Origin of the sequence: Corallococcus sp. AB032C, from assembly GCF_003668935.1 — a bacterium.
Lineage (GTDB): Bacteria > Myxococcota > Myxococcia > Myxococcales > Myxococcaceae > Corallococcus > Corallococcus exiguus.
The window spans coordinates 54,654-112,324 of sequence record NZ_RAWP01000009.1 but is presented as its reverse complement, the minus strand read 5'-3'; the positions used below and the strand labels follow the sequence as shown (position 1 = coordinate 112,324).

General features: G+C 70.2%; 46 protein-coding genes and 1 pseudogene (2 of these 47 cut by a window edge). 23 read left to right on the top strand and 24 right to left on the bottom strand.

Annotated elements, in window-relative coordinates; genetic code table 11:
- On the top strand, positions 1 to 255 hold the end of the coding sequence (locus D7X99_RS05965) for a serine hydrolase (protein WP_121776880.1). It extends 966 nt beyond the left edge of the window; 255 of the gene's 1,221 nt are visible here — the last part of the coding sequence; the start codon falls outside the window, past its left edge; its stop codon occupies positions 253 to 255.
- 9 nt (positions 256 to 264) lie between these two features.
- Here the strand turns inward: D7X99_RS05965 and D7X99_RS05960 are convergent, their stop codons facing one another.
- The 3 genes from D7X99_RS05960 to D7X99_RS05950 form a co-directional block, all read right to left on the bottom strand.
- Positions 265 to 852, bottom strand: a complete 588-nt coding sequence (locus D7X99_RS05960) for an SRPBCC family protein (RefSeq protein ID WP_158626932.1) — start codon at positions 850 to 852, stop codon at positions 265 to 267.
- Positions 853 to 990: 138 nt separating this feature from the next.
- On the bottom strand, positions 991 to 2,217 hold the full coding sequence (locus D7X99_RS05955; protein ID WP_233613111.1) for an acetamidase/formamidase family protein: 1,227 nt from the start codon (positions 2,215 to 2,217) through the stop codon (positions 991 to 993).
- A 627-nt stretch (positions 2,218 to 2,844) separates the two neighbouring features.
- Positions 2,845 to 5,916, bottom strand: a complete 3,072-nt coding sequence (locus D7X99_RS05950; protein WP_121776877.1) for an aminotransferase class I/II-fold pyridoxal phosphate-dependent enzyme — start codon at positions 5,914 to 5,916, stop codon at positions 2,845 to 2,847.
- A gap of 179 nt (positions 5,917 to 6,095) precedes the next feature.
- Between D7X99_RS05950 and D7X99_RS05945 the strand changes: the two genes are divergently transcribed.
- Positions 6,096 to 10,451 (top strand): carbohydrate binding domain-containing protein, encoded by a 4,356-nt coding sequence (locus D7X99_RS05945; protein ID WP_121776876.1) that lies wholly within the window; start codon positions 6,096 to 6,098, stop codon positions 10,449 to 10,451.
- Positions 10,452 to 10,528: 77 nt separating this feature from the next.
- Entirely contained in the window at positions 10,529 to 11,575 is a 1,047-nt protein-coding gene (locus tag D7X99_RS05940; protein ID WP_121776875.1) for a ParB/Srx family N-terminal domain-containing protein, read from the top strand.
- Positions 11,576 to 11,581: 6 nt separating this feature from the next.
- Here the strand turns inward: D7X99_RS05940 and D7X99_RS05935 are convergent, their stop codons facing one another.
- The 4 genes from D7X99_RS05935 to D7X99_RS05920 all read right to left on the bottom strand — a co-directional run bounded on the left by D7X99_RS05935 (position 11,582) and on the right by D7X99_RS05920 (position 14,532).
- Positions 11,582 to 12,559: a hypothetical protein gene (locus tag D7X99_RS05935; protein ID WP_121776874.1), complete on the bottom strand. Its 978-nt coding sequence runs from the start codon at positions 12,557 to 12,559 to the stop codon at positions 11,582 to 11,584.
- A 135-nt stretch (positions 12,560 to 12,694) separates the two neighbouring features.
- Positions 12,695 to 13,147 (bottom strand): Rrf2 family transcriptional regulator, encoded by a 453-nt coding sequence (locus D7X99_RS05930; protein ID WP_121776873.1) that lies wholly within the window; start codon positions 13,145 to 13,147, stop codon positions 12,695 to 12,697.
- A gap of 1 nt (position 13,148) precedes the next feature.
- Positions 13,149 to 14,144: a 2Fe-2S iron-sulfur cluster-binding protein gene (locus D7X99_RS05925; RefSeq protein ID WP_121776872.1), complete on the bottom strand. Its 996-nt coding sequence runs from the start codon at positions 14,142 to 14,144 to the stop codon at positions 13,149 to 13,151.
- A 22-nt stretch (positions 14,145 to 14,166) separates the two neighbouring features.
- A complete protein-coding gene (locus D7X99_RS05920) occupies positions 14,167 to 14,532 on the bottom strand; it encodes a group 1 truncated hemoglobin (RefSeq protein WP_121776871.1) in 366 nt (121 codons plus the stop codon).
- Positions 14,533 to 14,717: 185 nt separating this feature from the next.
- Here D7X99_RS05920 and D7X99_RS05915 point away from each other — a divergent pair, with 185 nt between their 5' ends.
- The 4 genes from D7X99_RS05915 (at position 14,718) to D7X99_RS05900 (ending at position 18,613) form a co-directional block, all read left to right on the top strand.
- A complete protein-coding gene (locus tag D7X99_RS05915) occupies positions 14,718 to 15,554 on the top strand; it encodes a hypothetical protein (RefSeq protein ID WP_121776870.1) in 837 nt (278 codons plus the stop codon).
- A gap of 134 nt (positions 15,555 to 15,688) precedes the next feature.
- Positions 15,689 to 15,958, top strand: coding sequence for a GlsB/YeaQ/YmgE family stress response membrane protein (locus tag D7X99_RS05910; protein WP_120576996.1), 270 nt, complete (start codon positions 15,689 to 15,691; stop codon positions 15,956 to 15,958).
- 284 nt (positions 15,959 to 16,242) lie between these two features.
- On the top strand, positions 16,243 to 17,319 hold the full coding sequence (locus D7X99_RS05905) for a hypothetical protein (RefSeq protein WP_121776869.1): 1,077 nt from the start codon (positions 16,243 to 16,245) through the stop codon (positions 17,317 to 17,319).
- Between the two features lie 25 nt (positions 17,320 to 17,344).
- Positions 17,345 to 18,613, top strand: coding sequence for a hypothetical protein (locus D7X99_RS05900; RefSeq protein WP_121776868.1), 1,269 nt, complete (start codon positions 17,345 to 17,347; stop codon positions 18,611 to 18,613).
- Between the two features lie 50 nt (positions 18,614 to 18,663).
- Here the strand turns inward: D7X99_RS05900 and D7X99_RS05895 are convergent, their stop codons facing one another.
- From D7X99_RS05895 to D7X99_RS05880, 4 genes are all read right to left on the bottom strand, one after another.
- Complete coding sequence (locus D7X99_RS05895) at positions 18,664 to 19,596, bottom strand: hypothetical protein (protein ID WP_121776867.1); 933 nt, start codon at positions 19,594 to 19,596, stop codon at positions 18,664 to 18,666.
- Positions 19,597 to 19,651: 55 nt separating this feature from the next.
- A complete protein-coding gene (locus tag D7X99_RS05890) occupies positions 19,652 to 20,995 on the bottom strand; it encodes a sigma 54-interacting transcriptional regulator (RefSeq protein ID WP_233613131.1) in 1,344 nt (447 codons plus the stop codon).
- Positions 20,996 to 21,048: 53 nt separating this feature from the next.
- Positions 21,049 to 23,856 (bottom strand): protein kinase, encoded by a 2,808-nt coding sequence (locus tag D7X99_RS05885; protein WP_121776866.1) that lies wholly within the window; start codon positions 23,854 to 23,856, stop codon positions 21,049 to 21,051.
- Positions 23,857 to 24,207: 351 nt separating this feature from the next.
- Positions 24,208 to 24,984: an RNA ligase family protein gene (locus D7X99_RS05880; protein WP_121776865.1), complete on the bottom strand. Its 777-nt coding sequence runs from the start codon at positions 24,982 to 24,984 to the stop codon at positions 24,208 to 24,210.
- A gap of 102 nt (positions 24,985 to 25,086) precedes the next feature.
- Between D7X99_RS05880 and D7X99_RS05875 the strand changes: the two genes are divergently transcribed.
- A complete protein-coding gene (locus D7X99_RS05875) occupies positions 25,087 to 25,422 on the top strand; it encodes a hypothetical protein (RefSeq protein ID WP_121776864.1) in 336 nt (111 codons plus the stop codon).
- 252 nt (positions 25,423 to 25,674) lie between these two features.
- Here the strand turns inward: D7X99_RS05875 and D7X99_RS44220 are convergent, their stop codons facing one another.
- From D7X99_RS44220 to D7X99_RS05865, 3 genes are all read right to left on the bottom strand, one after another.
- Positions 25,675 to 25,809, bottom strand: coding sequence for a hypothetical protein (locus tag D7X99_RS44220; protein ID WP_255429225.1), 135 nt, complete (start codon positions 25,807 to 25,809; stop codon positions 25,675 to 25,677).
- Positions 25,803 to 26,207 carry a hypothetical protein gene (locus D7X99_RS05870; RefSeq protein WP_121776863.1) on the bottom strand — a complete coding sequence of 135 codons (405 nt, stop codon included), beginning with the start codon at positions 26,205 to 26,207 and terminating at the stop codon, positions 25,803 to 25,805. Before D7X99_RS05870 ends, D7X99_RS44220 begins: the two co-directional genes overlap by 7 nt.
- A gap of 531 nt (positions 26,208 to 26,738) precedes the next feature.
- Positions 26,739 to 27,566 carry a RimK family alpha-L-glutamate ligase gene (locus D7X99_RS05865; protein ID WP_121776862.1) on the bottom strand — a complete coding sequence of 276 codons (828 nt, stop codon included), beginning with the start codon at positions 27,564 to 27,566 and terminating at the stop codon, positions 26,739 to 26,741.
- Positions 27,567 to 27,721: 155 nt separating this feature from the next.
- On the opposite strand from D7X99_RS05865, the gene D7X99_RS05860 reads away from it, so the two are divergent.
- Together D7X99_RS05860 and D7X99_RS05855 are read left to right on the top strand one after the other, a co-directional pair.
- Entirely contained in the window at positions 27,722 to 30,025 is a 2,304-nt protein-coding gene (locus D7X99_RS05860; protein WP_121776861.1) for a thioredoxin domain-containing protein, read from the top strand.
- A gap of 2 nt (positions 30,026 to 30,027) precedes the next feature.
- The gene (locus tag D7X99_RS05855; RefSeq protein WP_121776860.1) at positions 30,028 to 31,527 is read left to right on the top strand and encodes an FHA domain-containing protein; all 1,500 of its coding nucleotides are present in this window, start codon (positions 30,028 to 30,030) and stop codon (positions 31,525 to 31,527) included.
- 5 nt (positions 31,528 to 31,532) lie between these two features.
- Here the strand turns inward: D7X99_RS05855 and D7X99_RS05850 are convergent, their stop codons facing one another.
- Positions 31,533 to 32,882, bottom strand: coding sequence for an MFS transporter (locus tag D7X99_RS05850; RefSeq protein WP_233613109.1), 1,350 nt, complete (start codon positions 32,880 to 32,882; stop codon positions 31,533 to 31,535).
- A 246-nt stretch (positions 32,883 to 33,128) separates the two neighbouring features.
- Between D7X99_RS05850 and D7X99_RS05845 the strand changes: the two genes are divergently transcribed.
- Positions 33,129 to 34,364, top strand: coding sequence for an acetyl-CoA C-acetyltransferase (locus D7X99_RS05845; protein WP_121776859.1), 1,236 nt, complete (start codon positions 33,129 to 33,131; stop codon positions 34,362 to 34,364).
- 174 nt (positions 34,365 to 34,538) lie between these two features.
- A complete protein-coding gene (locus D7X99_RS05840) occupies positions 34,539 to 35,840 on the top strand; it encodes an MgtC/SapB family protein (protein WP_121776858.1) in 1,302 nt (433 codons plus the stop codon).
- Positions 35,841 to 35,849: 9 nt separating this feature from the next.
- Here D7X99_RS05840 and D7X99_RS05835 read toward each other — a convergent pair whose 3' ends face one another.
- Complete coding sequence (locus D7X99_RS05835) at positions 35,850 to 36,449, bottom strand: TetR/AcrR family transcriptional regulator (protein ID WP_233613108.1); 600 nt, start codon at positions 36,447 to 36,449, stop codon at positions 35,850 to 35,852.
- Between the two features lie 85 nt (positions 36,450 to 36,534).
- Between D7X99_RS05835 and D7X99_RS05830 the strand changes: the two genes are divergently transcribed.
- The gene (locus tag D7X99_RS05830) at positions 36,535 to 36,969 is read left to right on the top strand and encodes a tautomerase family protein (RefSeq protein WP_121776856.1); all 435 of its coding nucleotides are present in this window, start codon (positions 36,535 to 36,537) and stop codon (positions 36,967 to 36,969) included.
- A 48-nt stretch (positions 36,970 to 37,017) separates the two neighbouring features.
- Here D7X99_RS05830 and D7X99_RS05825 read toward each other — a convergent pair whose 3' ends face one another.
- Entirely contained in the window at positions 37,018 to 37,935 is a 918-nt protein-coding gene (locus D7X99_RS05825; protein WP_121776855.1) for a hypothetical protein, read from the bottom strand.
- Positions 37,936 to 38,033: 98 nt separating this feature from the next.
- Positions 38,034 to 40,586 (bottom strand): LamG domain-containing protein, encoded by a 2,553-nt coding sequence (locus D7X99_RS05820; RefSeq protein ID WP_233613107.1) that lies wholly within the window; start codon positions 40,584 to 40,586, stop codon positions 38,034 to 38,036.
- A 124-nt stretch (positions 40,587 to 40,710) separates the two neighbouring features.
- Here D7X99_RS05820 and D7X99_RS05815 point away from each other — a divergent pair, with 124 nt between their 5' ends.
- The 8 genes from D7X99_RS05815 (at position 40,711) to D7X99_RS05780 (ending at position 50,011) form a co-directional block, all read left to right on the top strand.
- Entirely contained in the window at positions 40,711 to 42,030 is a 1,320-nt protein-coding gene (locus tag D7X99_RS05815) for a family 16 glycosylhydrolase (RefSeq protein WP_121776853.1), read from the top strand.
- Between the two features lie 10 nt (positions 42,031 to 42,040).
- Entirely contained in the window at positions 42,041 to 42,787 is a 747-nt protein-coding gene (locus D7X99_RS05810; protein ID WP_158626931.1) for a Type 1 glutamine amidotransferase-like domain-containing protein, read from the top strand.
- A 24-nt stretch (positions 42,788 to 42,811) separates the two neighbouring features.
- The gene (locus tag D7X99_RS05805) at positions 42,812 to 43,666 is read left to right on the top strand and encodes a family 16 glycosylhydrolase (RefSeq protein ID WP_121776851.1); all 855 of its coding nucleotides are present in this window, start codon (positions 42,812 to 42,814) and stop codon (positions 43,664 to 43,666) included.
- 74 nt (positions 43,667 to 43,740) lie between these two features.
- Complete coding sequence (locus tag D7X99_RS05800; RefSeq protein WP_121776850.1) at positions 43,741 to 44,778, top strand: AAA family ATPase; 1,038 nt, start codon at positions 43,741 to 43,743, stop codon at positions 44,776 to 44,778.
- A gap of 81 nt (positions 44,779 to 44,859) precedes the next feature.
- Positions 44,860 to 46,287 (top strand): hypothetical protein, encoded by a 1,428-nt coding sequence (locus D7X99_RS05795; RefSeq protein ID WP_121776849.1) that lies wholly within the window; start codon positions 44,860 to 44,862, stop codon positions 46,285 to 46,287.
- Positions 46,277 to 46,936, top strand: coding sequence for a hypothetical protein (locus D7X99_RS05790; protein ID WP_233613102.1), 660 nt, complete (start codon positions 46,277 to 46,279; stop codon positions 46,934 to 46,936). The genes D7X99_RS05795 and D7X99_RS05790 overlap by 11 nt, the downstream gene beginning before the upstream one ends.
- Before the next feature lie 12 nt (positions 46,937 to 46,948).
- Positions 46,949 to 48,487 carry a hypothetical protein gene (locus D7X99_RS05785; protein WP_121776848.1) on the top strand — a complete coding sequence of 513 codons (1,539 nt, stop codon included), beginning with the start codon at positions 46,949 to 46,951 and terminating at the stop codon, positions 48,485 to 48,487.
- A gap of 354 nt (positions 48,488 to 48,841) precedes the next feature.
- Complete coding sequence (locus D7X99_RS05780) at positions 48,842 to 50,011, top strand: FadR/GntR family transcriptional regulator (protein ID WP_306465333.1); 1,170 nt, start codon at positions 48,842 to 48,844, stop codon at positions 50,009 to 50,011.
- Here D7X99_RS05780 and D7X99_RS05775 read toward each other — a convergent pair.
- Positions 49,999 to 50,283 (bottom strand): hypothetical protein, encoded by a 285-nt coding sequence (locus D7X99_RS05775; protein WP_147454921.1) that lies wholly within the window; start codon positions 50,281 to 50,283, stop codon positions 49,999 to 50,001. The genes D7X99_RS05780 and D7X99_RS05775 overlap by 13 nt on opposite strands.
- Positions 50,284 to 50,327: 44 nt before the next feature.
- Entirely contained in the window at positions 50,328 to 51,170 is an 843-nt protein-coding gene (locus D7X99_RS05770) for a class I SAM-dependent methyltransferase (RefSeq protein ID WP_121776846.1), read from the bottom strand.
- Between the two features lie 208 nt (positions 51,171 to 51,378).
- Between D7X99_RS05770 and D7X99_RS05765 the strand changes: the two genes are divergently transcribed.
- Positions 51,379 to 52,884, top strand: coding sequence for an FG-GAP-like repeat-containing protein (locus D7X99_RS05765; RefSeq protein ID WP_158626930.1), 1,506 nt, complete (start codon positions 51,379 to 51,381; stop codon positions 52,882 to 52,884).
- A gap of 242 nt (positions 52,885 to 53,126) precedes the next feature.
- On the opposite strand, the gene D7X99_RS05760 is transcribed toward D7X99_RS05765, so the two are convergent.
- The gene (locus D7X99_RS05760; RefSeq protein WP_147476034.1) at positions 53,127 to 53,462 is read right to left on the bottom strand and encodes a hypothetical protein; all 336 of its coding nucleotides are present in this window, start codon (positions 53,460 to 53,462) and stop codon (positions 53,127 to 53,129) included.
- Between the two features lie 381 nt (positions 53,463 to 53,843).
- On the opposite strand from D7X99_RS05760, the pseudogene D7X99_RS05755 reads away from it, so the two are divergent.
- Positions 53,844 to 54,839: pseudogene (locus tag D7X99_RS05755) on the top strand (bifunctional methionine sulfoxide reductase B/A protein); the annotation flags it as partial.
- Between the two features lie 16 nt (positions 54,840 to 54,855).
- On the opposite strand, the gene D7X99_RS05750 reads toward D7X99_RS05755, so the two are convergent.
- From D7X99_RS05750 to D7X99_RS05740, 3 genes are all read right to left on the bottom strand, one after another.
- Positions 54,856 to 56,118, bottom strand: a complete 1,263-nt coding sequence (locus D7X99_RS05750; protein ID WP_121776842.1) for a trans-acting enoyl reductase family protein — start codon at positions 56,116 to 56,118, stop codon at positions 54,856 to 54,858.
- An 80-nt stretch (positions 56,119 to 56,198) separates the two neighbouring features.
- Positions 56,199 to 56,573, bottom strand: coding sequence for a DUF2256 and DUF3253 domain-containing protein (locus D7X99_RS05745; RefSeq protein WP_121776841.1), 375 nt, complete (start codon positions 56,571 to 56,573; stop codon positions 56,199 to 56,201).
- Positions 56,574 to 56,640: 67 nt separating this feature from the next.
- Positions 56,641 to 57,671, bottom strand: partial view of a glycosyltransferase gene (locus tag D7X99_RS05740; protein WP_121776840.1) — the 3' portion only. 40 nt of this gene lie beyond the right edge of the window; 1,031 of the gene's 1,071 nt are visible here — the last part of the coding sequence; its start codon lies beyond the right edge, outside the window — the gene reads right to left on this strand; the stop codon is at positions 56,641 to 56,643.

Here is a 57,671-nt window from a genome sequence, read left to right as displayed (position 1 = left end):
GCGTCGCCCTTCTTCCCAGGCTTCTGGGATGCGTCGGGTTGGGGCTTCGGCGGCGCCGTGTGCACGAAGCCGGATGGTGTCTCGCCCACCGCTGGACGGTTCGGCTGGGGCGGCGGTTACGGCCCGATGTTCTTCATCGACCCCCGGCAGGACCTGACGGCCATCCTCCTGACGCAGCGACGGGCGCAGGGCCCCGACGACGAGGCCCTGGCCATGGAGTTCTCCAGGGGCGCCTACCGGGCGCTGGAGGACTGAGGCGCATCCTCAGTGCGCCGGGGCGGGCGTCGCCGCGTCGGCCTGGGCGCTCGCGCTGGGAGCCGGGGTGACGCCTCGCGCGACGGTGTCCAGGTTCGCGAGGCCCCGCTCGAACTCCTTGCCGAGCATCGTGTCCATGTTCACGACGAGCGACATCGCCTTGCCCATCAGGGTGTTCTCGCCCTCCATCGCCCAGCTCACGCGGGTGCCGCCGTTCTCCGGCGTGAGCGTGAAGGTGGCCTGGTTCGTGGCTTCGAAGGGCTTGAAGAACTCCAGCTTGAGGACGACGCGCGCGCCGGGCTGGCTCTCCACGATGGTCATGCGCCCATCCCCGGACTCGCCGCCGGCATAAGCGAAGCTGGCGCCCGGTCCTTCGTTGGGCCCGTCGAAGTCCTTGGTCACGCCGGGCGCGGGCTCGGAGCGGAACGGGTTCCACGTGTCGAACCGGTGCAGGTCGTTGATCAGCGCGAAGACGGTGGCCGGGGGCGCGGCCACGTGCGCGTTGCGCTCGATGCGGAAGTGGTCCGGGCGGGTGGCGACGAGGACGCCCAGCACGACGACGAGGACGAGGACGGCGATTGCGATCTTGCTGGCCATGGGAGGCTCCCGGTTCGATGGAAGAAGGGCTCCCGGGCTACCGGGAGGGTTCATCTCCACGTCGAACGAGGGGCCCCGGAATCGACACGGCATTTCCGCCCCATTTTCCGGAGCCTTGGACGCACCCGGGAATTCAGCTCACTTCACCGGGGGACGGAGGGCCTGGAGCCGCGCCTTGTCCAGCTTCGCGGCGACGCCCACGCTGCGTCCGGCGAGGTTCGCGACGACGTACTGCACGGAGCTGCCCAGCACCTGCGCGCTCTCCGACAGGGTGAGCCCGTAGTCCTGCTCCAGCCACTGGGTCATGCCCTGCGTCGCGGAGCGCAGGGCGTCATCCAGTGAACCGCCCTGCCCCAGCGCCATCAGGTGCGTGGGGGACTCCACGCGAGGCGTGGAAGGCGGCGGCTTGCCGTGCAGGACGTCCACGGTGAACTCGACGTCCATGGAGGTCTCCAGCGCGTACTGCGACGTCTCACCATCGCCCTGTGCGGCGTGAGCATCGCCCAGGTACAGGAGCGCTCCGGGCTGCGCCACGGGCAGGTAGACGGTGTTGCCCTCCACGACTTCGTTGAAGTCCATGTTGCCGCCGTAGCGGCCCGTGTCGCCGGTGGACAGGGGCGCGGAGCCGAAGCCGGGCGCCACGGCCAGGCCGCCCAGCATGGGCCGCAGCGGCACGGTGAAGGCCTTCAGGCGCTCCGTCGGGTTCTCCGGCGTCGCGACGCCGCGCTCGGGGTCGAGCTTCCAGCGAACGGGCTTGCCCAGCTCCGTCGCCTTCGCGGCGAGGCCCGGAGTGAGGGCGCGGCCCACGATGCCATCCAGGCTGTCCGCGAAGGTGCGGTTCAACGTGAGTCGGCGGATGCGGATGGCCAGCGTGTCGCCCGGGTTCGCGGTGGCGATGAAGAAGGGGCCCGTTTGCGGATTGCCGAAGAGCGCGCGGGTGATGCCCTTCGAGTCCATGCCACCAGAGTCGAGCGTCGAGGTGCGCACCGTGTCGCCCGGCCAGACGGTCAGTACCGGCGCGCGGTGCGCGGTGAACTCGTTGGACCACGAGGTGGGCGTGAAGTCATGCACGCGCGGAGCACCCGCGGGGCGCGAGGGAAGCAACCGGGCCGTGAACGCATGGGCCGCCCGCGCCTTCGGGTTGTTGCTGTCCGGGTAGTCCGCGGTGCCGCGCAGCGATTCACCGCTCACCTTGCCATCGAAGACATAGGTCTGCTGGCGCGAGTCCGTGACGACGAAGTGGACGGCGTTGCCCGTGCGCTCCCCCTTCAGCGCATCCCCATCAAGCTCACCGGAGAGGCGCTTCCCGTCGCGCTCCAGCGTGAGGAGTTGGTAGGCGGGGTTGCCCCACAGGTCGGTCGTCACGAGCCAGGACTCAGAGGCCGCGAGCGCACCAACAGGCAGACAGCAGAGGAGGACGGCGAGGGAGCGGAGCATGGGCCGGCGCAGTGTAGAGGAACGCTCCCGGGTCCGCGTCACCTCAGCCAGTGGCCGCGGGCCCGCAGCCCCAGTCTGCGGCCAGGAGCCTCATCCAGAGGGTTGAGAACGTGAGAACCCTCCGGAGCCCCCCGCCGACGGTGCACAGCCAAAACCTGTCCGACTGTCGGACAAGTTTGAACAAACACGGCCAGGAGGCGCCCGCCACGCCCAGGCGGCGGAAACCTGTCCGACTGTCGGACAAGTCTGGGCCGGTGCGGCCGGGAGGCGCCCGCTTCGTCCGGGTCACGGAGCCTGTCGGACTGTCGGACACTTTTGGAACTGCGCGGCCCGAAGGGTCCCGCTTTGCCCGACCGGCGCGGACCTGTCGGACTATCGGACGGACCTGGAGCTGGGCCACGGGAGCCTGTCGGACTGTCGGACTGGTTTGGAACTACTCGGCCGGGAGCGCCCGCCTCGCCTGGGCGGCGGAAACGTGTCCGACTGTCGGACAGGTTTGGACCGCTCCGCCCCGGCCGACAGGGTCATCATTTGACGCCGCGCCGCGCCGCGCCGTCAGCGCAGCCGCTGGCCGAAGGTCCGCAGACGGTCGCGGGCCTTCAGCAGCTTCTCCCGGGGAATGGAGAACACCGCGCGCACGCGCTCCGGATCGCCGCACCACGCGCCGCCGTTGAGCACTACGTGCGTGTGCTCGTAGACGACACGCGGCAGGTTCTCCGGCGTGAGCTTCACGCCGTCCACCGAACGTCCCAGCCACGCCGTCATCGGCGGCGCGAGGAACAAGCCCCCTGCCTCCGTGGCCTCCGCGCGGCCGTCGTCGGGCAGCGCATCCGCCACCAGCGCGCGCTTCTCCGCGAGCTCACGCCGCATCCGCGCCAGGTAGTTTCTCAGCGCCTTGTGCCGCGCGGCGTAGAGCAACTGTCCATCCGGTCCGCGCGCATGGGCCGCGTACAGGTATGCCGCCGCGCGCGCGGTAGGCGTGTGCAGGACTCCCGGCGCGCTGTCGCGCAGCGCCGCCACCAGCGCCCGGTCCTTCGTGGCCACCCAGCCCACCCGCAGGCCTCCGGCCGCGAACTCCTTGGACAGCCCTCCCAGCAGCACCGTCCGCGCGCCGATGCCGGGCACCGCCCCCTCCAGCGTCACCGGGCTGTGCACCGTCTCCGCCGTGGGGTTGGTGAGGTTCACCAGGCCGAAGATTTCATCCGAGATCCAGAGGCAGCGCTGCTCCACCACGAACGTCGCCAGCGCCATCAACTCCTCGTGCGACAGGTAGTGCCCCGTGGGGTTCGCCGGCTGCGACAGCACCACCGCGTCCGGCATCGTCCCCCGCGCGCGGCGTGACAGCAGCGTGCCCAGCGGGCCGGACTCCACCTCGCACCCCGCCGCGAGGAACGTGGGCGCGAGCACTCCGTAACAAGGCGTCACCAGGAACACTCGCGGCATCCGCCCCAGCCGCTGGCGCAGCGCCACGCCCAGGTGGTGCATCAGCGGCCAGACGCCGGGCGCCACCACGACGTCCTCGGGGACATAGCGGGCCCCTCGCGTCTCCAGCAGGAAGGCCGCCACGGCCTCCGCCAGCCCCGTCTGCGCTCCGTCCGCGCGCGGCGCGACTCCCGCCGCGATGAGCCCCTCCACCAGCGGCAGCGGCATCGGACCCTCGTTCTCTCCGTAGTCCAGGCGCACGAGCTCCGGGTCGTCCTCGCGGAAGAACTTCGGTGCGAACGCGGGCAGCTCCGACAGCTTCGCGATGCGCTGTGAGCGCGGCAGCGGCACCTCCGGCACCCGGTGCGGCGAGGGCGGCTCCGGCTCCGCGAAGGCCATGCGGAAGGCGAGCAACTCCGAGAACGTGCGCTCGTAGAACCACTCCGCCAGCACGCTGATGCGCGAGTACGTCACCTCCGCCGCCACCTCCAGGTCCGCGCGCAGTTGCTCCGGCACGGGGAGCAGCAGCGTCAGCTCCAGATCCGGCCACACCGCGTTCTTGATGAGCCCGTACAGGATGACCAGGTTGGGCGCGTGCTGCGTCCGCGCGAGGAACTCGAAGAGGGTGCGCGGCTCCACGTCCCCGGTGATGTTGAAGAAGGCGCTCTCATCCAGCACCACCCAGATGCCCCGCCGCGCGGCCTCCGCCACGATGTCGCGCAGCACCGCCAGGTTGGTGCGCTCGCCCGGCTCCACAGTCAGCAGCACGGCCTTCACGTCGAAGGCGCTCAGCAGGCGGCGGATCTCCCCCAGCGTGTTGTGCGTCACGGTGGCGCGCACGCCCGCCTTGTCCAGGGCGCGCGCGTAGAGCGGGTGCAGGCTGCGCGACACCAGCACCGTGTCCCCGGGGTCGCACGTGGCAAGCAGGAAGGAATAGACGGCCTGCTCCCGCTCCGGCGCGACGAACACCGAGTCCTCCGACAGCCTCAAGCCGAAGTGGCGGTCCAGATAGCGGGCCACCAGCCTGCGGAAGGACGCGTCACCGGCCTCGTGCGCGTAGGGCAGGAAGGGCGCCTGTGACAGCCGCTCCGCGAGCGCCGTGACGAAGCCCAGCTGCTCCGCGGACGCCGCCCCCAGGTCCAGCTCCTCCTGGAGCGCCGCGATGCCCAACGAGCGCAGCGCGGCGCGCAGGGCCAGCGTCTCCCGGGGCTGCGACAGGTGGGCCTCCCACACCGCCACCTCGTGCCAGATGGGGTGGCCTGACTGCAGCCAGCCCAGCGCCGTCGCCGCGCGCAGGGGCTCCGGGCTGTGGGCCTCCATGAAGAACTCGAACTCCCGCCCGGTGCGCTGCTCCAGCGACACCAGCGGGCGGATGTCCGTGTCCGCCGCCTGCATCACCCGCCGGGCCACGCGCATGCGAGTGGTGAAGCCTCGCCGGGTGAACATCCGCGCGATGATGGCGCGGCCCGGACGCCCCGCGAGGTTCAGGAGCAGCCGCCCTCCAGGCAGCAGCCGCTCCGGCGCCTCGTTGAGCAGGCGCGCGATGAGCCCCAGGCCGAAGTGGTCCTCGTAGACGTTCTGCAACGAGGTGTAGTTGGACAGGTCCAACAGCGCCTGCTCATCCGCCTGCGCAAGCTCCGCGGGCAGCTCGTCGCTCCGCAGCACCTGCGGGATGCACCCGACGATGAAGTCCCACTCCGGCTTCTGGGGCAGGCCGAGCAGCAGGTCGCTCTCACCAAAGGACAGCCGCGACACCAGCGCCTCGTCGCCGTTGAGCCACGCGTTGCACAACCCCACCGCCGGGGCCTGCGGGTTCAGGTCCAGCCCGCGGATGCGCGCGAGCCCCGTGAACTTCGCCAGCGCGATGCAGATCCACCCGGAGCCGGAGCCCACCTCCACCAGCTGCTTGTCGGCGTACTCGTCCAGTGGGACCTTCAAGAGCCCCTCCAGGAACGTGAACGCCCACGCCTCGGGCGCGAAGATGGACGGCGGAATCAACAACTCCAGCCGCTCCTGGGACGCGCCCACCGCCACCACCACCGACGCCAGCCGCAGCGGCGCGCCCTCCGGCTGGTCGCGCGACAGCTCCGCCAGCTCGCGCAGCTCCGCCAGCGCCCGCGCACGCTCCTCCGGCCGGGCCAGCGCCTCCGAAAGCGTACGCAATTGGACAAAGGCTTCACGGGCTGACGCGGGATAGGTGGCCATGGCGCGCCCGACTGTCCGAGGCCGCTTCTCCTCTGTCAACGACAGCCTTTCCACGAAAGGCTGACGCGATGCAGTATCGATTTACAGATTGTCATTTCCAGTTTACATGGGAAATCTTGAGTCAAACGCCAGTAAGCAGCGCCCACCGGACGGCCCCTCTCGTCCGGTGAGGACGCCCCATGAAAAGACAGCCGCAACTGGCCTTGCTCGCGGTGTTCGCCGTCATCCTGTTACACGCGCCGCAGGCAAAGGCTCAAATCGCCGCCGCGCACGTGTATCACAATCACATGCCCAACTTCTGGGCGTACTACGACCTGACTCAATACAACGCGACGCCGGTGGGTGGCCCCATCCGCTACGCGTACGACGGGCAGGTCATCCAGATAAAGCAGTCACCTCCGGCCAACTACACCTATTTCCTGCCGTCGGGCGCGCCCATGCCGCACGACGACCTGGTGACGTATTACTCGCACCACGCGAAGGTGGGCGCGTATCAATACTGGCCGCCGGACGTGGCCGCGGACATGAAGGCCAATGCCTCCACGGGGCAGGTTCACGTCACCATGTCCGGCGCGGTGGTGAACAACGTCAACGACCTGGTCACCCGCCGCAACGTGTCCGGCTACGACAACGCCAGCTGGGGCGCCACCTGGAGGGACCGCTACGCCAACCTGCGCACGCCCGCGGGCAACCGCTCGTTGGACCTCATCCACTTCACGGGCCACCACTCCATGGGCCCGCTGGTGGGGCCGGACTACTTCCTCAAGGACCTCATCCACCAGAGCGCCACGTTGTCCCAGCCGTACTTCCTGGGCAGCGGCTTCACGGCCTCCAAGGGCTTCTTCCCCACGGAGCTGGGCTTCAGCGAGCGGCTCATCCCCACGCTGGCGAAGCTGGGCGTGAAGTGGTCCGTCATCGGTGACAACCACTTCTCCCGCACGCTGAAGGACTACCCGTTCCTCAACGACCCGGGCTCGGACACGCTGGTGTCGCCGCCCAACCGCGCGGACCTCCAGAACACCAGCACCGTGGGCGCCTGGGTGAGCGAGGGCATGGCGCACGAGCAGCAGGTCATCCGCAACAAGTACCCCTTCGCCTCCACGCCGCACTGGGTGCGCTACGTAGACCCGGCCACGGGCGCCGAGTCGCGCGTCGTGGGCATCCCCGTCAACCAGAACGGCTCCTGGCTGGAGGGCTGGGAGGGACAGGCCACCGTGGACGTCGTGGGCCTGCGCAACTTCGAGGGCCTGACGCCCCAGAAGCAGTTCTTCGTGCTCGCGCATGACGGCGACAATTCGGGCGGGCGCGCGGGTTCGCTCGACACGTGGCTCAACGGCCGCTCCGTCACCTGCAGCGGCGGCGTGCAGTGCCTGGGCATCGACGAGTACCTGGTCAACAACACGCCCATCTCCACGGACGTGGTGCACGTGCAGGACGGCTCGTGGGTGGACACGCGCGACTCTTCATCCGACCCGCAGTGGCACCACTGGCGGCTGCCCTTCGGCATCTGGAAGGGGCAGTTCCCGGCCTTCAACTCGGCCACCGGTCTCAACCTGGTGCCCAAGACGAACCTGAGCGGCGTGCAGGAGGGGATGACGGTGTCGCTGGAGCACGGCTGGCATTACCTGGAGCGCAACTTCGCGCTGCTCCAGGCCGCGATGAACTACGCGAAGACGGCCGAGCAACTCTGGCTGGACGCGCACCCCAACCACTGGAAGCCCACGACGGCGCTGGATTCGCAAATCACGCACGCGGGCAACCAGCTCAACCCGTGGATGCTGTCCTTCCCGGTGAAGGGCGACGCGGCGAATGACTGGGCGGGCGGCGCGAACCCCGCGGAGCTGGCCTGGTACTTCCTCCTGCCGGCCATGGACTCCGGCTTCGGCTACTACGACGAGAACGTGGACGACAACGTGAAGCCCACGCTGTCCTTCAACCAGTCGCTCTACTTCTCCAAGCCGTACGTGCAGGACCGGCTGGCGCAGGACCGCACGGGCCCGGACGTCTGGTGGGTCCAGCGCTGGCCGTACAACCCCGGCAGCGCCAACACGGACAAGTCCGAAGGGTGGACGCTGCACCACTTCGACAACAACTTCGCGCTGTACACCTACGCCTTCGACGTGAGCGGCATCGCCAGCATCAAGGCGCGCGTGCGCGTGCACACGGCGAAGAGCATCGACCCGCTGGACAACACGCCTCGCGTCTACGACCCGGCGGCGTTGAAGGCCGCGGGCGTGCCTGGCATCGACCCGTCGCGCGTGGGCGCCTGGGTGGACCATCCACTCCAGCGTCGTGAGTTGCGGCCGGTGATGAACGGCGTGGCGTGGCAGCCGGCGCACCTGCCGGTGATGCAGAAGGTGGCCGCGCAGGAGATTGGCGACCTCTACTACGTCTATCTGGGCGCCTACCGCGACCAGGTGCTCGACTACTACATCGAGGCCACTGACTCGCGCGGCAACGTCACGCGCAGCGAGATCCAGTCCGTCTACGTGGGCGCCGGGAAGTACCGGCAGGAGGGCGGCAAGTACATCGAGGACATCAATGGCCCGGTGACGGGCACCTACCCGTTCCTCCGCGTGGACGCGACGGCGCCGTCGGTCCCCACGGGGCTCGCGTCGACGCGCACGGACCGCTCCGTGACGCTGACGTGGACGGCCTCCACGGACAACGTCGGCGTGACGGGCTACCAGGTGTTCCGCAATGGCACGCAGGTGGGCTCGCCGTCCACGACGGGCTACACGGACAGCGGGCTCACGGCGGGCACGGCGTACAGCTACACCGTGCGAGCGCGGGACGCGGCGGGCAACACGTCCGCCGCGAGCAGCGCGCTCTCCGTCACCACCCTGCCCCCGGACACCACGGCGCCGTCGGCGCCCTCGGGGCTCTCCGCTTCAGGTGTCACCAGCTCGTCGGTGGTGCTGAGCTGGACGGCCGCCACGGATAACTACGGCGTGAGTGACTACCTCGTGTTTCGCAATGGCACACAGGTGGCCGCGCCCACGGCGACGACGTACACGGACACGGGGCTGTCCTCGAGCACGACGTACAGCTACACCGTGAAGGCTCGCGACGCGGCGGGGAATACCTCCGTGGCCAGCGCGGCGCTCTCCGTCACCACCGGCCTGGGGTACACGACGACGCTCTATTACAAGAAGGGCTTCGCCACGCCGTACATCCACTACCGCCCGGCGGGTGGCACGTGGACGACCGCGCCGGGCGTGCTGATGCCTGACGCGGAGGTGACGGGGTACGCGAAATACACGGTGAACCTGGGCTCCGTGCAGCAGTTGGAGGCCGTGTTCAACAACGGCAGCGGGACGTGGGACAACAACAACGGCGGCAACTACCTGTTCCCCACGGGCACCTCCACGTTCAACGCGGGCGTCATCACCGCGGGCGCTCCGGTGAGCGATACTTCAGCGCCGTCGGTGCCCACGGGCCTGACGGCTCCGTCGAAGTCCGCGACGACGGTGTCGCTGAGCTGGACCGCGTCCACTGACGACGTCGGCGTGACGGGCTATCTCGTGTTCCGCAATGGCACGCAGGTCGGCACGCCCACGTCCACGAGCTACACGGACAGCGGGCTGTCCTCCAACACGGCCTACAGCTACACGGTGAAGGCTCGCGACGCGGCGGGCAACACGTCCGCGGCGAGCAGCGCGCTCTCCGTCACCACCAGCGCGGGCAACACGGCGACCGTCTATTACAAGAAGGGCTATGCCACGCCGTACCTCCACTACCGTCCGGCGGGCGGCACGTGGACGACGTCACCGGGCGTGGCCATGGCCACGGCGGAGGTCTCGGGCTACGCGAAGTACACGGTGGACCTGGGCTCGGCCACGCAACTGGAGGCCGTCTTCAACAATGGCAGTGGCACGTGGGACAACAACGGGGGGCTCAACTACTTCTTCCCCGCGGGCACCTCCACGTTCAACGCGGGCGTCATCTCCGCGGGAGCGCCGTCACAGGACACCACCGCGCCCTCGGTGCCGTCGGGCCTGACGGCTGCGTCGAAGACGGCGACCACCGTGTCGCTGACGTGGACGGCGTCCACCGACGCGAGCGGCATCGCGGGCTATGACGTGTATCGCAATGGGTCGCTGGTGGGCTCGCCCACGACGGCCAGCTACACGGACACGGGGCTGACGGCGGGCACGGCGTACAGCTACACCGTGCGGGCTCGGGACACGGCGGGCAATGCGTCCGCGCAGTCCTCCGCGCTCTCCGTCACCACGTCCACCAGCGGGGCCACGGTGACGTTCAACGTCACGGCGAGCACCGTGATGGGACAGAACGTGTACGTGGTGGGCAACGTCGCCGCGCTGGGGAGCTGGAGCCCGGCCAGTGCCATCCTGTTGTCCGCGGACAACTACCCCACGTGGAGCGCGGCCGTCGGGCTGCCGGGCTCCACGGCGATTGAGTACAAGTTCATCAAGAAGGACGCCGCCAACAACGTCACCTGGGAGAGCGGCGCCAACCGCACCCTCACGACTCCGGCCACGGGCACCTCGACCGTGAACGATACGTGGCGCTGAGCCGTTGAAGACACCTCGCGGCGGGCCTGGAGGTCAGGCCCGCCGTCGAGTGTAGTGTCGGGCCGAGGAGGCGCCCGATGCAGCCACGAATCGCCGTGACGGCGGATGACACGGATTGGCGGATGCCGGTGGGTGGGCCCGGGCTGCTGCTGACCGTTCCCTCCTGGGGACACTGGCGGCGGCGCCCCCTGCTCCATGTCGAAGCCACCCGGCCCTACCTGCTGCGCGTGATGCTGGGCGGGCAGCCGCTGCTCTGGATGCGCGTGGACGACTGGTGGGACGGGTGTGCGTGGCTGCGCGGCCCGGCGAAGCTCACAGGCGCGGTTCCTCCCATCACCGCGGAGGAGGCCCGGCGCGACCCGGATCCGGGCTCACCTGGATGGTGGGCCGCGTGGAGCCGGTGGTGGGTCCACCAGTTCGAAACGTCCGAGCCTTCGCTGCTCCACGCGGGCCGATGGTGTCTGCGGCCGCTCCAGATGGTTCCCGTCACGCAGGCACGGGGCTACTCCACGGTGCCGAGCATCGGACCGGGATTCTTTCCGGAGCCTCCGTGCGGGCTCGACGCGGCCTTGCGCTTCACGTCCTTCCGCGCGGAGGACTGGTCCTGGGCGGGGCCCGGCGTCCTCCCGGAGCGCAGCGGTGGAGTAATGCCGCTGCGCGCACCGTCACCGGAGGACGACGGCAGGGTGAAGGCATGGCGCAAACACGCTCGGGACGGGACGCTCCCGCCCGTCCTGCTGACCTACTTCGCCCTGGCCGAGCGCTGGCTGGTGGTCGATGGCCACGACCGGCTGCACGCGGCGCGGATGGAAGGCCGCGAACCGCCACTGCTGGGCCTCTGGTCCGTCACCGAGACGCCGGTGGAGGAAAACCTGTCCACGCTGTTCCGTCAGGACGGATCCATGAAGGCGGCCGGGCTGCGCCTGCGCGCGAGGCCCGGTGAAGTCGACGCGGTCAATCGCGTCCTCCTGCGCGACCACGAGCCGGTTCAACGACTCGCGGTCACGCGTGCGTTCCCCTTGCGTGGAGGCGCCGCGACCTGGAAGGCGGAGGTCACCGCCTGGCGGAAGGAGTCGGGCGTCACGGTCCCATCCGGCGACTGGGCGGCCTTCGTCGGCGAGTGACCGCCGTCAGAGCATGTCGAACATCAGGCCCAGCAGCTTGAACTCGACCTTGTAGAGCGCCTTCAGGAAGGTCCCCAGGACCGACGGCTCCACGTTCACCACGTCGACGGCGAGCAGGATCTTCTCCGGCAGGATGGTGAGGGCCATCCCCAACTGGACCATGGAGGGCGGGAGGATCTGCCAGTTGACGATGGCCTCGGAGACGACGATGGGCGTCATCGTGCTCGACTGTCCGGAGGCGGGACCGGCGCCCGCGAGCAGATACATCGACTGGCCATAGACATACACGCCCGTGGCGAACGCTCCCTGCCCCGCGGTCCCGTCCGGGTTCTGGGTGGTGACCCGGAAAGCCATCATCCCGGGCGAGCTCCCCCCGACCAGCCAGCTCCACAGCTGGCTGACCTGGTTGGGATTGGTGGGATCCGGCATGCCCTGCGTCGAACCGGGGCTCAGCTGCCGGTTGAGTCCCATGGGCTGCAGGCAGGCGTCCCCCGGCTTGACGATGGGGTTCTCCACACCGAAGGGAAGGACCAGGCTCCGGTTCAGTCCCGCCGGCAGGCCAATCATCAGGAGCACGTCGCCCGGATGCTCGGCGGGAATCGGCAGCGAGGAGACGGTGCCGCTGCCACTGGGGAAGGTGCTCGCGAAGTAGGACTGGGCGAACGTCGGCGTCATCAGCAGCGCGCAGTAGACGGTGGCGCTCTGCTGCACGGACAGCGAGAAGCTCCCATCGCTACCCACCGACGTCAGCCAGGACGTGTTGCCCACGATCTGCGTCTTCGACTCCAACGCGAACAGCGCCACCTGGTACTGCTGGGGATTCGCGATACCGATGACCTTGCCCGTCACCGTGCGGGCGCTCGACATGGAGCCCCAGACGCTGAACGGCAGGTTGTTGAAGAGGATGGTGGGCTCTTGAGTGCTGTACGGGGAGCCGTTGGCGATGCCGTTGATGTTCAGGATGGTCTGGACCGACTGGGACATGTGCGCTCCGGGGGGCTTGATTCAGGCGGGCCTGACAGAGCAAGCCCCATGCCCCCGCCGCGTCAGCGGTGCGTGCCCCCGGCGTGTGCCCAGGTTGCGTCCTGTCCGGACGTCGCCGCGTCCTTCCGGATGCGCCTACTCCGGTGGCGCGGCCGGCGTCAGCAGCAGGTCCGACAGGCCCGGCTTGGAGCGGCGCAGCAGGTCCTCCAGCGAGTACTTGTCCAACGTGGTGAGGAACGCGTCACGCGCCTCCGCCAGCACGCCCTTGAGGCCGCACGCTGGCGCGATGGGGCAGGTGTTGCGCTCCCGGTCGAAGCACTCCACCAGGTGGAAGTCCGGCTCGGCCGCGCGCACCACCTTGCCCAGCCGGATGGCTCCCGGGGCCTTCGCCAGCAGCACGCCGCCCGCCCGTCCGGGCTTCACCTCCACGTGTCCCTCCTGCGCCAGCGTCTGCACCACGCGCACCAGGTGGTGCTTGGAGATGCCGTAGGCGTCCGCCATCTCCTGCGTGGACGACGGCCGCCCGGGACGTGCCGCCAGGTACATGAGGACGCGCAGCGAATAGTCGGCGTGAAGGGTCAGGTGCAAGTCAGGCGGCTCCGGCGACGGGCCCCGCTCGCGGCACGCTCGGCAGGAAGGCATCCGCGTGGATGTCCTTCAGCGCGAACCCCGCGAGAAAGAGCTTCTTGCGCAGGGATAGCACCGCTTCGGGGTTGCCGCAGAGGAACGCTCGCCAGCCCACCGGCCGCTTCGGGAGGCAGGTGAGGACCTTCGCCTCCAGGGCCCCCTCCTCCACCGCCCCACCTCCTCCCGCCAGCACGACGGGCCGGTATTGAACGTTTGGATGGCGCGCCGCCAGGGCCCTCAGCGCGTCCACCAGGTACAGCCCGGCCGGCTCCCTTGCCCCGTGGAACAGGTGGATGGGGCCGGTGTGGCCCGACTCCAGCGCGTCCCTCAGGATTCCATACAGCGGCGCGAGCCCCGTGCCCGTCCCCGCCAGCAGCAGCGGCGCCTCCGGCTGTCCGGGCACGTAGAAGCAATCCCCAGCCGGCCCCTGCACGTCCACCCGGTCGCCATGCCGGACCTCGCGCGCGAACCAACCGCTCATGGCGCCCCCAGGCACGAGCCGCACGTGAAGCTCCAGCCGGCCCTCGCGAGGCAGGCTCGCCAGCGAGTAGCTGCGCGCGAGCCCGTCCGCGCGCACCACCGTGACGTACTGCCCCGCGCGATAGTCGAGTGGCGTCTCCACCTCCAGCCGCACCGCGAACACGTCTTCGCTGAACGACTCCAGCTCCACCACGCGCGCGGGGACGCGCAGCTCCGACGCCCCCGCCACCTCCAGCGCCGTGCCCTCCTGGGGCCGGCACGTGCACGCGAGGAAGTAACCTCGCGCCCGCAGCGTGTCCTTGAGCCCCACCTGCGCGGCCTCGGGCACCGCGCCCGAGGTCGCTCGCATCAGGCAGGACTGGCAGGCCCCTGCCCGGCACGCATGCGGTACGCGCACGCCCTGGCGCAGCAGTCCGTCCAGCACCGTCTCTCCGGGCTCCAACGGGTACCACTCGGATTCATGCCGCACCTTCGCCATGACGTGCCTCCTGACGGCTGCTTCAGCGGTTCAAGACGTCCGCACGCGCCCCTTCGGCGACGGCCATCACCTGGCCCACCAGGTCCGCGGGCACGCCCAGCTCCTCCAGCGTCTCCTTCAGGTGCCCGGCCACCGCGTCGAAGTGCGTCCCGTTCAGCCCGCGGTCCACCAGGTGCTTGTGCCCCGCGCGCATGTCCTTGCCCGAGTAGTTCGACGGCCCGCCGGTCACCATCGTCAGGAACGCCTTCTGCTTCGCGGCCTGGCGCTCCATGTCCACGTCCTCGAAGAAGTGGCTGATGCGCTCGTCGGCCAGCACCTTCCGGTAGAAGACGTCCACCGCCGCCGCCATCGCCGGCTCTCCGCCAATCTTCTCGTACACGCTCGTCATGACTTCGCTCCCTTTCCGGGCCCACGCCCCGTAAAGATGCATTCAGAATGCATCTTTAACCGGAACGCCGTCAATCACCCCGGCATCGGGCTAACTTCTGGCGCCTGTGTCATCGCCTCATGCTCACCGTCGTGTCTGTGTTCGTCCTGGCAGGCTGCGGAACGCCTGGCTGGCGAGTCAGGGCCGTGCCTCGCGAGGAAATCCAGCTGCCTCGCATCGAGCCGTCCGTGGTGTTGGAGTTGCCGCCGCGGGGCTCCGTGGTGCCGGCCACACTGGGGGACGGCACGCCGCTGTGGGGGGTGCACCGGGAGGACGGCACCGTCTCCGTCTTCTCCGCCCTCATCCCCCGGACGAGCGATGCGGCCTCCGTGAGGCTCACCTATTGGATCACCACAATGCGGCGCTTCATTGGCGCCTATGTCTGGGATGACCGTGGAACCGTGCTGGGCAACCAGGGTTGGGACGCGTGCACGGGTGAGTGTCCCTCCACCGACGACATGCCCGACTCGGCGCGCGACCTGGACGCGTTCCAGGTGGAGCGGCTCGAAGGCGAGCCCGCGCGCATCGGCGTGGGTGCGCCCATCGCCGGCGCATGGCGGCGGATGTCCCGAAGCCCCCTTCCCTCCTGGTCCCAGGAACCGCGCGAAGGCATCACGCCTCTGCTGTCCCTGGGGCAGGCGCTGGCGCTCCCCGAAGGCACCATCGTCAACGTCAGGGGCACCGCGGTGCTCGCCAGCGCGTCGCCGCCGCGCGTCTGCGAGCGATTGGATCCGTGGTCCTGCTGCGCCGAGAGCAATCCCCGGCTCTACGACGTGGATGGCATTCCCCTGCGGAGCGTGGGCCTGGAGGTCTACAGCCACGGCTTCGCGCTGCTGCGGCGCTACCGGGATGGCTTCGTCCAGTACGACGTGGGGGCGAAGCTCGACGCCCCGCATGCCGGAGGACACCTGGGCATCACGCCCCCTCAGGACATGGCCAGCTGGGACCCCGCCCAGCCGCCCCGCGTGCCCATCTGCAAGTAGGCGGGAGGCTTCAAGTCTGGATTCCACCCGGGCGCCGCCTGCCTGCCTGCCCTGCCGTCGCCCTTGGGGGAGGGGCGAGCGCGGCCGGGAATCATGCCCATGTTTCGCCCATCACCTCGATGGGAGGAAGAGACATGGCGCTGGAAGCAATCCTGTTGTGGGCGGTAATCGGCCTCATCGCTGGATGGCTCGCGTCCGCGGTGGTGGGCGGTGGCTACGGCCTGATTGGCGATATCGTCGTGGGCGTGGTGGGCGCGTTCCTGGGAGGTTTCATCCTCCGGGCGCTCGGCACGGGAGCCCCATTTGGCGGCATCGCGGGCACCATCTTCGTGGCGTTCATCGGAGCAGTGGTGCTGCTGCTGATACTGCGGCTCATCCATTCGAGCACGGCCCGAAGGGTCTGATCCGCACGGCCTGAATCCGCGGCGACTTCTCGCGCGGGGCGCATTGCGTCCCGCGCGAGTCGTGCTTTCGGGCCTGATGACGCCGGACACCAGGGGCCTGACGGCAGTCATCAGGGCGGGGGCCTTCCGCTCCCGTGGCAGCGTCCGTCCCCTGAGGAGTTCCAAGGGTTTACCTCGTTGAGAAGCGTGTGGGGCGCATGGCACGCGCCGTGCTCTAGCCCCCCACATCGCTGAACCGGACGGCTTCTCCCGGCCGCCCCATCCAATCTCCGAGGAACACCGCCATGGCGCTCTCCCCCCTGTCGAAGTCGTCCGTTGCCAGCTCCTCCTTCTCGCCCCGCACGTCCGCCACGGAGCTCTCCAGCCCGGTGGCGCGCCCCACGGCGGTGACGGCGGACGCGGTGCAGGCCAAGAGCGGCCCGGGTTCGCTCCAGGGGATGTTCCAGGCGGATGGCTTCGACGCGCCGTCGGGCGTGGGCAAGAAGGGCGCGCTCCAGGGCGGCAATCCCATGGAGCAGCTGGCCGAGATGGTCCAGATGCTGAAGCAGCTGGTGGAGATGCTCGGTGGAATGAACGGCGCCGGTGCGCAGCAGGGCGCCGGTGCGCAGCAGGGCGCCGCCGCTCCGGGTATCGAGGGCGCAGCTGGTGCGCAGCAGGGCGGCGTGCCGGACCTGGGTGGCGAGGGCGCGGGCTCCAGCGCGGCCCCTGCTCCTGCCGCGGCGCAGGCGGCCTCCGCGGCGCAGGGCGCTCCGGCCCCGGCGGCTCCCCAGAAGGACGCGGCCGTCGCCGGTCCCCAGTCCGTGGGCGACTCGAGCGCGGCGAAGGGCAAGAACACCGTCACCCTCAACAACGACGGCAACAAGCCCATGACGGTGAACTTCACCCCCAACGCGGGCGAGAAGGCCATCGACTCCGTCACGCTGAAGCCCGGTGAGAGCCGCACGGTGCAGTTCCCGGACAACTGGTCCGGCAACTTCCGCAGTGACAAGGGCGACGGCAAGAACGCGACGCTCGGTGAAGTGAAGTTCGACGGCGGGTTCGGGAACACCTACTACGACGTCAGCTACATCGAGGGCCACAACACCTCGATGACCATCCAGCCGGACGGCGGCGGTCGCCTGTCGGGCACGATGGACAACCTGCTCGCCTCCGCGCCTGACTCCGTGAAGGCCAAGGGAGCGGACGGCTCCGCGTACGGCATCAAGAAGAGCACCACGTCCAACGTGCAGGATCCGGAGGTGGTAGACTTCTTCCGCAAGCACGTTGGCGCGGATCAGGGCTACGTCATCCCCACGGACGACGCGAGCACGCTGGGCAGCAAGAACAGCAACCTGGTCGTCCACCTGAAGGACCTGGCCTGATTCCCCTCAACCGAGGCCCCCATCCATGAGCGTCCGCCTTCCGTCTGGTCTTCCCCGCCCGGGCCTGCCCCTGCAGAGCCCCGCGCAGGAGAAGGAGGAGAAGGCGCAGTCCGGTGAAGGCAAGTCATCGGGCAAGGCCTCCGCGAAGGGCGGCACCGGAAAGGGAGGCGTCGCCGTCAAGGGAGGCTCCGCGAAGGGAGCCTCCGCCAAGGGGGGCCTGGAGCAATCCGGCCCCCAGGACGGCATGGACTTCGGCCGCTCCGGCGAGCCGGAGCGCAATGAAGGCGGCGGCGCCAGGGCGCCGCAGCCACAGGCCGGGATGTCGTCCGGCACGTCGCAGGGCGCCGCGAGCCTGGGCACCCTGGAGCAGCCCCCTGCCCTCGCGGCCCAGACGCCCCAGACGGCCCCGGCGCTCCCCCAGCCTCCACCGATGGCGCCGCAGGTGCCCGTGGAGCCCCAGCTCGCGCGCCGGTCCGGCGCTTCGGAGTCCCCCCGCGAGCGCACCGCCACGGACGAACAGTCGTCCGAGGCCGCGAAGCAGGCGCTGGAGGGCCGCGCGAAGCTGCGCATCGCCGTCCTCAACCGGCTCCACCGCGGCCTCACGGAGGTGGAGGGGAAGATGGCCGCCTTCCTCGCCAACCCCGGCCGCCAGGGCGTCGTCACCCTGCCGGTGGTCCTGAGCGCGAGCTCCATCACCGGCGAGTGGTGGAGGTCCGCGAACGCGGTCCCCGAGGACCGGGCCTACCTGGCCCAGGTGCTGGGCGAGCCCGGCTCGGTGGACGACGCCACGCTGCTGGGCCGGCTGCGCGAGGAGGTGGGCCTGGCCTACGTGGAGTTCCCGCGCATTCCGCAGGGCGTGGAGGCCCGGAAGCTGTACGACGCCGTCCTCCAGAAGTACGAGGCCGCCCGCATCCAGCCCATCATCGCGGGCCACGACTCCGGCTTCGCGGTGGAGGAGTGCGCAAGGCTGGGGATGCCCTGCGACAAGGACTTCACCCGCTCCCTGCTCTTGTCGCCGTGGATGCTGGCCACCAGCCAGAGCCCGGAAGAGGGCAACGCGACGCAGGTGATGGTGGCGGGACTCACGCTGCCCCAGCTGGGCGCGCTGGTGGGCCACCTGCGCCAGCTCAACCCGCTGCTCAGCAATCCCCAGCTGCGCGCGCTGCTGCTGCGCGCCTCCACGGACAAGCGGCTCGCGCTGCGCAAGGTGATGGGCCTGCAGGAGGTGGAGCAGGTCCAGGAGCTGGCGCGCCAGTTGCTGCGGCTCCAGGCCGTGCAGCACCTCACCGTCTGAAGCCCACGCGGCGGATGGATGCGAGTCCATCCGCCGTCAGTCTTCAGGAACTATGAAGACTCGCGGCCGAAGTTGCCCATGGCGCGGGAGCCAGTACCGTCCGTGTTGCCCAGCGCGACGGCCTTCTCGCCGCCCTCCTGCGCGGCCTGGGCCTCGGACATGCCCTGGGCGCTTTCGACGATCATCTGGCCGCCGCCCTGGTGCTTGTTCCAGCTGATGTCCACGGAGTCCGCGAGCCGCTGGGCGTCCACCGGAATCTTGGAGCCCGTGCTGGGGTCCTTGAGCAGGTAGCGGCCCTGGTCGTCCTTGCCCTCCACGGAGACCCAGTGCGCGCGGCCCGTCTCGCCCGGCTTCGTGGTGGGGTCCACCAGGCTGGAGTCCACCATCACCGCGCCCTTGGCGCCGCGAGCGAGTGCGTCATCCAGGGCCTTGGTGTCGAGCTTGGACGACGTCTGCGTCACCTTCGTGCCCTGGTTCGCCAGCATGTTGGACAGCTCATGCGGCGACGTGCCCTGGCCCTGCGTGAAGCGCGACTCCAGCGCGGACATCTTGTCCTTGTCCGACGCGGGCTGCGTCTTGCTGGTGCCAATCTCCTTGCCCAGCATCACCGCCACCGCGGCGCCGCAGTCGTTCTGGTTGGTCTGCTTGACCACCTCGGGGTCCGTCGCCGCCGTGTCCCAGCCGCCAATCTCCGGGGCCTGGGGCGCGTTCGCGAGCGTCCCCTGGACGCCCACGTCCTGCGCGGAAGCGCCCGACACCGACTGGAAGCGGTTCGCCCACGCCTGGTTGAGCGCCTGCACCGCCGCGAAGGCGTCCGTGGCCTGCTCCGTCTGCACGGGGGTGGGCGCGCCCTCCACCTGCGAGACGACCTTCTCCTCCGGCAACCCGACCTGCTGCGCGGTCTGCTGCGGGACGGCGGTCGGCTTCACCTCCGCCAGTTGCTGGAAGGTACGGAGGAGATTGGAGGAAAGATTCACGCTCACGGTCGTGCTCCGAGGGGGGAGGGGGATGCCATCCTACCTGCTATGCCGCCCCGTGTTAAGGCTCCCCGGACGGATCCAACCCGTGCTTGCGCAGGAGTTTCCGGAGATAGACACGGTCGATATCAGCTTCGCGAGAAGCCCTGGAAATGTTGCCTTCGCAGCGCTCGATGAGGTTCTTCAGGTAGTCACGTTCGAACACTTCGATGAGGTGTTCTTTCGCTTCCTTGAAGGGCAGGTCCAGATCCGGACCCTTGCGGCCGTCCGCGCCCTGGGGCGTCTCCAGGTCCGGAAGGGCCTCCTCGCCCAGGTTGACGACCTGTTCCACCACGTTGCGCAGCTCGCGCACGTTGCCGGGCCAGGGGTACTGCATCAGCAGCGCGCGCGTCTGATCCGACAGCGCGCCCGGCTGCCGGCCCATCAGCTTGAGCATGTGGTCGATGAGCAGCGGGATGTCCTCCGGGCGCTCGCGCAGCGCGGGCAGCGTCACGCGCAGCACGGCGAGCCGGTGGAAGAGGTCGCGGCGGAACTTCCCCTGCTGGACGGCCTGCTCCAGGTTCACGTGCGAGGCGGCCACCACGCGCACGTTCACCGTGAAGTAGTCGTTGCCGCCCACGCGCTTCACCTGCCGGCGCTCCAGCACGCGCAGCAGGCGCGGCTGCAGGTCCAGGGGCAGCTCGCCAATCTCGTCCAGGAAGACGGTGCCGTTCTGCGCGCGCTCGAAGGCGCCGGCGCGGTCGGCCTGGGCGCCGGTGAAGGAGCCCTTCACGTGGCCGAAGAGCTCGGACTCGATGAGCGTGGAGGGCACGCCCGCCAGGTCCACGATGACGAAGGGGCCCTTGGCGCGCGGGCTCAGCTGGTGGATGGCCTCCGCGCACAGGTCCTTGCCGGTGCCCGTCTCGCCGTGGATGAGCACGTCCGCGCCGCCGGGCGCCAGGCGCTCCAGCACGGTGAAGGCCTCGCGCATCTTGCGGCTTGTGCCCACGAGCGCGCCGAAGCGGTCCCGCGAGGACAGGGGCAGCGAGCGCTCGCGCGTGTCCTCCGGCACCAGCTTCAATTCGGTGGTGCCCAGGGTGATGACGCTGCCGGGGCGCAGCTCCATGGCGGTGAAGCGCAGGCCCTCCACGAACGAGCCGTTGTGCGAACCCAGGTCCGTGGCGACGACGTGCTCGGCGTGCACCTCCAGCTTCAGGTGCTGGCGGGAGACGGCCTTGTCCGTGAGGACGATGTCACACGTGGGGGCCTTGCCCACCGTGTACGTCCCCTGTTTGAGCGGGTGCGCCTTGCCGGCCTCCGCGCCGGAAAGCACCCGCAGCACCATCCGCACCTGTCCCGCCCGGCCCCGCTGCAGGGTGGCCGTGGCATCCAGGAGCTCCTCGTCCTCGTCCGGGGGCAGCGACACGGCGCGGGACGGTAGCACGCCCCGCCACGGTCGCCAGCAGCCGTGCGTGACGTCTACTTGCGCCGGCCCCGAGCCGGCTTGCGGACAGGCGGGCGCGGGGACTCCTTGGGCAGGGTCTCCAGCCACGAGTCCACCTCGCCCACGCGCTCGTCCATCCCGGACTCGCTGAAGCGCTCGCGGGCGCGGGTGGCCTCTCCCCGGGCCTCTGGTGACTGGCCCGTCTGGTACAGCGCCCGCGCCAACGCGAAGCCGGACTCCGCCAGCGCATCCGGGGGCGCGGACGCGAAGGACACCGCCAGTTGGAGCGGCGCCACGGAGTCGCGCGCCCGGCCCAGGCCCAGCAGCGCCTGGCCCACGCCGTCGTAGGACGGCTGGAGGCCCTCGTCGCCCTCGGGCAGTTGCTCGCGCTTGAGGGCCACGGCCTGCTCGTAGGTCTTCAGCGCGTCGTCGTAGCGCTTCATCCCCAGCTGGCACATGCCCAGTTCGTCCAGCGCCTCCGCCACCTGGGCGCTCTTCTCTCCGTGGAGGGTCTTGTAGAGGTCCACCACCGCCTGGGCGTGCGGCAGGGCGCGCTCGGGCTGGCCGGCGTCTCGTAGGGCCAGGGACAACAGGCCATGCCGGCGGGCCACGTCCGGGTGCACCGGGCCCACGGCCGCCTCGGTCTTCGCGAGCGACGCCTCCAGAAGAGGCACCGCCCCCTTCGCGTCGCCCGTGCCCAGCACCAGCCGGCCCAGGAGGAAGAGCGCCCGCGCGCGCTTGGGGTGCTCGGGGGGCAGCGCCTTGTCGTAGAGGGCGCTCGCCTCCGTCAGGCGCTTGCGGGCCTCCTCCATGTGGCCCTGGGACATGGCGAGGTTGGCCTGGTTCACCTTCACGTCGGCCTCCAGCACGGGCTCGCCGCCCAGGCGCTGGAGGGTGGCCTCCGCCAGCTCGCCCCAGTTCGCCGCCGGGTCGAAGTGCTTCTGGCCGTCCTCCACGTAGAGGAGCTTGTTGAGGATGGCGACCTTCAGCCGGTCCGCCCTGCCCGCCTCCGCGTCGAACACGGCGCGCGACAGCAGGCGGGACGCTTCCGGCGACTGGCCCGTCTGCTCCTGGAGCCAGCCCAGGTGGAAGCGCATCTCCGCCTTCAGCGGCAGGTAGCCCGTCTTCTCCACCGGCGCCTCCAGCGCCTTCACCGCCGTGAGCGCCGCCGGGTAGCGGCCCGCGTCCACCTGCGCGCGCACCTCCGACAGCTGGTCCTCCAGCGCTTCAATGGTGCCGCGCAGGGCGGGGTCGGAGGGGCGGCGCTGCTGCTCGGCCAGCGACTCCACGTCCTCGCACTCGTGCAGCGCGGGCAGCGCGTGCGCCATGTCCACGGACTTCTCCACCATGGCGGCGTCCGCGCTCGCGAGCAGGTCCACCGTGGCGCGCAGGTCCTTGCGGCGGCGCTCCAGGCACACCACCTGCCGGTCCAGTTGCTCCTCCGGCTTCACACCGCTCACGCGCGCGTCCTCGCACGCCTGGACGCGCTGGTGCTTCCACGCGTCCGCGTACTTCCCCAGCACCTGCACGGCGCGGACGGCCATGCCTTCCGCGAAGGGCTTCCCGGTGGCGCGGAAGGCGGACTCCAGCTTCGCCTTCGCGTCCGGCGTCCACACGCTGTCCATCAGCGCGCCCGCGTCCACGCACACCTGGGACTGCTGCCACGCCACGCCGCCCGCCACCGCGAGCGCTGTGGTCATGGCGCCGGCCGCTCCCAGCCAGCGCTTGCGCTGCCCGTGGCGCTGCTCCTGGGAGAGCGCGTCCAGCAGGGCCTGCATGGAGGAGAAGCGCGCGTCCACGTCCAGCGCCAGCCCGCGCAGCACCGCCTGCCGCACCCAACCGGGCACCTTCGCGTCGCGCGGGGGCTCGCGGATGAGCACGGGCGGCGGCATGACGGGGACCGCCTTCGCGGGCGCGGCGTTCAGCGACTGCGTGCCGCCCAGCGACTGCGTGCCGGTGGCCTCCATCTCCACCTCCACGCTCCGGCTGGCGGACGCGTAGGCCTTGATGCTGCCCGGGTCGAAGGGGCGCGTGCCGTAGAGCGCGCCGTAGAGCGCCGCGCAGAAGCTGAACTGGTCCGTGCGCGCGTCCAGCTGCGTGCCCCGGAACTGCTCCGGGGACATGTAGTTGGGCGTGCCCACCAGCAGGCCCGCTTCGGTGAGCGTGGTGTCCAGCATGCGCCGGTCCGACGACTCCAGGACCTGCGCCTCCTCCGGTGAGGACGCTGCCTCCGGCCCGTCGCCCACCTGCCGCGCCAGCCCGAAGTCCGTCACGTAGACGCGGCCCGCATGGCTCACCAGCACGTTGGCGGGCTTGAAGTCGCGGTGCACCAGCCCCGCCGCGTGCGCGGCCTGAAGTCCCCTGCCCGCCTGGAGGTAGCGCTCCAGCACCTCGCGCCAGGACGGCTTCGCCTCCTTCAGCCACGAGCCCAGCGTGCCGCCCTCCACCAGCTCCATGGCGACGAAGACCTGGTCGCCCCACATGCCCACGTCGAAGACGGGGATGACGTTGGGATGGGAGACGCGCGCCATGGCCTGCGCTTCACGCAAGAGCCGGGACCGCGCCTCCTCGTTGTCCTGGTTGGCGTTCGGGTGCAGCAGCTTCAGGGCAATCTTGCGGTCCAGGTCCGGGTCATAGGCGGCGTACACCACGCCCATGCCGCCCTGCCCCAGCTTGCGCAGCAGCAGATAGCGGCCCACCTGGGGAACGGGCGGGACGTCCTCCGCGCGGCGCGGACGGGGACCCGTTCCGTATCCCGAGCCCCGGCCCGTCCCCACGCCCGAGCGCGCGGAGTCCACTGAGCCGGTGCCTGTATTTCGCCTTCCGGTGTCTCTCTTCGTCATGGGCCGTGACCTGATTCGCGAGTCTACCGCCGGCCCTCGCCCGCTCCGAACATCCTTCCGCGACGCGTCAGCCCCGCCCGCCTGCCTGGTGACGGCCGTCATCAGCGACAGGACCGCAGTCACCAGGGGCCGCCATCCGCGTGGGACACAAACCCCTGGAATCAGGGAGGGCTCGGCAGGCCGGAGGCTGGCACGCCAGACGCAATGGGTACGGACATCGCGGGAAACTTCGGGGTGCGGTTGGACCTCATCCGCAACAGGCCACACGAATATCGCCGAGCCGCATCGCAACTGAATGCGTGGCTCGGATGGAGGCGGCGGTGAACGGAGACACCGCCGCCTTCTTGCTTTTCAGCGCTTCGTACGCAGCGTGCGCTCGTAGTCCTCGTAACGCAGCTTCGCGATGGTGCGCCGGTCGCGGGTGCGGACGACGATGCCCTCAGGGTGCTGCCCTCCCCCTGCATCCAACGCGCATCGGGTCGCGGGCGCGTGCGAGCGCAGCCAGGCGAACGCGCCCTCCAGGTCCTTCGGCATCGCGGCGCCGTCCTGTTCGAGGATGCGCGGCGTGGTCTCCAGTCCGTGCTCGCGGGTGAAGGCCATGAGCGCGTCCTCGGTCACGAAGGGCTGGCCTCCGGATTCGCGCCAGCCGGAGAGCTGCTCCGCGGACCAGGTGAGGGGCGTCTCGTAGTCGGTGAGGCGCACCACGTCGAAGACGCGGTAGCCCACGCGCTTCTCGCCCGTGTACTGCTTGCTGTGGGCGGTGACGTTGCCGCCGTACACCTCGCCGAAGACGACGGTGATGCCGCCCGCGTCGAGCCGCTTCTCACGCAGGGCGTCCGCCACCGGGCGCAGGTGCTCCACGATGCCCAGGGCCGGGTTCCCGATGAGGTCACCGCTCGCGTAGAGCAGCTCCTCGCGGCTGCCGAGCAGGTACGTGCCGTCCGGCAGGAACACGATGCGCGCGTTGGTGCCGTCCACCTTCTCCGTGCCGACCACGGGCCCGTCGAACGCGATGGCGGGTTCGGCCAGCCGGCCCTTGTCGCCCAGCGTGTGGTACGTCGGAATGGACGGGTACTTCGTCAGCGAGTTGAGCGTGCGCAGGTTGGCGGTGCGGACGGAGAAGGTCATGGCGCGGCCTCGGGGTGTGCGGGGCGACGGTAGCAAAAGGCCCCGTCAGGCTCGCGGGACGCCGCCGTCCGCCGGGGCCTGACACACGGGAGGTTCGGACGCATGGGCATGTACGGAGAGGTCCTGGGCATCGGCCCGTTCCGCCGCGAGCTGGTGCCGTTCCTCCAGCAGCCGGCGGCGTGGCATCGGAACACCCGCGACGGGGCCATCATCGTCGTCTCCGTGTTCCTGGCGCCGGAGGGCAGCTCGCGCAGCCGGGAGCTGGCTGGATGCATGGGAGCGGAGGCGTGGGACTTCAACACCCACGCGCTGGACCCATGGCGTGTGGACGTGGAGGCGGTGCGGCGGTTCCTGTACCCCGGCGAGGAGCACCGGCTGGAGTGCTTCCTGCGTCTGCGCGACGCGGGCTTCGAGTTCTTCTTCCAACCCAACGGCTAGCCCCATGTCCCCTTCTTTTTCGCTCTCCGCGAAGGACGCGGAGACGGTGCTGGACACCTTCGACCGGGAGGGCCTGCTCGAAGCCCTGATGCTCGTGCGCGGGTGCCTGGACGTGGACCTCTTCGACATCGGCAACGCCGTGGAACCGCTGCTCCGGAACACGGGCCGTCTCGCCTCGCTTCCGGAGGTGGAGGTGGAGGCGCAGGTGGTTGCCACGGGAGTCTTCCGCCGCGAGCTGGTGGACCCCATGGACTACGGCGCCGAGCGGTACACCGACACGCGTGAAGGCACGCGGATCATCGTGTCGTTCTTCGTCGGCGGGATGGGGGCCTTCCATGCGGAGGTCCTCGCCCGCTGCATGGGCGCGGAGGCGTGGGACTTCAACACGCACGCCCTCCTCCCCGAGCGCATGCGCGTCCAGGACCTGGCCCACCTCTGGATGGATGACGGCCTGCTGACGCGGTTCCGCGCGCCAGGTCCGCGAGCAGGAACTTGTTCGGCTGCGCTTCGTCCCACACCGCGTAGATGCGGTGGACGTCCATCTTCCGCTCCGCCAGCCGCTCCAGCGCGTCCAGCGCCGCCGCGTGGTCCTCCGTGCCGCGCTTGCCCGCGAACGCACCGAAGAGGACGCCCGACGCGGGCTCGAACGTGACCGCCGCTTCCGCCTCCGCCAGCCGGAAGTCCTCCGGAGACTCCGCCGGGCCGCAGCCGGTGAGGCCGAGCGCGACGGCGAGCCCGCCTCCAAGCCAGGAGGACATCCACTGCGGGACGGAGAGCCGGCGCATGAGGGGGCTCCGGGGGGAAGGAGGAACTCCCAGGGTGCCAGCCTGCCCCAACGGCTGTCGACGCCCCCGCCGAAGGAAGTCGCCAGGAAGCGCGTTGCCCCCTCCTCCACGGAAGTACAGCGCAGACAACCATCGAGGTCTGACATGGGCACGGAAGCCCCGTCCGCGACGGCTACCGGGAGGTGCCCGCTCCGGCCCCGAGCGGTCAAAACCTGTCCGACTGTCGGACAGGTTCATGGCTTCGGGCTGCAAGCGCCGCGAACCTGTCGGACAGTCGGACGAGTTCGCGGCCTCGGGCCGCATGCGCCGCGAACCTGTCCGACTGTCGGACAAGTTTCCAGCCAGCGCGCCCGACGGGCGGCCTCCGCCTGTGGCTTCATCCTTGCTTCCGCGCAGGCGTGACTTCGCGCCCCACTGCCCCCAGGTGCCCGCTCCAGCACACCGCGGCGGTGTCGTTGCGCTCCGCGAGGCGGGCGTCCTGGCCGTGAACTTCGGACCGAAGGATGGCTTGCCGATTGTCTAGCGCTCCTCTCAGCGCTGGAGCATCCGGACGCGCAGGCACTCCGCGACGTCCTCCCGCAGCTCCTCCGGGAAGCCGGACAGGCCCGGCGTGTCGTTGCACTCCAGAAGTGTGTAGGCGCCGTCCTTCGCCTGGAGGAAGTCCAGGCCCAGCACGTCCGCGCCCAGATGCCGCATGGCCCGGCGCGTGTGCTCAGCGAGCTCCGGCGGCGGGTCGATGATCTGGTACTTGCGCGTGTCGACGTTGGCCTTCCAGCCCGCGCCCGCCCGCGTCATCGCCCACATGCGCTCGCCCACCGCGAGGCAGCGGACGTCGCGCTCGTAGTCGATGAAGGGCTCGACGACCGCGTAGTCGTCCGCGGCGAAGAGGAGGTCCGCGATCTCCGGCCACGCTCCAGCGTCGCGCACCAGCGCCTTGCCCAGCCCCGCGTGGTGATTGCCGACCTTGACGACGAACGGCACGGGCCGCTCCAGCCGGCGGAGCATGTCGTCGCCGAGCGCGGCGTCGAACGGGATGACCGGCAGCCCCGCCTCACGCATCTCCGCCAGCATCGACAACCGGTCGTGACAGCGCGCCAGCACGGACGCCGGATTGGAGCAGGGCACGCCGCTCAGGCGGATGAGCTCCAGCGTCGCGCGGTGCCTGGGGTCCGGGCGGATGGCGCCCACCCGCCAGAGCACGCCGTCCAGCCGTGTCGCGGACTCGCGGTTGACGCACCAGAGGTCGCCACCTCGCAGGACCCAGGAACACTCCTGAAGCCTGCGGAAGACGACCTCGTATTCCGGGAAGTAACGCTGCCAGTACTGTTCACCGTTGATGACCACGAGGGTGGGCCGCATCCGGCCATCGTTCCACGTCCTTCCCCTGGCTGCTCTCGGACGCACCCTCCGTCCCTGTCCGGCCGGGACGGAAGCCGGACTCCCCGTGACGCGCCGGTTGACGCGAGCCCCCGGCGCCCCTCTTATCTGCCTCTCCCCTTGAGCAGGAGTTCCCGTTGGCAGGCGTCCCGGTCGAATTGACCCCGGAGGATTTCGAAGCAGTCACCCAGAAGCCCGGCATGTGCGTCGTGGATTTCTGGGCGCAGTGGTGTGAACCCTGCCATGCGTTCGCCCCGGTCTTCTCCGAGGCCGCCACGCGGTTCCCGGACATCACCTTCGCCCGGCTCGACGCGGAGGCCCACGAGGCCGTGGCCGAACCGCTGGGCATCGACGCGTACCCCACCATCGTCGCGTTCAAGGACGGGCTGGAGGTCCGCCGCGTCTCCGAGGCGCTGTCCCCCGAGGCGCTGGACCGGCTGCTGGTCGCGCTGCGCGCCGTGGACGTCACCGAGGTGGAGCGCCGCAAGGCGAACCGCGAGCGGACCGAGGCGGGCGAGCTCCCCACCGGCGTCCCCGAGGGCGCCACCTGGGACGACGGCGACGAGGAGTGGTCCTTCGGCCCGAAGGACGCCAAGGGCCGGCCGCACGGCACGTGGCGGTACTGGCGCGCCGACGGCACCCTCTGCAACGAATGCATCATGGAGCAGGGCGGGCCGCACGGCCCCTTCAGGCGCTTCCACGAGGACGGCTCGGTGTCCCAGGAGGGCGCCTTCGAGCGGGGCCAGCTCCACGGCCCACGCACCTGGATTGCCTCCGACGGCTTCACCTCCGAGCGCATGCACGAGGGCGGCGTGAGCGAGCGCGTGCGCAAGACGGTGATGCACTACGACCGTGGCACCGTGCGGCACGTGGAGCACTTCAACGGCGATGGCCAGCGCGTGGTGCCCTCCACCGGCGAGCCGTACCCCACCCGCCCGGCCCACCTGCCCGAGGACGCGGAGCTGCGCGAGGACCTCAACCAGTGGGCCAAGGTGACGCTCAACGCGGACCGCGAGCGCCACGGCCCCACCCGCTTCTGGGACGCGCAGGGCCAGCTGCTCTGGGAGGCCGAGTTCGACAACGGACGGCGGCACGGGCGCTACTGGTCGCGCGCGGAGGACATCTACGCGGACTTCCGCGTCCACTTCGAGGAGGGCCGGGCGGAGGGCGACTTCGCGTGCGGCGAGTGGTCCCTGATGGACGCGCAGCGGGCGGTGGTGCTCAAGCGCGACCTGGGCCTGGCCATGGATGAGCAGACGCTGGCGCGCTCGCCGGTGTTCTCCAATCTCCCCCGGAGCGCGGAAGGTTGGCGCGAGCTGGCGAAGGAGGCCCGCGCGGACCGGCGCTACCGCGAGGCCCTGCTGGCCACGGCGCGTGCGTGCGCCACGTCGCTGGATGTCCAGCCGCTGAAGCAAGGCCTGGAGGAGCTGACGCTGCCGCGCACACAGGACTCGGCTCGACAGGTCGCGGACAGCGTGGTGGGGGATGCTGGACAGGCGTGGGCCCCCATGGTGGACGCGCTCATGCGCGGCGGTGAGGCGGCCACGCTGCTGCGGGGCTACGCGGTGCTGCTGGACCAGACGGACCGGCCTCGCGCGGCGCTGGACTTCCTGCACGCGGCGATGCTGCTCGCGCCGGAGCGCAAGGCGTACCTGTTCACGCGCGGCCTCATCCTGTTGAACCTGGGCGTGGCGGATCAGGTGCAGAAGGACGCGGAGGGACTCGCGGAAGCGGAGCCGGACACCGCCCGGTTCCTGGCCACGTACGCGCGGGCGTTGTTCCCCCGGTTCGACTTCTGGGCGGGACAGGAGCCTCCGAGCTGCTCCTACGACGGCCTGCCGGAGAAGCCCGAGCAGTCCCTGGAGGCCATCCAGCAGCTGGTGCGCAAGTACGCCACGCGGCTTCAGGCGATTCGCGGCGCGCTGCTCCAGCGGTACAAGCCCGGCGCGGCGGTGTCCTGGCTGCCGCCGGACCTGTCGGGCCTGCTGGGCGAGGGGCCCGTGGAGCTGAAGCAGGAAGAGATGGAGTTGGGCGAGGACGAGCAGGTGGAGATCGACGAGACGCTCAACCTGGAGATGGGGTTCGCGGACCTGACGCTGATGCTGCGCGGGGACTGGAGCGCGCTGTCGTGGCTGCTGTGGTCGTGCGGTGAGACAACGTTCAAGATGCCCACGCGCATCGCGCCGCCAGCGGGTTACGGACAGGCCGCGGGACAGGCCTCGCAGCGACTGTGGCAGAGCCGGGACCGCAAGTTCCGCGGCAACTCCAGCGCGACGAAGCCCGGCCAGGGATTCCTCTTCGAAGGCGTGGCGCTGGGCGACCTGCACCCGAACCTGGTGTCCATCGCGGAGCGGCAGTACGCGGAGACGCAGGCGATGTTCTATTGGCTCAATGACCCGGACAATGTCTCTCCGTGGCAGAGCAATCTGAGGGGCAGCTAGGCATGAATCGGATTCGTGAAACCATCGAGATCGCGGAGCCCCTGTGGCGGGCGCTGGAGCAGATGAGCCACGACCTGGGCGTGGACCGGAATGCCCTGGTCGCGCAGGCGCTGTTCATGCTCGCGAGACAGAACGGGTACGTGGCGCCCACGCCCGTGGCGCTCGGGGAGACGGACGCGGGTGAGCCCGTGCGGGCTCCGGCGGCCCGTGCCCCTGAGCCCGTGGTGCGTGTGGCGGAGCGCCCCGTCGCTGTTGCTGTCCCCGCGGCTGTCGCTGTCCCCGCGGCTGCCGTCGTCCCAGCGGCTGTTGCTGTCCCCGCGGCTGCCGTCGTCCCCGCGAAGGAGACCGTGGCCGCCGCTCCTGCCGCGGCAGCGGTGTCCGAACCCGTGAAGGCACAGTCCTCCGTGGACGAGGCCGCTCACGCGCGGGCGCGCATGCAGGAGGTTCTCGCGGCGGTGGATGCGGTCTCGCAGCCCCGAGACGTGCCGGTGGCGTCCGACGACGAGGAGGAGGCGGACGAGGAGGAAGAATCCGACTCCGATGAGGACTCGGACGACGACGAGTCCGACGACGAAGCGGCTGACGAATCCTCGGACGACGAGGAGTCCGACGACGAAGCGGCCGACGAATCCTCGGACGACGAGGAGTCTGACGACGAATCCTCGGACGATGAGGAGTCCGAGGAAGAGGACTTGGACGACAAGGAGTCTGACGACGACGCGGCTGACGAGGCTTCGGACGACGGGAGCGCATCCGATGCGGCGGCCTCCGCGGGCGCTGACGACGAGGACGAGTCGCAGTCCTCCGAGGAGGACGACGCATCCGCGGCCGACATCGCAGCGGCGATCGGCTCCGAGGAACGCCCTGGCGCCGACGAGGACGACGACTCCGAGCCCGAAGAGGCCAAGACGGGAGAGGAGGCCACGGGCTCCGAGGAAGACGACGCGGACGATGAGGCCGCCGCACAAGCAGCCGCCTCAGACGAAGACGCCGAGCAGGCCGACGCGCCCGCCGAGGACGAAGAGCAGGACTCGGGCTCGAACGAATCCGAGGAGCAGGACCTGCCCTTCGTGGCGCCTCCGGCCGCGAAGGCCCCCGCCGCCCGCAGGCAGGGCCGAGTGCTCCGTCCCTCCGAGACCGAGGACGACGCGCCCCCGGACGCAAACCGAGGCCGCAAGCCCGCCCCCGCCGCACGGGCCACCGCGCGCATGGACCTGTTCGTGCGGCTGAGCCCGGACGGTCCCTCCACACGGGTGGACGTGGAGCGCTTCACGCTGGGACGCGGCCCGCAGTGCAGCCTCGTCGTGAAGTCCGGCAGGGTCTCCCGCGAGCACGCCATCGTCGTGCGCGATGGCGCTGACTACTTCATCGAGGACCTGGGCTCATCCAACGGGACCTGGATCAACCACCAGCGCATCAAGCGCCAGAAGATCGCGGACGGGGACACCTTCAACCTGGGGACCGAAGCCGTGTACTTCTCCCTCCAGCCTGCCGAGGACTGACGCGCTCAGGCCTTCCGCGAAGGATTGCGAATGCCCAGGGCGGAGGTGACTCCGCCCAGCACCAGCAGCACGGCGGAGACGAGCATCGCCCGGTGGAAGCCCGCGACGTCCAGTCGCGGGCCCACGATGAGCCCCGTGAACGCGATGGCGATGAGCCCCGCGACCCGGGAGATGGCGTTGTTGATGGCCGAGCCGATGCCCGCCTGCTCCTTGCGGATGGACCCGAGCACCGCCGCCGTCAACGGCGCCACCGTCGTCGTCAGCCCCAGCCCGAACACCAGCACGCCCGGCAGCATCTGCGTCCAGAAGTCCAGTGGCGTGCCAACGCGAAGCATGAGCAGGAACCCGGCGCCCGCGACACACGGCCCCACCGCCATGAACAGGCGCGGCCCGAACCGGCCCGCAAGCCCGCCGAACGTGGATGACAACAGCAACATGATGACCGTCGTCGGCATCAGCGCCAGCCCCGCCACCGTCGCGCGGAAGCCTCCCACCTCCTGGAGGAACAGCGTGATGACGAACATGCCCAGTGACAGCGCCCCATAGATGGACGTCGTGGCCAGGTTGCCCACCCAGAAGTTCCGTTCCCGGAACAGCCCCAGGGGCATCATCGGGTGCGGCGACCGCCGCTCCTGCACCAGGAACGCAATGAACGCCGGCACGCCCACGCCCAGCGACGCCAGCACCGTGGGATGCGTCCAGCCTACCGTCCCATGCTCAATCAGCGCATAGACGGGACCGCCCAATCCCACGCACGCCAGCACGGCCCCCAGCACGTCGATGCGCGCGCCTTCCGGGCGGGTGGGCTCCTCCATGCGCGCGAGCAGCGCCAGCGTCAGCCCGATGGGCAGCACGTTGATGGCGAAGATCCAACGCCAGCCCACCGTGTCCACCAGCAGCCCGCCGACCAGCGGTCCCGCGATGAACGCCCCGCCCGTCCAGCCGGTCCACGCACCAATGGCCTTCGCCTGTTCGGGGCCAGAGAAGAAGGACAGGATGAGCGCCAGCGAGCCCGGCACCAGGAGCGCGCCGGTGGCTCCCTGCAGCGCACGCGCGAGGACGAGCACCGCGCCCGTCGGAGCCACCGCGCACAGGAGCGACGTGGCCCCGAAGCCCAACAGCCCCAGCCGCAGGATGCGCTTGCGCCCGAACACGTCCGACAGCGACCCGGCCACCAACATCAGCGAGCCCAGCGTGATGAGGTAGGCATCCACCACCCACTGCTGGAGCTTGAGCCCACCGCCCAGGTCGCGCACCATCGCGGGCAGCGCGACGTTGATGATCGCCCCGTCCAGGAACGTGACGAGCGAGGCGAGCACGGCGATTCCCAGGACCAGCCGCTGTGGAGGCGTCAAGGTATCCGCCGACTCCCCAAGGTGTGCCGCACCCGCGCGCCCGGGGAGGTCGGGACGCTCAAGGCCTTGTAGCGAGCCTCCTGCCGCGCTGTCTGCCCCGGACGACTCGGACTTCAAGCTCATCAACACTGCCGTCCCTGGCGTCCAGGGGCGCCAGAAGTTGCGCCTCCGTGGGCTCACACCCCAGGTCGCCTTGACTTATAAATTACGACGATAATATTACATTCGAAATCAAAGGAGCCGCACATGACCGCCAGCTACATCATCGACGCCGTCCGGACCCCGCGTGGACGCGGGAAGATGGGCAAGGGGGCTCTGACGGGACTGCATCCCCAGGAGCTTCTCGCGCAGACGCTCAACGCGCTCCAGCGACGCGGCGGCTGGGATGCTCGGGAGGTGGGTGACGTCATCGCGGGGTGCGTGTCGCAGGTGAATGAGCAGGGCGCGAACATCGCTCGCAACGCGGTGCTCGCGGCGGGGTGGCCGCAGGACGTGTCCGCCGTGTCGCTCAACCGCTTCTGCGGCTCCGGGCTCCAGGCGGTGAACTTCGGCGCCATGGGTGTCGCCTCCGGCGCCATGGACTTCGTGGTGGCGGGCGGCGTGGAGAGCATGTCGCACCTGTCGCTGGGCGCGGACGGCGGCGGCCAGGACGGCGGCAACGTGCGGTTGCGCGAGCGCGTCTACCAGGTGCCCCAGGGCATCAGCGCGGACCTCATCGCTACGCTGGAGGGCATCACCCGCGAGGACGTGGACGCGTGGGCCCTGCGCTCGCAGCGCCAGGCGGCCCGCGCCATCGAGGAGAACCGCTTCGCGAAGGCCCTCTTCGCGGTGAAGGACCCGGCCACCGGCGCCGTGCTGCTGGAGCGCGACGAGTACCCTCGCCCGGACACCACCGCGCAGGGACTGGCCGCGCTCAAGCCCGCGTTCGTCGCCATGGGTGGGACGGCCGTGGGCCCGAACGGCGAGACGCTGGATGGCGTCGCGCTTGCCGCGTATCCGCAAGCGAAGCGCATCCAGCACGTGCACACCGCGGGCAACTCCAGCGGCATCGTGGACGGGGCCGCGGTGGTGGCGCTGGCGTCCGAGCGCTACGTGAAGGAGAAGGGGCTCAAGCCCCGCGCCCGCATCCGCGCCATGGCGACGCTGGGCACCGAGCCGCTCCTCATGCTCACCGCCCCCGCGCCCGTGAGCGAGAAGGCCCTGCGCATGGCCGGCATGAAGGCCGGTGACATCGACCTGTGGGAAATCAATGAGGCCTTCGCCGCCGTGGTCCTCCAGACGACGCGCGCGCTGGGCATCGACCCGGACCGGGTGAACGTCAACGGCGGCTCCATCGCGCTGGGCCACCCGCTGGGCGCCACCGGCGCGATGCTCCTGGGCACCGCCCTGGACGAACTGGAGCGCACGGGCAAGCAGACGGCGCTCATCACCATGTGCATCGGCGGCGGCCAGGGCATCGCCACCATCATCGAGCGCGTGTAGCGCCTGGCGTCCGGCAGGCGGCCGCCCCCTCGCGAGCACCTCGCTGGCTCGCCGGGCGGACGCGTTGACAGGAGCCGTCGTCTTCGACATTAGGAAAGGTCGCTCCCGCAGGCACCGGGGCGCGCGGTCCAGTCGTCTTCGCTGGCCGTGAAGCCAGAGAGACTGGAGCGCCCCATGGATGCACCCCCAGAGCTGCCCTCCTTCCTTGCCCAGGCGTCGCACTGGCCCCTGGCGCCGGTGATGACCCGGGTGGGCCTGGCCATCGCCATTGGCCTCTTCATTGGCCTGGAGCGCGAGCACAGCCGCAAGACGGGCGTGCGCACGTTCGCGCTCACCGCGCTGATGGGCTGTCTGGGCGGGCTCACCGGTCAGTCCTTCGCGCTGGTGGCCGTGGGCTTCGTCACGCTGCTGGTGCTGCTGATGAACGGCCGGGAGCTGCTGCTCCACCGGCGTCTGGCGCTCACCACGTCCACCGCCCTGATGGTGGTGGCCTTCTGCGGCATCCTGTGCGGCATGGGCCACACGTTCACGCCCATCGTCGTGGGCGTGCTGACGGCGGCGCTGCTCGCCTGGAAGCAGTCCATCGCGGGTTTCGTGGGCGGCTTGTCCGACAAGGAGCTGCGCTCCGCCATCCTGCTCGCGGTGCTGACGTTCGTCGTGTTCCCCGTGCTGCCCGCGCACCCGGTGGATCCGTGGGGCCTCATCGAGCCCCAGTCCAACTGGGCCAGCGTCATCATCATCGCGGCGGTGGGCTTCGTGAACTACATGCTCCTGAAGACGCTGGGGCCCAAGGGCATGGAGGTCACCGCGTTCTTCGGCGGGCTGGTGAACAGCCGCAAGGTCATCGTGGAGCTGGCCACGCGCCTGAAGGAGGTGGGCGCGCCGCTGCTTCCTTCCGCCTACCGGGGCATCCTCCTGGCCACCGTCGCGATGCTGCTGCGCAACGGTCTCATCGTCATCATCTTCGCCTCGCAGGCCGCCGTGCACTGCGCCATCCCGTTCACCTTCATGCTGCTGGTGAGCGCGGTGCTGTGGCGCCGCTCTCCCGCGCAGGCCCCCACGGAGGGCACGCCCCGCCTGGCGTTGGAGTCGCCCTTCCGCCTGATGGCGGCCCTCAAGTTCGGCGGCGTGTTCCTGGCGCTCAACGTCGCGGGCGCGCTGGCGCAGCGCAACTTCGGATCCGCGAGCTTCTACTTCGTCAGCATCCTGGGGGGCTTCCTGTCGAGCGCTTCCTCCATCGCCTCCGCCGCCACGCTCATCAGCCACAATGAGATTTCCGCGGTCACGGGCGTCAACGGCGTCATCCTCTCCAGCCTCACCAGCATCGTGGTGAACATCCCGCTCATCCGGAGCATGGCGAAGGAGGCGTCCTTCCGGCGCCGCGTGTCCACCGCGCTGCTGGCCGTGGCGGTGGTAGGGCTGGTCGGCGTGGGGCTCAACCTGATGGTCTTCGAGACCCTCCTCCACCACACCTGAGGCCGGGCGTCAGTCGTCCACGAAGGACACCAGCGCATCGCGGATGGCGTCGAACGGCGCGATGTCTCGGCGGGCGCGGCAGAGGATCAACGCGCCCTCCACCGAGGCCAGGATGAGGGACGCCGCGCTGGCCGCCTTCGCCTTCGGCAGGCCCGCAGTGAGAAGCCGCGCATCCAGCTCGCGCTCCCAGGAAATGAAGACCTTCGCCGCGCGGGCGCCCAGCTCCGGGTGCGCGAGCCGCTCGTTCGCCACCGCCGCGATGGCGCAGCCCGCCTGACAGTCGGTCTTCACCAGCACCTTGCGCCAGGCCTCGAAGAAGCGCTGCACCACCTGCGCCGGGGTCGCGCCCTCCCCTTCGCGCAGCGCCGTGAGCACGCGCTCTCCCACCAGCGCGATGGCCTCCGCCGCGAGCGCGTCCTTCCCTTCCGGGAAGTGGTGGTAGATGGACCCCCGGGGCGCACCGCTGCGCTCGATGACCTCCGAGAACGACGTACCCGCAAGGCCCCGCTCGCTGAGCAGCGCCGCGGCCGCGTACACCATCCGCTCCCGCGGGGTCCTTTCGGACGCGGCCGCAGCCGCCTCCTCCTGCTTCTTCGTTCGCCTGGCCATCGGTCCCCATTGACTATGACGGGCGTCTTAATTAGTTCTGGGGCACGACTATGACAACCGTCATATCGAACGAGGACCCCTGCCCATGCCGATGATCGACATCACCGCTTCCGACGGACTCTTCTCCCCCGCGAACGAGGCCGTGCTGCTGCAGCGGGCGACGGACTGCCTCCTCCAGTGGGAGAAGGTGTCGGGCATCCCCTACGCGGTCGCGAACACCGGCGCGTTCCTGAACGTGCTGCCGAAGAGGCGAACCACGTCCGGCGGCAAGGGGGCGGGCGTGGTCCGCATCCAGGTGCTCACGCCCGCGAAGTCGCTGAGCCAGGAGCAGCGCTCGGGCATCGCCGCGGGCCTCACCGACATCGTGCGCGAGCTGGCCGACGACGCGGACATCCGCGAGCGCACCTGGGTGCTGTTCCACGAAGCCGTGGACGGTGGCTGGGGCATCGCGGGGAAGGCGTTCACCAACCCGGACCTCGTGGACGCGGTCCGCGCGAGCGCCATCGCCTCCCGCCGCTGAAGGCCCCCGCTGAGTCCACTTCAGCGGGAGCCTCCAAGGTCCTGACGCTCAGGGCGTGGGCGACACCTGGTAGGGCACCACGCGATAGCCCGCGTTGCCGGTGCCCAGCTGTCCTTCGCCGTTGAGGCCCCACGCCCACACAGCCCCGGAGGCGCGGCGCGCGAACGAGTGGTAGGTGCCCGCCGCGATGGCCGTCGCGTCGATGATGCCCGGCACCTGGGCCGGCGCGAGCTGATCATCGGTGAAGCCGTCCCCGAGCTGGCCGTTGCCGTTGTAGCCCCACGCCCACACCGTGCCGTCGGACTGGAGCGCAATCGTGTGCGCGCTCCCCGCCGAGATGGCCGTGCCACCCGTGAAGCCCAGCGCCTGCACGGGCGAGCGCCCCATGGAGCCACTGCCATCGCCCAGCTGCCCCCGGTAGTTGTCGCCCCACGCCCACACCGTGCCATCCGTCTTGAGCGCCACGCCGTGGCTGTTGCCCGCGGCCACGGAGGTGACGTCCCCGAGCCCGGGCACCAGGCCCGGCGTGGTCCGAGGCGGCCAATTCGAGCTCGAGCCGTCGCCCAGCTGTCCCAGGCCGTTGCTGCCCCAGGTCCACACGGCGCCGTCTGACTTCACGGCCAGCGAGTGCTCATTGCCCGCGGCGATGTCCACCACCACGCCGGTGAGCCCCGTCACCTTCACGGGAGCCAGTCGGTCCGTGGTGGTGTTGTTCCCCAGCTGGCCATACCGGTTGCGACCCCAGGCCCACACGGCGCCATCCGCCTGGAGCCCCAGCGAGTGCAGCCGCCCGGCCCCCACCACCGTCCACGTGGGCGCCGTCACGGCGGCCCGAGCCACGACCGGGTCCGCGGCCTCCTCCGCCGGAGCCGGAGCCACCGGGCCCGCGCAGCCCGAAAGCCAACCCAGACACAACACCAGCCCCAGAACGAAACCGTTCCGACCCGCGCCACGCACCGCTGACATGACATCCCCCGTGCAAGGAATTGGAATCAGACAGGCGCACCATGGCAGCAAAGCCTGTCTGATTCCAAACCCCGGGGGCCATCAGTCCACGCAATGCCTTACGGCTGGTACCGCCACGACGCCGTCGCGGCCGGCTGGAAGCAGTGCACGTGGGCCTTGGTGGCGCTGGGAATCTCCTGGACGACGCCAGCCCCATAGCCCTGCGTGCGGCACCACTGGCTCACCTCCAGGCGCGAGCCCGGGGCGGTGTAGTCGCCCAGGTTGGACACCGGCCCCAGCGTGGACTTCTCCACATCCGTCTGGAGCCCGGAGTTGAAGCAGCCCACCCACGGCCGGGACGTGACCTCGAACACCTGCCCCGTCGTCCAGCCCTGGCTGTTGCAGAAGCGGTGCGCGGCGGCGGTGCAGTGGGTGCTCGTCACGCCGCGCTCGTCGGTGCAGCCCGCGTGGATGCGCGTCAGCTCCTCGAACGTCACGGCCACGCTTTCATGCTGGATGGGTGCGCACGCCACCGTCAGGTCCGTCGCCGAGGACGACACCGGCACGCCCGCGAGCGAGATGGGCGGACGGTTGCTGACCAACTGCATGATGGTGTCCCAGGTGTTGGTGCTGTTCGCCATCGCGTCGCCCGCGCCCCGCTGCGCGCAGGCCCGGTGCATCGCGGACAGGCACGCCGCCGAGTTCAACGCGCTGGTGCCATTGCACGCCGGAGCCTGGGCGCTCATCACGAACTGGCCCGCGGAGGGCGTGTGCTGGATGGCCTCCTCGCGGCAGTTGGCGCCGTGCACGGTCATGCAGATGCTCCGGTTGGAGCGAGCGTGCGTGAAGATGCGCACCTCGTCGATGGCGCCCCGGAACGAGCCCTCGCCGTTCGCCGGGCAGCGCTGCGTGTCCAGGTTCGCGCCCGCGCCAATGTAGAGCGTCCCCGTGCCCAGCCGGGCCGTCCCCGGAGCGACGGGCAGCGTGCGGTTCGTGGGCACGCCGTTGAGGTACTCCTGGAAGACGCCGGTGGTGCCGTCCCACGTATAGGCCAGGTGGCTCCACTGCCCCACGGGCAGCACCGGGCCGCCACCCAGCCGCACGCGCTGGCCGTTGATGACGAGTGAGAACTGCGGCTGGTTGCTGGCCTCGTAGATGATGTCCAGCCCGCCAGATTTGTGCATCAGGTAGCGATAGGGATTGCCGGTGGTGCACCCCTGCTGGATGTCCGCGTCCGGCCGCACCGCGAATTCCACCGACAGGCCACGCACGAACGCGCCCACGCCGGGCACCGTGCTGGACGGATCCGCCAGGTTGACCGCGAGCGCGCTCCCGCCAGGAACCACCAGCGCCTTGCCCTTGCCGTGCGGCTGCCACAGCGAGTCCGGCGACGAGCGCGTCAGCGCGTTGCCCGGCGAAATGGATGCGCCCCCCACCAGCGTGCCCGTGAAGAAGCGGCCGGACAGGTCCGGCGTGCGCGTCAAATCGTACGCGCCCGCGCGCGTGACGAGCTCGTTCATGGGTAGGAAGAGCAGGTGAAAGGGGTCCATCAGCTCGCCCAGGTCCACCTCGTTGTAGTCGGCGGTGTTGCTGCCGAAGAGGGCCAGCACGTCATGCGTCTTGGTCACGGGCAGGTAGTGCGCGGCGTTGCTCTGTCCGGGCGGGAAGCTCTGTGACGGCAGGCGCTCCTGCTCGAAGTTCCACATGGGCCCCGAATAGAAGAGGTGCGCGATGTCCATGCGGTCCGTGTTGATGGCCCCGTCGATGTGGTACGCGGTCCAGTTCGTGTCCGCGCCCACCAGGCTCACTGCCTCACGTCGCGCGCCGTCCGTGTACGTGACGGCGATGTAGACGAGGTTGCGGCCCTCGTGGTCCACCCACGCGTAGGCGCCGCGCACGAGCGCGCCTGACGTCGTGTCACCGAAGTCCTCGCCCGTCGCCGCCTTCAGCCGCTTCCATGCCAGCGGGTAGCGCTTCACGCCGGCGTTCGTGTCGTTGAACATCATCGACAGGGGACGCGGGTTGCTCCAGCCCGTGGCCGCGCACGGCGTGGGGTTGTACGCGTACATCATGTGGTCGATGCCGCCGGTGTTCGCGGGCGCGCCCTGGTAGATGATCAACCGGCCGTCGGACGTCATCGTGGGCTCGATGCCGCGAATCGTGGCGCCGGTGACGGTGCGCAGCGTCTCCAGCGGACCGGTGCTGAACGACGCAATGTCCGCCGCCGTCGTGAAGGGCTGGGACACGCGGATGTCCGTCGTGCGCCGCCGGAAGACGTTGTCCCCGTTGAACATCATCGAGTCGAAGAGGAACGGCTGGTACACCGCGACGCCGCTCGACAGCGCGTAGGGCTGGGCGGGGTTGGTGAAGCAGAACGCCAGCGCGTTCTCCCCGTTGCGCACGGTCACCGTCTTCCCAGCGGAGAAGGTGCCCGCGAACGACGGCTTGCCCGCCGAGTCGTACGTCACCGCCTCCGGACGGAACACACGGGCAATCCACGTGGTCGTCGTGGTCGCGTGGTCCTCGCCGATGTTGCCCACGAAGATGCGCCCGTCCACCGTGGACGAGTGCCCGTTCGCCCCGAACGGCGTCCCGATGCGCGTGTTCACCAGCGACGGCCGGCCTTGCGCGAACACCGCCCCGGGCAAGCCCGCGAGCGCCGTCCCAAGCATGACACCCAGGGCCCCACTAAGTAACTTTTTCATGGAAATAAGGTTAAGCCATTTTACCTGCTCTGGTCTAAGTGGGGCGGGTCCCGGCTCCCTGTCGGAGCTGGACACACCTTCGAGGAAGACGATGGCGACGAGAGCCGGGAAGACGCTGTGGGCGCTGGCGGCGGTGCTGGGGCTGACGGCCTGTGGTGGGGGTTCCGCTCCCGCGCAGGACTCGATGCTGACGACGCCGGTGGTGGCGGAGCAGGAGCAGTCCGCCACGGCGGCGCCGCTGGGTCAGACGGTGTGGCTGAAGGCGTGCGCGACGCAGAAGTTCGTGTCGGCGGACCGGAACCTGGGGGCCACGGCGCCGCTTGTCGCCAACCGCGACAGTGCGCAGGGGTGGGAGCAGTTCCAGGTGGGTGACGCGGGCAACGACTTCATCTCGCTGCGCGTGGTGGAGACGGGCCTGTACGTGTCCGCGGATCCGAACGCGAGCGGTCAGGTGACGGGCTTCCGCACGGCGGTGGGCGACTGGGAGCGCTTCACCTGGGTGCCCTTCGCCGACGGCTCCGTGGGCCTGCGCGCCAAGAGCACCGGCCAGTACGTGTCCGCGGACGCGAACCAGGGTGCCAGCGCGCCGCTGTACGCCAACCGCGCCACGACCGGCTGCTGGGAGTCGTTCTCCTTTGGCGTCGTGGGCGGCGGCGGCGAGGACCGCTGGGTGCAGGTCTGGAGCGACGAGTTCGACGGCAACAGCGTCAACACGGCCAACTGGGCGCCCAACACGACCGTGCATGTGAACAGCGAGCAGCAGCAGTACACGAACTCCGGCGACAACATCTCCGTGAGCAACGGCACGCTGAAGCTCACCGCGCGCCTGCAGTGGAACAACGGCTACCCGTTCACCTCCGGCCGGCTGGAGAGCGCGGGCAAGCGCGAGTTCAGCCACGGCCGCGTCGAGGCGCGCATCAAGATGCCGGTGGGCGCGGGCCTGTGGCCGGCGTTCTGGATGCTGGGCAATGACATCAACTCCGTGGGCTGGCCCGCGTGTGGCGAGCTCGACATCATGGAGAACGTCGGCTACGGCGACTGGGTGTCCGGGGCGCTGCACGGCCCGGGCTACTCCGGCAACACGCCCATCAACGGCCGCTTCTACCCGTCGTCCAGCGTGAGCAACTGGCACGTGTACCGCACGGAGTACTCGTCCTCGGACATCAAGTGGTACATCGACGGGGCGCTGGTGAAGACCACGACGCGCGCGGAGGTGCTGCGCTACGGCGCGTGGGCCTACGACAAGCCGCTGTTCATCATCCTCAACCTCGCGGTGGGTGGCGGCTATCCCTTCGGCGTGAATGGCGCCTCGACGCCGTACTACGGCGTGCCGCAGTCCACGGTGGACCTGGTGCGCAACGCGCCGCAGACCATGGAAGTGGACTGGGTGCGCGCCTACCAGTGGCGGTAGGCTCAACGGCATGGCGCTTCCGCCCCTCCTCCTGCTGGCTGACAGCGCTCCGCTGTTCTGGCGCGTGGAGGGGCGCCCCTTCCTGGACTACGTGCGCGTACTCACCGGCGCGGAGTTGCGCGTGCCGCCGGTGAAGGCCGCGTACCTGGGCGCGTCCAACGGTGACGTGCCGGAGTTCTACGACATCTTCGTCGCGGCCATGGAGGGCATCGGGCTCACGCGCTGCCGGAGCATCCCGGCCGCGCCGTCCGGCGAGGACCTGGCGTGGCTGAAGGACGCCGACGTCATCCTGCTGGCGGGCGGAGACCCGCGCGTGGGATGGAACGCGTTCCAGGCCCACGGCGTGGACGCGATTCTCCGCGAGCGGCATCAGGCCGGCGCGGTGCTGATGGGCGTGTCCGCCGGGGCCATGCACCTGGGCCTGGGCGCGTGGTGTGAAGATTTGCCCGGCGAAGGCGAGCCCTTCCCGGTGCTGGGCCTGGCGCCCTACCTCATCGGCGTGCACGAGCCGCCCGAGTGGCCCGGCCTCAAGCTCGCCGTCCAACGCATGGGCTTGCCCACGCGGGCGTTGGGCATTCCGCAAGGGGGCGGCGTGCTCCTGCACGCGGACGGCAGCGTGGAGCCCGTGCGGCAGACCGTGGTGGACGTGACGGTGGACGCGGAGGGGCGGCTGCACGAATCGCTGCTCATGCCTCCGGCCACGCCGTACCGGGGCGAGTCCCCCGAAGCGCCGGTGGACCGGCGGACGCTCCAGTAGATGGCTCCCTTTCGAGGAACGACGATGGCGACGAGCACGTACAGGACGGTGACGGCGTGGGCGCTTGTGGCGGGGCTGATGGCGTGCGCGGGGGCACCGAAGCGCGCGGGAACAGTGGCGGGCGCGGCGGACGGCTGGGTCCAGGTGTGGAGTGACGAGTTCGACGGCACGGAGGTGGACGCGAGCAACTGGCGCATCCAGACCGACGTGCACGTGAACAACGAGCAGCAGCAGTACACGACGTCGCCGGACAACGTGTCGGTGAGCGGCGGCACGTTGAAGCTCACGGCGCGGATGCAGACGGCCAACGGATATCCATTCACGTCGGGCCGGGTGGAGAGCGCGGGCAAGCAGGAGTTCAAGCACGGCCGCGTCGAGGCGCGCATCAAGCTGCCGGTGGGCGTGGGACTCTGGCCGGCGTTCTGGATGCTGGGCGGAGACATCCACACGGCGGGGTGGCCGGCGTGCGGGGAACTCGACATCATGGAGAACGTTGGCTACGGCGACTGGGTGTCCGTCGCGTTGCATGGGCCGGGCTACAGCGGCAACACGCCCATCAACGGCCGCTTCTTTCCGCGCACGGCGGTGAGCGACTGGCACGAGTACGGAGTGGAGACGTCGCCGGAGGCCATCCACTGGTACATCGACGGGGAGCGCGTGAAGACGTCCACGCGTGAAGAAGTGGAACGCCACGGCGCGTGGGCCTACGACAAGCCCCTCTTCATCATCTTCAACTTCGCGGTGGGCGGCGGCTACCCGGAGGGCGTCAACAAGGCGAAGGAGCCGTACTTCGGCGTGCCTCAGGCCACCGCGGACCTGCTGCGCAATGCACCGCAGACCATGGAAGTGGACTGGGTGCGAGTCTCCGAAAAGCGCTGAGGCCTCCCTCCAACGGGGGATGGTTCGCACCGCGACCGGGTTCCTAGGGTGCTCCTCCTCGGGAGGAACAAGCCATGGCGGTCACGGTGGTGGTGGTGTCGGGGCCCATTGGCGCGGGGAAGACGACCCTCGCGCAGGGGCTCGCGCGGCGGTTCGGCGCGCTGCCTCTCCACTCGGAGGATTTCCTGCGGAAGCATGGCGGTGACGGTTCCCGGCTCGCGCGCCAGGAGTTGACCGTCGCGCTGGACCGCGAGACGGGAGGGCGCTGGCTGGCGGACGGAGTGCTCGCCGCGCTTCGGAGCCACGGCCTGAACGCCCCCAGGCTGATCATCGTGGATGCCGCGAGCAGCGAGGCACAGCTGGACTGCCTGCGCGGAAGCCCGGGGCTCCGCGTCGTGCACGTCCACCTGGAGACGCCGGAACAAGAGCAGGCCTTGCGCGACACGGAGCCAGACAGCTTCGAAGCGGCCTGGGCGCATCCCGCCGAGCGTGCGGTGCACGCGCTGGCCTCGCTGGCGGAGCTCGTGGTCGACACGGCGAGGACGCCACCCGGCGCCGTACTCGTGCGGGTGGCCAGCCGGCTCGGGCTGTATGGGCATCCCGGCGAACGGCTCGTGGACCTCATCGTCCCGGGGCGCCATGACGGTGTGGACACGCGGACCCTCACGGCACAGCTCGCGCCTCACTACGCCGTGCTGTTTCGACCGGGCGGGCCAGACCCAATGCCCTCACGCGAGGAACTGGAGGACGCCTTCGCCCGAGGTCACCGCGTGCTCGTCGAAAGCGCGGGACCCTCCGCCAGCGGCTGCATCCAGGCGGCGGGCCTCGCACCGGGGCGGGTGCGGCGGGTGGTCCTGGCGTGCCGCTCGGAAGGCCGCGCGTTCGACTGGGTGGGGCTGCGCGATGCCGCCTCCCTCAATGCCCCTACGGACCTGGCGCTCACGCTCGCGGGGGACCTGGCCGCGACCAACTGGGCCGCACGGCGCTTCGACCAGCTCACCGACGCGGCCCGTCACCACCTGGAGGAACTCGAGCGCGTCGCGGGTGCGCCCGTGTCCTTCCTCGCCCCCTCGCCGGAGGCCCGCCACCTCATCGAGCGGCGGCCCTGGTGAGACGGGCGCCCACGAATCGCCGAAACCTTTTCTGATTCTCCGGGTTGAGGTGTCCGTACAGCAACCGTTCCCGGAGCCCGCGTGCCCCTCCCCTCCCCAACCCCGAGCCGATGGCTGCTGGCCGGGCTGCTGCTGCTCGGGTTCGCGCCCCTGGCCGTGGCCATGCCCACCGGTCCTGGCACCTTCTGCGCCGAGTACCCCACCGCGCCCGCATGCCAGGGCACCCAGCCCGCCTGCACGTACTGCCACGTGGCCCCGCCCCAGCGGAACGGCTACGGCGCCGCGCTGGAGCCGCACCTCGCCCCCGGAAAGCCACGCCCCCTCTCCGACGCGGACTTCGCCGCCGCCCTCCCCGCCGCGCTGCGTTCCATCGCCACCGCGGACACCGACGGCGACGGCGCCCCCAACCAGTTCGAGGTCGAGCAGGGCTCGCTGCCCGGCGACGCCACCAGCGTTCCGCCCAGCGGCGTCTGCGGCGGCGGAGAGAACCCTCAGTTCAAGGTCTGCCAGTACGACCCACGCTTCGCGTACCGCCGCATGCTCAGCGACTTCTGCGGCACGTCCCCCACCTACGCCCAGGTGGTTTCCTTCCTGGAGCTGGGCAGCGCGGAGAAGCAGCGCGCCTTCATCGACCAGGAACTGGACCGCTGCCTCCAGTCCGACTTCTGGCGAGGCAAGCACGGGCAACTCTGGAAGGTGGCCCACCCGAAGATCCGCCCCGTCGGATCCATCAAGTCCGGCGAGGACGCGGGCATCATTCCCCTGGCGGACTACTACGACGACTACGCCCTCTTCGCCTGGTCCCAGACGGACGACCACGACGCGCGCGACGTCCTCACCGCCAGCTTCTACGTGAAGCGCTCGGGCTCGAGCCCCACCACGTACACCACCGCCAACAGCATCTCCTCCCAGTTCGTGGAGGCCTCGCGCCGCGCCGGCAACATGACGAGCGCGTGGACGCTGACTTCGTTCGTCATGTTCACCGCGCTGCCGCGCAACGCCGCTTCGCAGATGTACCGCGCGTACCTGGGCCTGGACATCGCGAAGCAGGAGGGCCTGCACAGCGTCCTCAACGAGCCGCGCGACTACGACGCCAAGGGCGTCCAGGCGCCCCAGTGCGCCGCGTGCCACGCGACGTTGGATCCGCTGTCGTATCCGTACCGCAACTACAACGGCCTGGGTGGGCTGCCCAACCGCTACATCCCCAACCGGCTGGAGCTGCTCTTCCCCAACGAAGCGGCCACGCTGAAGAACACGCCCGAACAGGGCGTCATCCTGGGCCAGCCCGTGAACAACCTCATGGAGTGGGCCCGGGTCGCCGCCAACAGCGACGCCTTCGCCATCTCCACCGTCACGGACTACTGGAAGCTGCTCGTCGGCCACGCGCCCCAGCCAGAGGAGAACGAAGAGTTCGTCCGCACCTGGCAGGCCTTCCGCACGACGCACGCGTACCGCGTGCAGAAGATGCTTCACGACCTCATCCGCACGGAGGCCTACGGTGCGCCCTGAACGCCTGCTGTTGACCTGTCTGCTGCTCACGGGCTGCTCCGACAAGCTCCCCCCCGCCGTCGACCTGGGACCGGACGCGAACCCCGGCGTGACGCCTGAATGGGACGGAGGCGTCGCGAAGTCCCAGAAGGGAAACCTGCGCTTCAAGGGCCCCGAGCGCCTGTCGCTCGACCTGGCCCAGGCGCTGGAGCTGCCCGTGACGTCCGTATGCAACGAACTGGGCCAGTACCCCTGCCAGACCGTGCACGGCGTGGCGCTGGGCGGCGTGGACCCCTATCAGCACAGCGTCTATGAGACCGCCTCCGTCACGGGCGCCACCACGCCCATCGCCGTGGAGCGCACCGTGCTCTCCGCCTGCAACGCGCGCATCGCGCTGGACGTGAACACGCCCGCCGCCGCGGTGGTGTTCAAGGACGTGGTCCTCACCGCGGACGGCAAGCTGGCGGACGCAACGAGCCCCGCTGTCGCCACGGCGGTGACGTCCCTGGTGCGCCGCGCGTGGCTGCGTGACCCGACCCAGGATGAGCGCGACACGCTGGTGCGGCTGTCCACCGACGTGCAGGCCACCGGCGCGGCCACGCCAGGGGTCGCGTGGATGCAGGCCGCGTGTCTCGCCGTCTTCTCTTCCGCCGAAGCCGTCTTCTACTGAGAAACCCTTCCCATGACCCTCAAGACCACGGGCCGGCTGTCGCGCCGGGAGATGCTGCGGGCACTGTCACTCTGCGCGGCGGGCACCACGCTCGCGCCCTTCCTCTCCGGCTGCCGGGACTCGCTCCAGACGCCCGAGTCACTGGAGAAGCTGGGCCGCAAGCGCGACGCACTCGACGGCAAGCCGAAGTTCCTCATCGTCATCGGGGCGGCGGGGGGCGCGTCCATCGTGGACAGCTTCCTCGCGGTACGCCAATCCGAGTCCTCCAACGCCGCCGCGTTCAACACGTTCCCGGACGCGCAGGTGCAGGGCGTGGCGGACAGTCCCTTCCGCGCGGTGAAGTACAGCAACTCGCGCCTGGGCAGCATCAACATCCCGGTCGACACTGATCAGTTGGCGTTCGTGAAGAAGCACGCGAGCGAGATGCTGGTGGCCACCTCCGTGGGCACGTCCGTGAATCACGGCATCGCGCAGAAGCGCTCGCTGACCGGCAACGGGGCGTGGCGGGGCCGCACGCTCCAGGAGGCCGTCGCGCTCCAGTGGGGAGGCGGAATACCGCTGCCCAACGTCAACATGGGCACGGGCGGCTACGCCGAGCGAGGCACCGACGACAGCCTGCCCCTGTCCTGCTTCGGGGAGCCCGTGGTCAACCCGTCCCTGTGGCCCCTGGGCCTGGATGGCTCGCGAGGCATCGCCGGAGCGCCGTCGAAGGACGTCATCGCGTTGGCGCGGAGCACGCGGGACGCCCTGGACCAGAAGTCCATCTTCGGCCGCACCTTCCAGGACAGCGGCGCGCTGAAGCGCTGGAGCGAACAGCGCGGCGTGCAGCAGCCGAAGCTGGAGGCCCTGGACCTCATCACGAAGCTCAATGTCCTGCCGAACCTGCCGTCCATTCCCCTGTCGAAGTATGGGCTGGAGAGCTCACCGGACGGGGCGCGGCTGCGAGAGGTGTTCCCCGGCTTCTTCACGGATCCCGTGCAGGGCCAGGCGGCGCTCGCGTTCCTGCTGCTCAAGTACCGGGTGTCCGTGTCGGTGACGCTGGGGCCGGACTTCAACGTCGCGGTGGGCGGGCCCAATGGCATCGCCAATCCGCCGCTCGCGTTCGACATCAGCCACAACGACCACCGGGGCGGACAGGCCTTCATGTGGGCGCGCATCCTGTCCACGGTGGACTCGCTGATCACGCTGCTCAAGGCGGAGCCATTCGACGCGAACTCAGGCGAGTCCATGTGGGACCGCACGCTCATCTACGTGGCCACGGAATTCGGCCGCACGCGTCCGCGTCCCTCCGGCGCCACGGAGTTCGGTTCGGGCCACGACCTCAACAACGGCTTCCTGCTGCTGTCGCCCATGGTGAAGGGCAACACCGTGCTGGGAGGCGTGGAGCCGAACACCACCCTCACCTACGGCTTCGACGCGCGCACCGGCGAGCGCCAACCGGGCAAGGTGACCTCCAACGAGCCGGACATCTTCTCCGGAGTCCTCACCGCCATGGGCGCGGACCTGAGCGGCAGCGGCCTGCCCGACGCCAGCGCATTCAAGCGAACCTGAAGCCTCCCCGATCCGGAGCCTCCCGAACTGGGGAAGACACCAGAAGCGCGGACCCATCAGGTCGCCAGCGTTCCGAAAGCAAACCTGCCCCCACTCCTCCGCGAAAACGCGCTCATCACCAAGCGCAGCGGTGAACCGCGAGGTCTTGTGTAGCCGGAAGCCAGACTTGGGCCACGGACGGAGGCGCCCGCCCGGGCCCGGTTGCCTGAAAACCTGTCCGACAGTCGGACAGGTTTTTCTCCGACCGGGCCCGGAGGGTGCCCCCCTGGCTGGCAATGAGAAGGGTGGTCCCGCACGTCCATGTCAGACCCCTGTGGTTGGATGGCGATGCTGGGACGAGGAAGGGGAATGGGGATGGAGCGGCGAGGACTCGTGGCCTATGTGGAGGCGCAAATCGAGCGCGACATCGCGCTGGGGCGGCTGCACCCGAGCGGGCGATTCGGCTCCGAAGCGAAGCTGGCGCGCCGCTATGAGGTGTGCCGGGGCACCATCCGCGAGGCGCTGCGGCGGCTGGCGGCGCGAGGCCTGGTGGTGCAGCGCTCCGGCCGCAAGACGCGCGCGGTGCCGCTGGATGAGTCGCTGACGCTGGAGAACCTGGGCCTGGCGCTGCATGACGCGAGCAACCCGGATGCGCGGTGGCTTCTGGAGGGCTGCTTCAGCCTCAAGCGGCAGGCGCTGGTGGAGTTGCTGGCCGACTGCTGCGCGAGAGCCTCGGACCTCGACCTGGACCGGCTGGGGAGCACGTGCTACCGGCTCCAGGACGCGGCGCGCTGGGAGTCGGGGGAAGTCTGCGCGCGAGCGGAATTCGAATTGCTTCGGCATGCGGCGCGGGTGGCGGCACGTCCCGGGCACGTGCTCCTCGTTCAGTCCCTGCAGCGGGCATTCCTGGGAGGAGCCGCCCAACTGCTGCCGCTCATGGGCGGAGGGGCGCTGCACGAGTGGGCCATCCGCGTGATGGAGATTCTGAACGAGCGCGACGTGCAGGCACTTCAGCATGAGCTGCCAGCACTGCTGAAAGCGCGCGATGAGCACGTGCTGAAAGCCTTCGCTCCCGTCCCCATGAAGCCTGCTTCCCCCGAGGCCCCATGCGCCCAGGAGGGCCTCGTCGGTGCGCCCGTGGCAGCCACTGGGATGGAGGACGCGCCGGAGGTACGCCCTTCTGCCGAAGAGCGGAGCCCCGGTTGCCTTGAACCGGCCTCCGAGGACACCGAGGCGCTCGGGGTTGCGCCGTGCCCTCAGGTGCAGTCCCTCTCCGTGGCTACGGCCAGCGAGCCACTGCTGTCTCCAGCAGCTCCGGGGCCTACTCCCTCTGAGATTGATGGAGCGCGCGCCGAGAGAATGGTGATGGGCTCGGCCTTGGGCAACCTGTCCGGCGGTCGGACAGATGGGGACGGTTCGTCTCCGGAGAGCGGCCTCCCGCGGATCGACGCTTCAGCCACCGGCCCTTGTGGACCACCCTGCGCAAGCCTTGCTTGCGCGCAGGATGGGTCAACGCGCCTCGGGCCTCCTGATCAGCCGCCGTAGCAGTTCAGGGTCGAGCCGCCACAGTAGCTGGAGCCGGAGTTGCTCCAGGAGCCCGCCGAGTTGGTGCAGATCTGGTTCTGCCGGCGCTCCAACGTGGGCGTGCAGCAGCCCACCTTGATGGTGCGCGTCTGGCCGGGGATGCAGCCTGCCTGCGCGGACACCTCCTGCGTGTCCTCCTGCACCGGTGCACCCTCCTCCGGCGCCTCCACGCCACAGCCCACGGTCCCCAGCAGGCAGCCCACCAGCAACAGTCCCCGCTTCAGCGTTTTCATGTGTCGCTCCCGGTTGTCGTGCTTCACGGCGGCCGGGGACGCTATCAGGGACTTCCGTCTTCACCAGGATGCACGGGATTACCCGAGCCCGGCAGTAGGGCCCACAACACCGTGGCGTTGGGCCGGGAGGGCTCCGGGGTGATGCCCAGCTTCTTGAAGTCCTTCGAGTAGCGCGAGCCCTTCAACACCACCACCCGGCGTGCCACGCGCCGGGCCTCGTCCACCGTCTCGCGCGTCAACGGCGAGTAGTTCGCGTGACGGCGCAGCGCCTCGAACGCGGCGGAGGACTTGCGCTCGCGCTCGAACATCGGGTCGAAGAGCACCACGTCAAACGCGCCGTCCGGCAGCATGCGCAGAAACTCCGCCGCGTCCGCGTACACCGCGCTCACCGCGCAGGCGGCCGGGTGGCGCTCGAGCCCCTTGAGCCCGTGCCGCACCAGGAGATACAGCGCCGGACTCTTCTCCAGCGCGATGACGCTTCCGCCCGGCCCCACCAGCCGCGCCGCCACCTGCGCATCCGCGCCCAGGCCCAGCGTGCAGTCCAACACGCGCTCCCCTTCGCGCAGGCCCGCGACTCGCACGAGCTGGTCCTCCATCACGCCCGCGTCCAGCTGCTTCACTCGCAGGTGCGCCAGCCCCGGTGAGAAGCGCAGCGTCCCTTCCGCGTCCACCAGCGACACCGCCGTGGACTCGAAGACAATGAGCGCGTCCGCCATGTCGGCGAGCAGCTTCTTCAGTGGCAGCTTGTGGTGGCGCTCCACATACGGCACGCCCACCGCCTCCGCCGCACTCCGCGCACGCTGTGCGAGCGATGCATCCACCCGGTCCGACGTGGTGACCACCAACGGCTGGCGGGAGGAAGACGGGGTTTCTGACGGAAGGGACATGGGCCGCGCAGACTACCCCGCGCGCAAGCCGTCCCTCCGGGGACATGCCCTTGTCCACCGCCCGTCACCCCACATACCCCCGGGCCGCATGGCCCCACCCGGCGCCCCTTCTTACTTCTTCAACATCACGCGGGGATGTCACGGAAACCGCGTTCATACGGCCTTGCCGGTTCAGGGCCGTGAATCATGAATGAAGAGGGGGACGGACATGCGACACCCACGAATGGCCCATGCGGGCGTGATGCTGTTCAGCGTCGCGGTGCTGCTCGCCATGGCGCTGCCTCGGATGGTGGACACCTCATCGCAGCCACTGCTGGACGCTCCTCGCGCTTCTCCCACGGGGATGGGGCCGCGCGCAGTGGCGCTCGGTGACTTCGACGAGGACGGGCGCCTGGACGTCATCACGGCCAACCACACCGCGGGCACCGTGTCCGTGCTGCGGAGCCAGGGGGACGGGACGTTCGCGCCCGGCATGGAGCGGCCCACCGGCCCGTTGCCCGGCGCGGTCGCGGTGGGGGACTTCGACGGAGATGGCCACCTGGACGCGGTCACCAGCCACTTCGGAGGCACGGTGTCCGTGCTGCTGGGGCGCGGCGATGGGACGTTCGGGGCGCGGACCGACCACTCCGTGGGCGCGGAACCCTCGTCCGTGGACGTGGGCGACCTGGACGGCGACGGCCGCCTGGACGTGGTGACGGCCAATTCGCTCGAGGACTCCGTGTCGGTGCTGCTGAACCGGGGCTCCGGACGGTTCGTGCACCAGAAGGACGTGACCACCGGCACCAACCCGTTCGCGGTGAAGGTGGCCGACGTCAACCACGACGGGATGGCGGACCTGGTCACCGCGAACTTCGTGGACACGGTGTCGGTGCTGCTCGGGAACGGGGACGGGACGTTCCGGCCTCGCATGGACTTCGCCACGGGCAACGCGCCCTACTCCGTCGCGGTGGTGGATGTGGATGACGACGGGAAGCTGGACGTGGTCACCGCGAACTTCCGGGGCCAGAGCGTGTCCGTGCTGCGCGGCAACGGCACCGGCGCGTTCCCTGTGCGCGTGGATTTCGCCGTGAAGGGCGGGCCGTACTTCGTCGCGGCCGGCGACTTCAACGGCGACGGGATGCCGGACCTCATCACCGCGAACTTCAACGAGGACACGGTGTCCCTGCTGCCCGGCCGAGGCCATGCCTCCTTCGGCGCGCCCACGCGACTGGCCACCGGCGAAGGCCCCGCGGCGCTCGCGGTGGGCCTGCTCGACGGCGACCTGAAGCCGGACGTCGTCACCGCCAACACCCGGAGCCATGACGTGTCCGTGCTGCGGGCCGCGGCTTCCGCGGACGTGGAGGTGACGCTCACCGCTGTCCCCAGGCCGGGTGTGTCCGTGCCGCGCATCGACTACACGCTCACCGTCACGCAGCACGGGCCGGATCCACTGAACCGGGCCGTCATCACCGTGGCCCTGCCCCCGGGCCTCCAGGCCAGCACCCGGGACTGCCTCATGTCCGCCGGCACGCTCCAGTGCGAGGTGGGGCCGATGGCCGTGGGCGACACCGCCCTCCTGCGGTTCTCCGCGCCGCTGCCTCGCTCCAGCGTGGGCCTGTCCTACCGCATCACCGCCACGCGGACGCTCAGCGTCCCCGAGGACCCCCACTCCGCCAACGATGCCGCGAGCCAGGACTACGTGTCCCTAGGCGGGCTCGCGGCGACGTGGTGGTAGCGGTCCAGCCGGAGCGCCCTCCCTGGAGTGCATCGGCCAACGATGCCGCGAGCCAAGACTACGTGTCCCTGGGCGGACTCGCGGCGACGTGGTGGTAGCGGTCCGGCCGAAGCGCCTTCCCTGGAGCGCATCGGAGTGAGCGCTTCAGCCAGCGACGTGGCGAGCCTGGACCGCGTGTCCCTGGGCAGGCTCGCCGCGACGTGGCGGTAGCAGCCCGGCCGGTGCGCCATTCCTGGAGCGCATCAGCGCGGGCGCTTCAGCTTGGACCACATGAGCCCGACGAAGGTGTCGGGGGCGGGCTTCGCGGTCATCAACTCTTCGTCTTCGTGACCGCGCACGGGCGGCGGCAGGGGCTTGGGGGCCACGGGAAACGGCAGGGGCTCCGAGGTATTCAGGCCCTGTGCCTGGCGCTCCATCACCTCCGCGAAGGAGCGCTGGGGCGCGTTGCGATTCGCCACCGGCGCGGCGCCCTCCACGCTCTGGAGGGCCCGGATGCGAAGGATGACGCTGGCGCCTTCCGCGCGCGAGATGCCCGTCACCCGCCCGATTGGACCTCGCGGCCCGCGTTCCCGGCTCATCGGTTCCCTCCCGGTCTTCGCTAGAACCGTAGCGCCTCCGGCCCCCCGCCGGCCACTGCCCGGCCCTCCGGCGAGCCACGGAAAGGCCCGCCCGGCCGGCAGGGCATCGTGGCCCCGCTGTAACCGTTCCCCGGTGTCGCGCGTAAGTTGGAATGGCGCCCTTTCTCCCGACGGCGCCCGGAGGCTTCGCGACCCATGTCGTCCGCCCGTGCAGTGCCGTCTCCCACCCCGCGGCCCGTGGCGCACCGGCTATGGCCCGCCCTGCTGGTGCTCGCCGCCGCCCTGAGCGCGTGCACCGAAGCGCGTGGCGCTCCGCCCGGCGAGAAGCCCGCGGCCACCGCGTACGCCCCGCCACAGGACGGCCGCGCGTACACGAAGCCGTCCGACGCGGAGCTGAAGCGCAGCCTGTCCCCCCTGGCCTACCAGGTGACGCAGCACGAGGCCACCGAGCCGCCCTTCCGCAACGCGTACTGGAACAATCACGATGAAGGGCTCTACGTCGACGTGGTCAGCGGCGAGCCGCTGTTCTCCTCGCGCGACAAGTTCGAGTCCGGCACCGGCTGGCCCAGCTTCACCCGCCCCCTGGACAAGGCCCACGTGGTGGAGAAGCGCGACAGCACCCTGGGCATGGAGCGCGTGGAGGTTCGCTCGAAGGACGGCGACTCGCACCTGGGCCACCTCTTCGAGGACGGGCCCAAGCCCACGGGTTTGCGCTACTGCATCAACTCCGCGTCGCTGCGCTTCATCCCCGTGAACGAGTTGGCCTCGAAGGGCTATGGCGCGTGGCTGCCCACCTTCGGCCGCGCGGCCCCGAGCGAGCCCCAGGGCGCGCTCGCCCCCGCCGCGGGCGCTGTCGTGCTGGCGAAGGCGGCGGTCCCCACGGAGGCCTCGCGCGAGACGGCGTACCTGGCGGGCGGGTGCTTCTGGGGCATGGAGGACATCCTCCGGAAGATCCCGGGCGTCATCGACACGGAGGCCGGCTACACGGGCGGCTCGAAGAAGGACGCCACCTACGAGGACGTGCACACCGGGGAGACGGGGCACGCGGAGGCCGTGCGCGTCGTCTTCAACCCGAAGCTGCTGACGTACGAAGCGCTGCTGGAGCAGTGGTTCTTCCGCATGCACGACCCGACGACGCTCAACCGCCAGGGCAACGACGTGGGCTCGCAGTACCGCTCCGCCATCTTCTACCTGTCGGACGCGCAGCGCCGGACGGCGGAAGCGGTGAAGGCCCGCGTGGACAAGTCCGGCAAGTGGTCCCGGCCTGTCGTCACGCAAATCACCGCCGCCAGCGAGTGGGTGCCCGCCGAGGGCTACCACCAGGACTACCTGGTGAAGAACCCCGGCGGCTACACCTGCCACTACCTGCGCGACTGAGAGCCCCGCCGCGCCCTCACGCGGCGCGGTCGTGCACTTCGAACGTCATGCCCGCCTTGCGCAGGCGCTCCACCAGCACCATGCCCATGGCGGACGCGGGGGTGAGGACACCGCCCCGCTTGGGGATGGTGTCGAAGGCGAGGCACAGCGCGGACTCCGCCAGCATGCGCGCCGTGGCCGCGTAGCCCGGGTCTCCCTTCGACGCGACCTTGCCCTCCACCTTCACGCGCTGGCCGCTCTTGGGCGAGTGGCCCTCGCCCAGGAACCGCACCTCGAAGAGGCCTCGCTCGCGCACGGTGGCGGACGGGCCCTCGCCCGGCGCGGGCAGCACGTGCTTCTCCAACAGCTCCCGCGCGGGGTCCACGTTCGACAGGAGCATGAAACCACCCAGCCCCGCGGTGGTCGCCGCGGCGAGCGCCAGCCCCTTGGGCCCGGGACCGAAGTCGGAGACCTCCGAGTAGAAGAAGTCGCGGCCCCACGGGTAGCCCAGCAGCGCGTTGGAGCGCCGCACCACGCGCGTGTTGACGGAGGCCATCACGAAGGGCGCGGTCCACGTGCCCGTGTCCGGGCTCTTCTTCACCGTGGCCAGGTCGCGCTCCTCCTTCGTGCCTCGGGAGGGCTCCGGGTCCAACGCGTGGGCGCTGGTCAGCACCTTCTTGAGGGCCGGCTCCGCCTTCACCGCCGCCAGGGTGTCCATCATGCTGGCGATGGTGCCGCCGCTGAAGCCGCCGCGCATGCGCGTCAGGTGGAAGCGCACCTGGTCGCAGTGGCCGCCGTGCTTCTCACGCATGTAGTCCTGGACCATCAGCGTGCCCAGGTCGGAGGGGATGGAGTCGAAGCCGCAGGTGTGCACGATGCGGGCGCCCGTCTCGCGCGCCCGCGCGTCGTGGGCGTCGATGGTCCTGCGCATGAACTGCACCTCGCCCGTGAGGTCGCAGTAGTCCGTGCCGGCGCGGACGCAGGCGTCGACCAGCTCGTTGCCATAGCGGGCGTAGGGGCCCACGGTGGAGATGATGACGCGCGTGCGCGCCACCATCGCGTCCAGAGAGGCCGCGTCCTTCGCGTCCGCGAGCACCACCGGCAGGTCCGCGAACTCCGGCCGAATCTTCACCAGCTCCGAGCGGACCTGATCCAACTTGCCTTCATCACGCCCGGCGATGGCCCACTTCGCGCGGTGCGTCTCCTGATTGCGAGCCAGGTACTCCGCCACCAGGCGGCCGGTGAATCCCGTGGCGCCCCACAGGATGATGTCGAACGCGGGCTTCTTGTCGTGGGCCATGGGGCGGCGCGTAGCCGGACCCTCCATGTGAGCGCAAGCGCGATTCCACGGTCCGTGAACGCCCTGTACAGGGCGCCACATCAGGCGCGCAGGCGCAACCGGATGGGCCCGCGCGCGGTGGAGGGCTCCACCACCCTGCCCCCCTGGACGATGTCCAGCACGCCGCGAGCGACGAGCCTGCGCGCCGCCTCGCGCACGGGCTCCATGCACGCACGCCAGTCCTCGCCGCCGGACGCGCGGGCGACTTCAGAGGGGCACACGGTGGCGCCGCCTGTCCGCTGGGAGAGCAGCTCCAGGATGCGCGCCTCCCACGGGGAACCCCGCGCCTGGGTCCGCTTCCCCCGGCACGCCTCCGAGCAGTACCGCACCTGTTCCCAGTCGCGCGCCCACTTGCGGCGCCAGGTGATGGCGCGGCCGCAGACAGCGCAGGGCTTGGGAGGCAGAGGGGACATCATGCACTCCCATCGATGCGTCCCGCCACGCCGGGTTTCAACCCCCACCGACGTCGATGACCGGGATGCGTCAGCCCAGCGCCGCCTCCACCTCCACGGCGCGGTGCGCATACGTGTGCTCGGCCAGCACGCGCCGGAGCGCGGCCTGCCCCATGCGCCGCGCGTCCTCCGGGGTGAGGCGCTTCACGTGCTCGGCGACCTCTTCACCGGAGCGGGCCACCAGCACCTCGCGGCCGGGCTCCAGGAATTGCTCCGCGCCCTCGAAGGCGTCGGTGATGAGGCAGGCTCCCGCGCCCGCGGCCTCGAACACGCGCGGGGACGGTGAGAAGCCGAAGCGCGCCATGCTGTCGCGGTGCAGGTTGAGCACCGCGCGCGCCGAGCTGTTCAACGCGTTGTGGTCCTGAGTGTAGACGTGGCCCAGGCGCCCGACGTTGGCGGGCACGACGCGTTCCTCCCAGCCGTTGCCGCCCAGCAGCATGCGCGAGCGGGGCAGCGACTCCGCGACCTTGAAGAAACAGGCCTCCACGCGCGCCTCGCGGTCCGGCAACCGGTTGCCCAGGAAGGCCAGGTCGCAGGCGAAGCGCGACTCAGGCGCCACGGGGTGGTGCGTGTCCGGATCCACCGCGGGGTGGATGGCCACGCAATGCTTCGCGCCCAGCTCGCGGTACGCGTTCACCACCGGCGCGCCGCCGCCGGACGTGAGGATGCGGTCGAAGCGCGGAATGAGCTGACGGAAGAGGTGGTGGGCGTCCTTCGCCACGTGCTCCAGCGTTTCGGGCGCGCTCATGTCCCAGAACACCACCTGCGTGCCGGAGCGGCGCAGCTCCAGCACGCGCGCATCCAGATACGCGTCGAGGGCGCCCACACCACTGGACTTCACCACCACGTCCACACCGAAGGCGTCGTCCAGGCACTCGTCCACCGAGCCCAGGTTGTTGGAATAGACGACGACGCGTGCCTGGTCCGGCCCCTGGAGGTCGCGGTGCTCCTGCCGGCCGGAGGCGTCTGGTTCATAGAAGGTGACCTGGTGTCCGCGCGCATGCAGGGCGCCCAGCAGGCCCCGGTAGTAGGTGGCCGCGCCGTTCCACCAGGTGGACACGA

Bases quoted from the DNA above. Each gene is read 5' to 3' on its own strand.
- D7X99_RS05960 (WP_158626932.1), bottom strand. From the start codon at position 852: ATGGCCAGCAAGATCGCAATCGCCGTCCTCGTCCTCGTCGTCGTGCTG.
- D7X99_RS05950 (WP_121776877.1), bottom strand. From the start codon at position 5,916: ATGGCCACCTATCCCGCGTCAGCCCGTGAAGCCTTTGTCCAATTGCGT.
- D7X99_RS05945 (WP_121776876.1), top strand. From the start codon at position 6,096: ATGAAAAGACAGCCGCAACTGGCCTTGCTCGCGGTGTTCGCCGTCATC.
- D7X99_RS05940 (WP_121776875.1), top strand. From the start codon at position 10,529: ATGCAGCCACGAATCGCCGTGACGGCGGATGACACGGATTGGCGGATG.
- D7X99_RS05935 (WP_121776874.1), bottom strand. From the start codon at position 12,559: ATGTCCCAGTCGGTCCAGACCATCCTGAACATCAACGGCATCGCCAAC.
- D7X99_RS05925 (WP_121776872.1), bottom strand. From the start codon at position 14,144: ATGGCGAAGGTGCGGCATGAATCCGAGTGGTACCCGTTGGAGCCCGGA.
- D7X99_RS05920 (WP_121776871.1), bottom strand. From the start codon at position 14,532: ATGACGAGCGTGTACGAGAAGATTGGCGGAGAGCCGGCGATGGCGGCG.
- D7X99_RS05910 (WP_120576996.1), top strand. From the start codon at position 15,689: ATGGCGCTGGAAGCAATCCTGTTGTGGGCGGTAATCGGCCTCATCGCT.
- D7X99_RS05905 (WP_121776869.1), top strand. From the start codon at position 16,243: ATGGCGCTCTCCCCCCTGTCGAAGTCGTCCGTTGCCAGCTCCTCCTTC.
- D7X99_RS05900 (WP_121776868.1), top strand. From the start codon at position 17,345: ATGAGCGTCCGCCTTCCGTCTGGTCTTCCCCGCCCGGGCCTGCCCCTG.
- D7X99_RS05885 (WP_121776866.1), bottom strand. From the start codon at position 23,856: ATGACGAAGAGAGACACCGGAAGGCGAAATACAGGCACCGGCTCAGTG.
- D7X99_RS05880 (WP_121776865.1), bottom strand. From the start codon at position 24,984: ATGACCTTCTCCGTCCGCACCGCCAACCTGCGCACGCTCAACTCGCTG.
- D7X99_RS05875 (WP_121776864.1), top strand. From the start codon at position 25,087: ATGGGCATGTACGGAGAGGTCCTGGGCATCGGCCCGTTCCGCCGCGAG.
- D7X99_RS05870 (WP_121776863.1), bottom strand. From the start codon at position 26,207: ATGCGCCGGCTCTCCGTCCCGCAGTGGATGTCCTCCTGGCTTGGAGGC.
- D7X99_RS05865 (WP_121776862.1), bottom strand. From the start codon at position 27,566: ATGCGGCCCACCCTCGTGGTCATCAACGGTGAACAGTACTGGCAGCGT.
- D7X99_RS05855 (WP_121776860.1), top strand. From the start codon at position 30,028: ATGAATCGGATTCGTGAAACCATCGAGATCGCGGAGCCCCTGTGGCGG.
- D7X99_RS05845 (WP_121776859.1), top strand. From the start codon at position 33,129: ATGACCGCCAGCTACATCATCGACGCCGTCCGGACCCCGCGTGGACGC.
- D7X99_RS05840 (WP_121776858.1), top strand. From the start codon at position 34,539: ATGGATGCACCCCCAGAGCTGCCCTCCTTCCTTGCCCAGGCGTCGCAC.
- D7X99_RS05835 (WP_233613108.1), bottom strand. From the start codon at position 36,449: ATGGCCAGGCGAACGAAGAAGCAGGAGGAGGCGGCTGCGGCCGCGTCC.
- D7X99_RS05830 (WP_121776856.1), top strand. From the start codon at position 36,535: ATGCCGATGATCGACATCACCGCTTCCGACGGACTCTTCTCCCCCGCG.
- D7X99_RS05825 (WP_121776855.1), bottom strand. From the start codon at position 37,935: ATGTCAGCGGTGCGTGGCGCGGGTCGGAACGGTTTCGTTCTGGGGCTG.
- D7X99_RS05820 (WP_233613107.1), bottom strand. From the start codon at position 40,586: ATGCTTGGGACGGCGCTCGCGGGCTTGCCCGGGGCGGTGTTCGCGCAA.
- D7X99_RS05815 (WP_121776853.1), top strand. From the start codon at position 40,711: ATGGCGACGAGAGCCGGGAAGACGCTGTGGGCGCTGGCGGCGGTGCTG.
- D7X99_RS05810 (WP_158626931.1), top strand. From the start codon at position 42,041: ATGGCGCTTCCGCCCCTCCTCCTGCTGGCTGACAGCGCTCCGCTGTTC.
- D7X99_RS05805 (WP_121776851.1), top strand. From the start codon at position 42,812: ATGGCGACGAGCACGTACAGGACGGTGACGGCGTGGGCGCTTGTGGCG.
- D7X99_RS05800 (WP_121776850.1), top strand. From the start codon at position 43,741: ATGGCGGTCACGGTGGTGGTGGTGTCGGGGCCCATTGGCGCGGGGAAG.
- D7X99_RS05785 (WP_121776848.1), top strand. From the start codon at position 46,949: ATGACCCTCAAGACCACGGGCCGGCTGTCGCGCCGGGAGATGCTGCGG.
- D7X99_RS05780 (WP_306465333.1), top strand. From the start codon at position 48,842: ATGGAGCGGCGAGGACTCGTGGCCTATGTGGAGGCGCAAATCGAGCGC.
- D7X99_RS05775 (WP_147454921.1), bottom strand. From the start codon at position 50,283: ATGAAAACGCTGAAGCGGGGACTGTTGCTGGTGGGCTGCCTGCTGGGG.
- D7X99_RS05770 (WP_121776846.1), bottom strand. From the start codon at position 51,170: ATGTCCCTTCCGTCAGAAACCCCGTCTTCCTCCCGCCAGCCGTTGGTG.
- D7X99_RS05765 (WP_158626930.1), top strand. From the start codon at position 51,379: ATGCGACACCCACGAATGGCCCATGCGGGCGTGATGCTGTTCAGCGTC.
- D7X99_RS05760 (WP_147476034.1), bottom strand. From the start codon at position 53,462: ATGAGCCGGGAACGCGGGCCGCGAGGTCCAATCGGGCGGGTGACGGGC.
- D7X99_RS05750 (WP_121776842.1), bottom strand. From the start codon at position 56,118: ATGGCCCACGACAAGAAGCCCGCGTTCGACATCATCCTGTGGGGCGCC.
- D7X99_RS05745 (WP_121776841.1), bottom strand. From the start codon at position 56,573: ATGATGTCCCCTCTGCCTCCCAAGCCCTGCGCTGTCTGCGGCCGCGCC.